Here is a 57,671-nt window from a genome sequence, read left to right as displayed (position 1 = left end):
GAAAACTACAAAACCTTAGAAGAAGGTAAATGGGTAAAAGTGGAAGGCTGGGCGGATAGCAATGCCGCAAAACAAGCCATTCAAAAAGCGGCTAAAGCCTACCAAGATTCACTCTAAGCAGTTATCTCGCACATGGTTACCCCCTCTCCTATGGGAGAGGGCTAGAGAGCGCTCATCTACTCAGAAATCAAAAAACTCCTGAGCTGATCACTCAATCCCTTGCAGGCATTTGCCTTTACTCGCGCCAGTAATGGAATAGGCACCACGATCGCCGGCATATAAGAGGTGCCCTTCGCATCCGCCTTAATTTTGCCCACCGTGGTCATATTCTCAAAATCCCAGATTGCTGCTTCGTAAAGTGATTCATTATCCCAAGTGCCAAAACCCAGACAGCCCGCGCCACCCGGACCTATTGAACAAGCAATAGAACCCGCCGAGCCAGTGGTTTCTGTCGAACCATCGACCCAAATAATATAACGAATTCCCATATCAAAAATACGTTGAGAAATGTTCTTTTGCTGAAGCAAATTGTGCAGCCCATCAATACGTACCGGGGCAGTGCGTGGTTCAAACCAGGGGTAGAGGCGGTCGGTGAATTCCTGTTCAGGCACCACATCCAAGCTCGACTTCCCTTCCAATGAACTACCGACACACTGGATAAAATCAATTTCAGTGTCATAGTCGCCTTTGTGGCGGCGTCCCAACACCACTACCGATTCATGATCTTCGATACCGGTATAGCCCTGCCGGGTTTCATCAATGTTGGTCGTGGTGCACCCAACGACCAGCAATAGAATAGCAGCAGCCATCGATATAACCTTCATAAAGGAGTAGCTACACCTTATTTTGCGCCTATAAGATAATTGCCTCATAACCTTGCCTCACTGCACCCTTATCCCCACCGCCATCGCCTCATCTGACGTCGTTTGTTCCGGCTTCACAATCTGCGTATCAAGCCAGTTCTGTAGTTTGGGTAAGCGGCTAAAGCTAATCGTGAAATACGCCCCTGCATCACGCAAGGCGACAATTGCAGCCTGCTCCAAGGCTTTATCCCGTGACTTCATGAAAGCTGTGGGTGTTTTACCATAAGCCGGTATCGACCAGTCTAATATTAGGGCGCCGCTAGGGGAATAGAGTTTTACTTTGTACTTGACCCACACCTCAAACACCTCTCTTTTGGTGTCACGGGGAACCGTAAATTGAAGCTCTTCAACCTCTGGGGCGAGTACCGCGTTGAGCTGTAAGGGTTTATCCGCTGTCGGCAAGCTCGCTAACTCAGTTGTGCGCACAAAAAACTTTTTAAACAAGCGATTAAAAAGTTTTACCTGGGTAGGGCCGGTAGTAATTCTATGTTCAGGGGATTTTTTGTCTGCTTTCTCTTCATGGCTAAACTCGCGGAACTCTTTAGAGTAATAAATCCCCATGTGCAGGGGTAGCGGCTCAACCAGTGGTTCAGGAAAATCACTTTCCACCACCACATTGGCGCCTCCGCATCCGCTTAATATCAGAATAAAAAGCCACGCTAGTAGTCGAGACGCATGTATTCGAGACATAGTTGGTTAGACTCTTATTTGCTTACTGGTTCCGGGAAGTAAGGACTGGCCAACTCCTCCTTAATTACTATAGTACTTCTAGCTTATCTTTGAAACGATCATTAGCTCATTCTGCCGTTTCGTAGCGGCATTTCTAAATCAATATATCTAGATTAATTTTAACCTCCACCTTCTAGCGCCCCCTCTTTTTGCCTTGCAATGATGGTTGAAAAGCTAATCTATCAGACACCTGGAGATGGGTGTCAGGTCTTGCTTTTTGTTGTCTTATAGCCCTCTCGGCAGAGCACATGACCGTTAATATCTGTCGAGGCGATGACGGGGAGCCAAATCAGATGCCCAAACCTTACCCTTTGGCCATCGTTATTTACCGATAATCCCTCAACCCCACAAAAGTCCCACCATTACGATAGGTCAGTTCTCGCATGAGGGTGGCAAATCGGATGCCCGTGGATTGAAAGCTCTCCTGCCGGGCAAACTGAACCGGAAAGCCAATGGCATGAATCCTTACCATCCTCGTTCCCTTTTCATTTTCTCGATTGATACGATCAACGATATCTATAACATTTTCGATCGATTTGCCGGTGAATTCATCGCCGAACACATAAATACTGATTTTTTTATCCTCGGAATAAAATGACCGAATCGCCTGGGTGATGCCTTCCACTGGGCTGCTATTACTGAAAGGATTCCAAGTCCGCAGGCGCTGAATGATTGCTTTCCGCCGTCCGGGGCTATCGGGTATCCATTGCCCTCGGTAACGTGAAAACATGTAGTCGCCCATGTCGTTCATTACTTGAATGCCTTTGACTTCCGGATAAATATTAAGAGTAGCGACCAGCTGCTCCTGAACCTTGTCCCAGGCGTAGTTAAACATACTGCCGGAAGTATCAATAACGAAGATAATATATTCACTATCCACCGGAATACCGCCTATCAAATCGCCTTTGCGGGCGAAACCCTGGCCGAGCAAGCGGCGCATTTCTTCTGTCAGTTTTTGGCGCGCCAACTCCAATTCGCCCAGTACTTTATTGTTGACGCTGGCCTCCTGCTTTGACGCGGCATACTGCGCTTTGATACTGGAAAGATCGCCCCGCAGCCGCGCCACTTTGTCGCGCAACAGCGATAGCTGTTCATTTTTAACGGTTAAGTCACGATTAAAAACCTTGGTTTCGCCACGAATTTCAAAGAGCTTGGCCTGTAGATCCGCCACGACTCCTTCGAGATTAACGGTAGAACGCTCAAGCACGATGGGCTCGACAATTTTAGTGATCATCAAGAGCAGAATAATGGCGCCAAAACCACAGCAAATTACATCTAAAAATGAAATGCTGACGGTTTCTGTTTCGCGGCGGCGATTGCGCATCATGGCCAGTCACTCGAAGGACTGAGAAAAGAACCACCAGTTTCCATCGCCAGTTTCCAAAAATGTGAGGCTGCCATCGGATCACCTTCGAGCGGCATGAGAATCACATTAACCGGAATTCCTTTGGGCAGTTCATCAATTGCCCCTTTAAATAATTTAGCCCGCTCTTTTCCGGACACATTCCCACTCGTGCGCAGTTTACGGCCCTGTGTCGGCAAGCCATCAGTAATCAGTATTATATTGTCCGGCAGGGGCGCTAATTGACCCACAGATAAAAATAGATTTTCCAAACTGGTGCCCTGCTCAGGTACTAACTTACGTAAAGAACTAACCGCCGTCTCAAGCTTTTTTATATCTTTAATTTCTAACCACTCTCCTTCACTACCCGGAATAGCTGCCTTAACGCCAGTATTGAAGGTGTAGATTTGGTACCAGCTGGCGACCGGGAACTGGCTGGTGAGCCAATTTACCGTTTCTAAGGCGCGCTGCCATTTGGGGGAGTTCAATTTTACCTGGTCAGACATATTGCGCCGCCGAATAATGTTCACGATACTGTGATCCAGCATGCTGGCGGACGCATCCAGCAAGACCAAAGTACGGTTACCCCCGAGTTTTAATCCGGTAAGGTATTGACGGTCCCCATCACCGATGACCTGGCGTATTTTCTCGCCTTTTTTCTTTTCACCTTCGGCTTGTAAGCGTTTTTTTTCTTCTTCCAGGGATTGCAGGTCAGATTTAAGCTGATTCAGGTGTTCCTTTTGCGCCAGCGTGTCCTTACTGAAAAAGGCTAACTCTAATCGACTTTCCTCCACTTCTTTAATAATTCGGTTCGCCAATCCTTGGGCTTCCGCCATTTGTTGATCAGTTTCAGCGATGGTATTGCGCACTCTAACCAAGTTGTTTTTACCTTCGAGCACCTCCTCCTCCAATAGCTTTACTTCCGCGAGCTGCACTTCATTAACCTGCTGTGAGTGGACATTGGCGGCGTGATCAATCATCAAAAATATCAGCACGACCGCACCAAATCCACAGGACATGATATCCAGAAAGGAAAGATTGAAAGTGCTAAAGGAGCGTTTACGGGCCATGAGTGCGCCGCTTAGACAACTCTGATCAGGGATAGCCTATAGGCTTGGTCACCTACCAACAGCTCATCGCCTGCCCGCAATTCAGACCTTTGCGCCACTGCCGACTCATTCACCTTGAGTGGAACATCCGTTACCAACCTATTTAAAAATAGATTTTTACCCTGCCAAATTAGAGAGCAGATAACGGTCGCCAGTTGCGCTCGATCAGAGGCCACCACAATCTGTTGATCTGTCGAATAGCCAACCCACAATTCCTGGCTAAGCGAATAGGCCATATGACCAGCTAGAATATGTGTCGCGGCTGCATCCTTTTGATTCTTAATCACTGCCACAGCAGGTTGAGTCGCATTCGCTACCGAAATGTGATGCGAGGGTAAAGCCGTGACAAAGCTCAGCGGTTCGCCGACACGGCGAATTGATGTCATATTTTGTTCGCAACCCTGGCAAAAAGCCTGTGCGCTGACCACCTGTGCAGTTGGGAAAAGCGTTTTAATCCCTGGCAATTGCGCCAGGCGCTCACTGATAAGAAGCGATCCATTGACATTAAATTCAGCTAAAGCAGCGGTTAATTGCTGATAATAGACATTCGCTCGCTCAACCACCTGCGTCGGCAATAAGCGCGCTTGAAACCGATTCGCGCCGGACTCAATTTCCAACAACACTTCCTGTTCCTGCTCGATAGCTGCCAACCAAAGCGGCAGCTTGCGATAAAGCGCTTGCTCCGTCACAGCACTGTGCAGTGGATCGAAGCGACACTGTTCAATAAAGACATCCGCGACGAGCTGAACCCAGCGATCATAGAGTTTCGCCAGCCCCACTCCCTTTACCGGTATTACTTTACTGCGGTTAATCTGATCACCCACATCCAAACGACTAACCACCGCTTCATGCAAAAAAATGTCGAGGTAAAAGGCTGTCTGATGCAGTGGATAAACCGACGCAACCGCCGCCGCCATATCGACTAGGCCGACAGCGGTTAAAGGGCTTTCTTGCACGACACCCAACAACAAAGACAATTGCTCTTTCGAATAGCTGCCCGGCACGGCAAACACCGCTTCCGCCGAGTCTTCGAGCTGTTCAGCAATATGTTTCAAATGGGCGTGCACGAGATCCGCATGATGGCGATAATAGGGCGTCGGATGCGTGAGCGGGTCTAAACTAAGGCGATGCCAGAACTGATTATGAGCGCGCCGAGGGTGCAGGCGTGCTTGATTATAGGCTGCTTCACCAACCTCTATCTGGGTATCTTTGACCAGGGCATAACCGGGGCTGTGTAGCACAATCTCACCCGCAGTAGCCACTTTGATATCCGCATCTGACAGTTCAATAACATAGGTCACCATAGCTCGGCTCTCATCGAACTTGCAGATAACGCATTAAATTATTATCGCAGTATTTTTGATTATCCAGCACCAGCCGCTCTTGCAACAACTGTACCTGATGCAATAAAAACATAATGATGATACTGATCACCAGCGCCACAAAAGTCGAGTTAAAAGCAACTCCCAGGCTAGCGGTTACTCCCGCAATATCACCCTCCACAGCGAGATGAGCCTGGCCAAGCGCTTCACCAATGCCACGCACGGTGCCGATAAAGCCGATTGAAGGAATCGCCCAGGCGATATAGCGAATCATCGACAGCTCCGAGTCCAGCCGATCCGACTCATTTTCACAGATTTCTTTGATCGACGAGGATACGTTTTGGATGTTGCGTGTTGAGCTGAAACGTTGCAATGCTGTCAGCAGTAGTCTGGCCAGCAGAAATTCTCGCTGCTCAGTCGGCAGCGCCTGAATTGGCCGCAAATATTCACGGGCATCCTCCGGTAAAATATTCATACCTTCGGAAACCTGGATCAGCTGCTGATCTAAGAGCCTACTCTCCCGTAATGACTGACGCGCTTTAAACCCCATGATCGCCATCGCCCAAAACATCAGGATAAAACAAGATTCCTGCTCATAGTCCTTTAAAATCACATAGAGCGAACGCGAGGGCACAAAATTTTCCCCCGCCGCCTGCAACGCCAATTGCTGTTCCAAGATAGCGTCGGCGTTTGGCCGCACCACGCCCACATAGATTGCATGCACGATAATAACCGCGAGAAACAAGGCAACCACTTGATACATAAACTCAGACGAAAGTTTACTTTTCATCAAATATCCTAAATATCAACAGGGTATGAAACCGACAAGTCTTCCGATATGTCTTCAGTCGGAATAAAGGTGTCGGGCGTTTCTTTGTTTTTCTCTTTTTCAGTGCGCTCAGCAGTCGTTGCTGTCGGCGATTTATTTTCGGGTTGCTGCTCCGCATTGATCACGGCCGACTTACTTTCACTTTCTTCAGCAATAACGGCCGTCATCCAAATGGTGCCAACCAGAACGCCGAGCCATTGTAGGCGATTCATCTCAACTTACTCAACATTGCGCGCTATCCGAAAACCAAGATCATTACGCCCTTCCACACCATAGTCGCGATAGGATAAACGCAACTCAGTAATGCTACCATGCGCCCAGCTGGAGCCACGAATCACATAGTATTTACCCTCTTCGGGGCCGGTGGGATCGGTCACTACGACACCAGAGACTGTCGATTTGGTAGCGTAAAAATCATTGACCCATTCCGACACATTGCCACCCATATCGTAGAGACCGTTTTGATTCGCCAAAAAGCTTCCAACGGGAGCACTAACGGCATAATTATCATCGTATTCCGTCACAATCCGCCCAATTACAAAGGCCGCCGAGCGATCCGCATAATTACCGGACTTTTCAACTGGTGGCAGTTCGGCACCCCAAGGATATTTCAATAGGCCGTTTTTACTATAGCGCGCCGCCCAGGCCCATTCGGCCTCGGTTGGCAGGCGATAGCCAAGAGCTTGGACATTCAGCCCCACCACCTTATCCGCTTCCACTTTATAGGCCAACGGTAAACCATCCTGTGCGCTCAACCAATTACAGTATAGTGCTGCATCCTGCCAACTTACCTTTACCGCTGGCTGCGAATCACCATCCAAACTATTACCCTGCACATTGCCGGAAGAATGTGAAGGAGCATAACGCCGGTACTGCGCGTTACTTACTTCTTTTGTGGCTAAATAAAACGCTCGGCTTAGATTTACCTTGGTTAGGACTTCATTAGCACGTCGCCCCCCTTCTCTGCGCGAAGCCCCCATAGTAAACGCCGTCGGTCGAAATAGCTTGAGCTGGTCACCGACATGACTCGTAATGACCGGCTTAATCGCTTCCCATTTCGCCTGCGCTATAGTTTTTAGGTTGGCCTTAACTTCCTGTTCCAGGTCGACCCTTGGCGTCACTGTTGTTTTATAAGTGACATAGCCATCAAGCCGCACCTCTAAGTTTTGCTTTTGCGTCGGCAAGGAAAAAACCCGGTTACCAGCCCCCAAGTATTGCCCATTCACATAGACTTTGGCGTTGGCAGGCTGTGTTGTCACCCTGACCTGAGCGACAATGGGCTTGAGTGATACAGATAATTCTTCTTCGATATTGGATCTCACCTTGAGACTGTGCTTCGACACCTGATAGCCCGGTTTGAACAAGCTGAGTTGATAGTCCTTTCCCGGCGGGAGCATCAGCGCCAACGGCGTTTGTCCGCGAAATTCACCGTTCACCGTGACATTGGCTTCACTGGGCTTGCTCGTTATCCGTGCCATGCCATCCAACTTCGCCAACACTACTTCCGGTATTTTTTGTGGTTGATTTGGTTCTACCTGAAACCTTTGTCGCCATACTTTATAGCCCGCCAGGGAAATCGACGCCTCGTGTTCGCCAGCGAATACCTCCAAGGTCACGGGTGTTTGGCCACGAACGACACTATCTATCGATACATCGGCGCCTGACGGTGTCGAGCTGAATTCGTATTCGCTCCAGGCAGGAGTGAGTTCAACCTGTAACGACTGTTTCTCATTCAGCCCCTCAACAACCAGTAAATGCTGTTGCGGCAAATAACGTTCAGCCTGAATATCTATGTGGCGTTCGCCAGGCGTAACAGGCACTTGCTCCAAGGGGGTTAGACCAATCAGTTCCCCATCCACCAGCACCTGTGCTTTAGGTGGGGTGGATTCGACAGACAACAAACCGGGTTGCTTTTGCAGCGTAAAACTAAACGTTTGATTTTGCGCATCGGTAACCTTAATGACTTGCGCTAAGGTTTGGTATCCAGGCGCGCTAGCCTCAAGATGATATTCCCCGGAACGCATTAAGTAGCGCTCGCCCATTTTAATATTGATACCACCCTCAATCTTGATTGTCTGAGCGGCAGGCGTTATTGAAAGATTCACGGAATGGGCGGAAAAAATATACCAAATCATCGCCACCAATAGCGTAAGAATCAGGACAAAAATAGTGGAAACAGGTTTAATCCAAGCTTTTTTAGCGGCAGCCTTGCGATCAACCGGTGTAAAACCGGCAGGCTGAATCAGCGACTCACTTGCCGCCAGCTCATTGTCATTGTTTTTATCTTTAGAATCTGACATCGCGATTATATCTTCTCCGAACACTGGATATTAACGGAGACTGGTGGCTTATTGAACGCCACATCAAACTCTCTGCGCACATCTCGAAAACCATTTCGCTTGCCTACCAAAATATAGTGCCCCGGCGTTAGAGACAACCGGTGCTGGAGAAAATTTCCTAACAGGCCCGTTTTAAGCAGAGTGACCTGAGTTTGATTATCGGAGGTGATTTCCACTTCAATTGGCATCACCGCCTGCCGCATTAAGTCTTGTAGACGCAAGATTTGTTGCTGTAATCGCGGCCCAGGTTGCGCCACGGTAGCGGCAACTTTTAACAATGCGTTCGCTTCCTGATAGACGGCTTCGGTAGCCAGCCTTGCAGGAGACTCAATTTGTTCTTGCAGCAGTTGATCAAGGCGGGCTCGATCCGAGGTTTGCTTGTAGCCTTTTTGCGCAAACAATAGACTAGCATCCATTTTCAACACCGCATCGTATTTCTCCAGTGCCGCCTGCCATTGCTCCTGCTCGCTGAGTTTCTGTGCCTGCTCTCGATAAGAGGTAATGGTGTTTTGGGCAATGCGGTGGGTGACTTCCTGTGCGCCGGACAGTGCCTCTTGAGAGCCCGGTTTAAGCTTGAGCGCCAACTGAAAGGCGCTACGGGCTTGGTTAAAGTCCGACCGTTCCAAGGCGCTGAGTCCCTTGGACATAGCAGCAATAAAATCGCGTTCCAGTATTTTTTGTTTGAGCGAGCCCAATTGAGATTTTACCCGCTCAGAATCGGCATCTAGTTTCAACGCTTGCTGCAACAATTGTTGCGACTGATCCAGTCGGGTATTCGCTTCCTCGACAGCAGCCTTCTCAGCCAAACTAATGACCTGATCCAGCGTACTCACTCTTTGTAAGCCCTTGAACGCCTCCGAGTTATCTGGTTCGATTTGCAACACTATGTCAAATGCTGCTTTTGCAGCAGTAGCATTTCCCGCTTTTACAGCATCAAAACCTTGGCGTAAGTGGTCGCTCGTGACCGACGGCAAACGCACGGAGAGTTCGGTGAGTTTGGCTAGCGCCTGGGTATAGCTGTCTGTCGCCTGCGCAAACGCCTGTTGTCGGTATAGCTCATCGCCCTGTTTCGCCAAGTCCGCCGCTTCGTCAAACGTCTTTTGCCCCCAGAGCTTAACCTGAGCTTCCTCCAGTGCGAACTGTTCCTCCAGGAGTTGCGCTAAGACATCCTGAGCCTCTTTACGCTCGCGCGCTGTTTGCGCCTCTTGCCAGGGCGAGACCTGTTCAACAGCAGCACTTTTAACGATAGGCGCATCCATCGGGATATTTGGCTTGACAACCATTTGTGGTAAAAATATGAAGACGAGCACCACTAAAACCGCTGAAAGCGCTATACACGCCAATACCCATTTACGTCTACTGGCGGCGGACTCCCTGATTGACGAAGTTGGTATTAATTCTGGAGAGTGCGGCGTGATCTCTATTTTTGTCGGCTGGATCTGCTCAAACTCATGTGGTTTGCGCTCTGTAGCATTTTCTGGCATAGCTGGCGGATTTATACTCTATCAGTTTAAGATTCCTGACTTGGCGTGCTACCCATGCCAGCGTAGAAATCTATTGCAAAAGTTTTTTCTCATGATGACAGTTTAGCGGTTACGATTTAAGCCGCAGTTTTCGGCCGCAAACTCTCTTATTGAGTGCTGGATGACACACCGCCCGTTTCAGTCATATAGATATCATACAGTATGTTACGCCATTGATCGTACTGATTATCAACGGTGCCCGTTAAGGTAACGGTGCGGTCTTCCAACTCAATAACCTGCGGCTCCACTTCCGCTTCAAAGGACCCCCCCAGCTCCTGGAGTGCCTCCTGGTGGATTTGTGATTCGGCACGTTTATCCAGGCCGCTTTTGATCATATAGGCACCGCCAAGGACACCGACATGCCCAGCGGCACGGGTAGCACCGTCACCGCCACCGGAGGCGGCAACACCCGCAATAACCATAGCGGCTCCCGCAATCAGGCGATTACGCGCCTCGCGACGCAATTCCCGTAGCGATACCACATCGTAGTAAGTCATCTTACGCCATTCGCGATAAGGTTTTTCCATTTCCAAAGCAAAGGAAGAGTAATAGTCCTGCAATGTGTCGACAAACAAATAATCTCGCTCGCGGATACTTTTCACGCGCAGCAGTAATGGATCATTATCCGGCGGCAATCGAACCACGTGATAATTACCCGACTTATCCTGTGTCATGTACTCTGCAAAAGCCTTTTCCGAAAAGCTGCTTGCAAATTTTAATTCCGATACAGTACGGATATTTTTTAATTTTTGTTCACTCAGCTTCTCTCGATAGGCCAGCAAATCATTGGCAATACGATTATAGATTCCTTGAAATGGATCAAGCTGTTTATGTTTCTTGTCATCGTAGCTATAAGTACTGGCCATTTCTTCATACTCGCGCGTAAACCACTGATAGCCCGGCGCATCCTGCACAGTAATTTGAAGCCTTAATAGCTCTCCGTCGGAATGTAGAATTTTACCTCTGATATAAACGTCCACTATTGTGCTTTCTTTCGGGATAACACGCACCGCACCCCAACTCCCATTTTTTTGCAAAGTTTCGGTTAGCGTGTAGGGAATGTAGCGCGACTCGGCCTTCCTTATTTCTGGCAGCGTAACGGAGTTTTTATCCGCCAACACTTCATCAATACCAGGATCAAATAGCAGCACGCCTATATCCAATAACTCATGCTCAGCAACTTCCCTGGACTGATAATCCAGCGGCGTAATGTCGGTGGTTTTTACCGTCGTCGTAGCACAGCCTGCCAACAACAACGAAAGCGCCATCACCAAGCTAAAGGCTAATTGTGGTAGTTTCGTCATTTTAACGTCAACTCGCTCACTGATATTTACCGTCCCTATCAGAAACCCAACTAATTTGGAGCACTATTTGCTCTTCGATTTACTTTTATATTTCCGGTACTCATCCCAAAGCTTCTCTCGCAACTCTGCATCAGATTCGTTCATCGCCGCTTCTCGCAATTGGCGTGCGACGACATCATCATCACTACCATCGGGGATATCGGGTGGCGGTTTATGGGTAGTCGCCGCCTGTTGGTAATCACCTTCTCTTTGGTCGCCACCTTCCGGTCGGGAACCCGCTCCGCTACCGGTGATTGGGCCTCCTGCTTCGACATCTAAACCGCCTTCGGATGACCCCGAACCTTCACTGCCACTGGCGTTTTGTTCTTCGCCAACAACACCTCCCGCATCGATCACGGCATTGCTCCCGCGTGCATTCTCTTTATCGCGAACATAACCGCGTTCGCGCAGAATCATACCTTCAAACTGCCCATAGGACTCCTCCAGCTGCCGGTCTAACACCGCGACTTTTTCTCCTTCAGTCTGGGCACTACCAACACTTTCGACTCCTCCTTCGATGCCTTCCTGTCGCTCCAGATCAACACCAGCATCGCCTGACGGCGGAATAATCAAAGGAAAATCTGATTCTTCTACCGCAACCGAGTATTCACCTTGCTGGCTACTACCGTCTTCACTGTCGGCATTACCTCTTTGACGTGCACGCTCAAATTCTTCCAGAGCGTCGGAAAGCGTTTTGTCCTCTGAGCCGTCACCAGATTTCCCGCTCGATTTTGCGGAGGAACTTTGCTTTGCGCTGGCATCACTCTTTTTTGCAGTTTCACTTGACTGACTACCGGACTTACCAGGCAACCCGGCTTGTCCGGACTGCGGAAAGGGCTTATAACCACCACTGCTAGGCATACCGGGTGAAGACCCCGATGGCGACGAGGAGCCCCCCCCGCCTGACGAAGAGGATGAACTAGAGCCACTATCAGAAGAGGAAGAGCTCGGAATAGTTTTACAGGCTGCTAATAGCAGTACCACGGCAACTATTGGCGCTACTCTTAACATTGCTTTTAGGTTCACCATGCCATTTGACCTTTCCTTTATTTGCTAAAAATGGAAAACATGCCGATATATCACATTCTTAGTCAGCACAGGCTTGCCATTGATAATGGCTGGCCGATACCGGGTAGACTGGATCGATTGCTGCACCAACGCATCCATCATATTCGGCGGCTCTGACTCCATGATCTGAACATCCCTGGCTCGCCCAGCGGGGGTAACATCAAATTTCGCTTCGACATAACCCTGCTGTTTTGCTCTGTCCCGCTGTTGCTCTGGCAAACTATTCGACTCAAAGATTAAAGCATGAGGCTGCCCGAAAACATTCTCAATCCGCATTCCAGATTGGTCAGTTGCGGCCAATATTTTTTCGGCTTCCTGGTAAATTTTAATTGCCGATTCGCGCTTATTAAAATAAAAATACCAGTCACCCAATTTTATTAAGGCGTCAGCCTGATTATCAGAAGTTGCCTGCGGATTTTTTTTGTAAAGTTCCACACGCCGCAGCAATGCGGTTTTGCCATCCCGGTAGGGACTTAACATCGAATGAAAACGCTGATCCTGTTCAGGAAAGTTTGGCTGAGTAAAGCTACTCACAGTTTGCTGGCTCTGACTAAAAGAATTAGTGGGTGCCGAAATCGACATCTGATATTCAGCCAAGTGGTAACTAGTGGATACCTGACGAATCAACGCATCGTTTAACTGCAAGTCATTTGGCCCAAAATTAGTTTCAATAATAGATATAGCTTGCTGATTGAGCTCCCAGGCGCGCAGCAGGTGCGTAATATTTGATCCTTTCTGGTAAGCACTCATATGCCACTCAACCATGTCTGATAATGTGGCCAACAACTTTGGGCTATTTTTACCGTAGTTGCGGCATTTTATATCGTACAGTAGTTGCTGTTTATCGCTCGCGTTTTTCCAATCGCCATCGGCCGCGTAACTTTCTACCAAGTGCGACAACATCGGTTCCTGTGACAAACTATAGAGGCCATGGTTAATACGATTGATATGGGCTGCACGTTTAAATGCACCAACGGCCACTTTGTGCTCGCCCTGGCTCTGATAAGCAAGCCCCAGCCCCATGAGTTGCTCGGACAAACGACTATCATACACTCCGTATTGATCTTCTATCGCTACAATTGCTTTATTATATGTTTCCACGGAACCATGAAACGGGTCAGGAACGCCTTGCCCTTCGAGTGACTGCGGCGAATCTGCTTTAATTGCCGCTGTTTCCGCCAATGTTTGAGCAGGCAACACTACTGTACGTTGTTCTTCGCTATTCGCAATCGCTCGAATTGAACAGACACTCAATGCACAGATACTCAGTAGATTAAAAAGTATCGATTGAACGCTTTTATTCCTAGTTTTATTCACACCTTTGCCACCCATAAAATACTAGAGTGAAAACTGAGCAATGCGCTAAAAATACCACTCAATCTATGCTCAAATCTACTAAGGCAGACTTTCTCTGGAAGTCCTTCGCCCCGGACAAAATGCCCTTTATTTGCAGCCCCTACCTCGGCTAGAGGGACTTGGAGAGTCGTTAGATTCTTTATGGCGCACATATTTTGAAGGCAAGCCCACATGAGTTCTGACCACGCGCAAAATACAATGTTCCTTTCGGAAAGACATAATTCTTCTCTTTGATGACTAAAATAGCAGCATTGGTAACTGACAAATACACTTCAGCCTTGAGACAAAAGTTCTCTTAAATCAATAATCGCCGCATTGGCTCGGGCAATATAGGAGGCCATTACCAAGGAATGGTTGGCAAATAGCCCAAAACCACTGCCGTTGAGTATTACCGGACTACCCAATTCTATTTGGGTAGCCTCCAGCTCTCTGATAATTTGCTGCAAGCTGATACGGGCATTTTTCTTTGCCAGGGTATCGGCAAAATCTACCTGAATCGCGTTTAACAAATGGATAAGCGCCCAGGAAGTACCTCTCGCCTCATAGAACACATCGTCAATTTGGTGCCAAGGCGTTTTAACTTCGAATTCCGTTGGTGATTCGGTTGACTGACTTGCTTCAGCATCGCCAGCCAAGTCAGTATTGATGCGTCGTTGTCCGACACTCGCACTCAGACGCTGGGACAGGCTGCCCAGGCGCGTCTCAATATCCGCCAACCAATTACGCAGGTTATCGGCGCGCGCATAAAATTGGGCATCACTCTCTTCTTTATCAGACAAACGACGCAAATAACGCTTTAGCGCTTTAATTCCTGCACGATATTCTGATTCGGTAGAAGGCATTATCCAACTATCACTATCAAAATTAAATTGCGGCTCAGCAATCGCCAGGTCCACATCCTCCCTGGATTGTGATTGCGAACGGCTAAAATCCTTGCGCAGCGCACGTGACAAGTCTCGCACCTGCACCAGCACACCAAACTCCCAATTAGAAATATTGTCCAGCCACACCCCAGGAGGCAAAAGGTCATTCGAAATATAACCACCAGACTTATCCAGCAAGGTCGAAGCAACAGCGATCAAGGTGCTGGTAGTAACATAACCTATAACAGGGTCGTCGCGCTTCGCCAATGCTTCCGCTTGCTCACTAACGCCAAATTGGTCCGGCTCTGAACTCCAGTAAAAACTTAATAGCAGGGATATCACCAACAGCACTGCAGCAACAGCCGTCAACAATACTAGGTTCTTATTATTTTTCATTCTTTGTTTTCCATCACTAACGCTGTTTTGAGTGTGTCATGCCATGGTGGCCTGCTGGCGCTGTTATGCTGACCACCGGAACTTTAATATCGAGGGTAGTCCCGTCTTCAAACACCAATTGCAGGCTTAACTCTTCGCCGACCATCAGCGGTTGCTCTATGCCCATCAACATTAAATGATATCCACCTGACTGAAAAACGAACTCACCCCGAGCAGGGATGACCACACTCTCCACCTTGCGCATGGCCGTCATATCACCCTGCTGGCGATGCTGATGTATTTCTATTTTCACCATTCTGGCGCTAGTGGCACCGACCAGCCGCAGATCCCGTTCAGATGTATTTTTAATAACCATATAGGCGGCGCTAGATTGCATGCCTGGCAGCGATTCGCGGGCACTTGCCTGCTCAACTTCAATAGTCGATGCAGCTAAGTTCGTTATAAATAAGATATTTATCGCCGCAAAGATTAGGGTAAAATAGGCGCGTTTTTTTTGTTCCATGTTTTTTTGTTTCCGAGAATATGGGTCGAACAATCAATTATTATGTCTATTTATCACTGCAAGGTTTAAATGAAGCTATGCCCGTAACAAGATACAACTGCATCGAACCGATTGACTCTTCGGTAGTCTGAGCAACTACTCTTGACCGGTCTAGCTATCACTATGAGGTTGCCAACTCTGTCCAAAATCAAATCTGTCCTAGCGATTATACTGGCTTTCTGCCAATTTGCGACGCTCTCATTTGCCGCCAGCACCGAGCAAACATTTTTCAACAACAACTCCACCAAATTAATTTTACCGCAACAACACACATTTCTACCGGTAGATCAAGCCTTTCAACTCTCGGCAACTCAACAGAATGGCGCTATCACATTTTTTTGGCAGATTGCCCCGGAATACTACCTGTACCGGCACCGGCTGCAGTTTGAGAAAGTCGATACACAAGCTGAAATTTCTCCTGAAATTCCCGCAGGTAAAGCCAAACATGATGAGTATTTTGGTGATGTCGAAGTTTACTATGGTGATTTAGCCGTTACACTGCCCGCAATGGCTGCAGAAGAGTCTTCCACCGTTCGGGTCTCCTATCAGGGCTGCGCTGACGCTGGCTTATGCTACCCCCCACAAAACCGTTATCTACATTTCGACACAAACGGTCTCCGTATCACTCAGACAGCGCCAGCATCAGACAACCAGCCTAAAGCAGCAGCGCCTATTACTGAAGAACAGCACTTTACCGAACTGCTGGCCGAATCATCCTTACTCAGCATCGTCGGATTGTTTTTAGTCGCGGGCCTGGCTCTCACCTTTACGCCCTGTGTGTTGCCGATGGTGCCAATCATTTCCAGCATCGTCATTGGTCGCGACCACCGACCAAGTCGCCGTCGCGCATTCAGCCTCTCACTTACCTATGTCCTGGCAATGGCCACAACCTACGCAATAGCGGGAACCGTTACCGGTTATTTCGGTGCCGAACTCAACCTACAGATGAAGCTCCAGTCACCCTGGGTGCTCTCAATGATTGCCGCTTTATTTGTTTTATTTGCGTTGGCCATGTTCGATGTATATGAGCTTAGACTACCAAGCAGTTTACAGTCGCGCTTACACGGCGTCAGCCAGCAGCAACAGGGAGGCAGTTTTTTCAGCGTTGCCATTATCGGTGTTATTTCAAGCCTGATTATTTCCCCTTGCGTATCAGCTCCGCTCGCTGGCGCTTTGGTCTACATTAGCAGCACTGGCGACCCCCTTTTGGGCGGCCTGGCACTCTTAGCCCTGGGCATAGGTATGGGTATACCACTATTAGCAATAGGCGTATTCGGCGTGGGGATTCTACCAAAGGCCGGAAAATGGATGAATCAGGTTAAAGTGTTTTTTGGTGTACTTTTACTTGGCGTTGCCATCTGGATGATGGAAAGAATCCTGCCAACTCCACTGATTTTTATCCTGACATTGGCGCTCTTAATGGGTTATGCAATATACCTTAAAGCCTTTCAATCACTGCGTACCTTTAAAATCAATCACCTTTCTCAATTAATGGGAATAGTACTAATCGGATATAGCTTTCTTCTGATAGCGGGCGCGACCCAAGGCGGCTTTAACCCTTTCACGCCCATCAACAACCTAAACGCAAATAAACAACATGCCGCCCGCTTAATCATGGAACGCTTTCAACCAATAGCAGATATAGCGGAATTCAAAGCGCAACTAGCGCAAGCAGAGGTTCTTGGAAAACCTGTCATGCTGGATATCTATGCTGACTGGTGCGTTTCCTGCCAGGTTCTCGAACACAAAGTTTTTGCTACACCCCAGGTTAGCCAGGCACTGGGGAGCTTTGTTTTGCTACGCGCCGATATCACAAAAAACTCCGTCATTAATCAAGCTTTTTTAGCACACTTTGACCTATTCGGCCCCCCTGGCCTACTCTTCTTTTTGCCTGTAACTGGCGAACTACGCTCTCATCGAATTCAAGGTGAAATAACAGCTGAAGCACTTGGTGAGCACCTTAAAACGGTAATGGGGCAAATGCAAAATTAGACGCTAGCGCGCCAATAGGTGCTTCCGACAGAAAACCTGTCAATAATTATAAGCCACCATCAAAAAATATAAGTGCAGCAAAAATGCTTTAAAAATACGTAAAGTGCAGGCAAAATACCCCATTTACACAAATCGATAAAATCTTCACCCCTTTTCAGGCGTTTTACGAGGCGATATAGCCACAATGGCAACCATACTGGTATTAAACGGACCCAATTTAAATCTATTGGGCACACGCGAACCCGAAATATACGGTAACAGCACTCTGGACGACATCAACAAGCGACTATCCAACATTGCGACCGCAGCAGGTCACCACCTGTTAGTGCTGCAAAGCAATGCCGAATACAAGCTCATTGATCGAATTCATGACGCGCGCCAGGAAGGAGTTAATTTTATCATCTTTAATCCCGCCGCCTTTACCCACACCAGTATTGCCTTAAGAGATGCCTTGCTCGGCGTCAAAATCCCCTTTATCGAGGTTCATCTGTCCAATGTGCATAGGCGTGAATCCTTTCGCCAAACCTCCTATTTTTCCGATATCGCTGAAGGTGTTATTTGCGGGCTCGGAAACCAGAGTTATGAACTAGCGCTAAACGCCGCCATAGGCATATTAGCCGAATAGTCTTCCAACAATTTTAAAAAATAGAGATCATCAAATGGACATACGCAAAGTAAAAAAACTGATTGAGCTCATCGAGCAATCAGACGTCGAGGAAATTGAGATCAATGAGGGCGAGGAGTCGGTACGTATCAGCCGCCGCTCCAATCAGACCCCCATGGCTCCACAGTATTTTGCTGCCCCACCAGCACCCACCGCTGCAGCCCCCGCACCAGAAACAACAAGCATTACGCCAGAACCGACACCCCCAGCCGGACACTCGGTAAGATCGCCGATGGTCGGCACTTTCTATCGATCAGCTTCTCCCGGTGCCCCAGCATTTATCGAGGTCGGTAAAAATGTCACTGTCGGCGACACCATTTGTATCGTTGAAGCCATGAAAATGATGAACCAAATCGAGGCTGATAAAAGCGGGGTGATCGAGGCCATATTGGTTGAGGATGGCGAACCCGTTGAGTTCGATCAACCACTGGTCATTATTGCTTAATTTTTTAAGGTTAGGGAACCTCTGATTAATCTCAGACTGCCCGCAAGGATTTTATATTCATGTTAGATAAAGTTGTTATCGCTAACCGTGGCGAAATTGCACTGCGCATCATGCGCGCTTGCAAGGAACTCGGTATCAGAACAGTTGCTGTTCACTCTCAAGTGGACGCAGAATTAATGCACGCGCGACTAGCGGATGAAACCGTCTGCGTTGGCCCGAACGCATCCAAGGATAGTTATCTTAATATCCCGTCTATTATCAGCGCGGCGGAAGTTACCGATGCAACCGCCATCCATCCAGGCTATGGCTTTTTAGCTGAAAATGCAGATTTCGCCGAACGCGTGGAACAAAGTGGCTTTACCTTCGTCGGCCCGACACCGGAAGTTATTCGCCTGATGGGCGACAAAGTCTCTGCCATTGCTGCAATGAAAAAGGCGGGCGTACCAACCGTGCCCGGTTCTGACGGCCCACTCGACGATGACGATGCCCGCACCTTAAAGATCGCCAAGCGAATCGGTTACCCGATTATTATTAAAGCGGCGGCAGGTGGTGGTGGCCGCGGCATGCGGGTTGTACATACCGAAGCCGCTCTGCTCAAATCCAAACATATCACCCAAACCGAAGCCAAAGGTGCTTTTGGCGATGACACTGTCTATTTGGAAAAATTTTTAGAAAACCCGCGCCACGTCGAGGTGCAGGTGCTGGCGGACGGCCAAGGCAACGCCATTCATTTGGGTGATCGTGATTGTTCCATGCAACGTCGCCATCAAAAAGTAGTTGAAGAAGCGCCCGCGCCCGGCGTTAACGAGGAAGCCAGACAGGCGGTGTTTGCGAGCTGCGTGAAAGCCTGCCTCGATATCGGCTATCGTGGTGCAGGGACTTTTGAATTCCTCTATGAAGATGGAAATTACTACTTCATCGAAATGAACACTCGTCTGCAGGTAGAACATCCCGTCTCGGAATTTATTACCGGTATTGATATCGTCAAACAACAACTACTTATTGCTGGTGGCAGGCCACTGGCCATCAAACAGTCCGATATCCACTTCCGAGGACATTCTATCGAGTGCCGTATCAACGCTGAAGACGCTAAAACCTTTTTACCATCGCCCGGTAAAATCGACCTCTTTCACGCCCCGGGCGGTCCTGGCATGCGCGTTGACTCGCATATCTATAGCGGCTACACGATCCCTCCCTATTACGACTCATTAATCGGCAAGCTGATCTCTTATGGTGAAGACCGCGCTACCGCTATTGCACGCATGCGCAACGCCTTAGACGAGATCGTCATTGAGGGAATTCGCACTAACATTAGCTTGCAAAAAGACATCATGGCTGACACCAATTTCCAAAAAGGCGGTTTTAATATTCATTATCTGGAAAAGAAATTGGGACGCTAAGCTATCAGCCGTTACTCCTTTCTTTAACCTTCAAAAAGGATATTTTTGAGTTCTAGCGGGAATTGATCCAAACCCTTTCCCACGGGAACTCAGCAGCTCTTTGCAGAAACCCTCACTTAAGGTCTTTCGATACGATGCATTGGATTCAAATTCTCTTTGAAGCGGAAAAAAGTATTGCCATGCAACTGGAAGATGCCTTGGTGACACAAAATGCCCTCGCAGTGACACTCTCAGATGCCGCTGATCAGCCCTTGTTTGAACCTGAGCCTGGCGCAACACCGCTGTGGGAGGCCATCAGAGTCATGGGCTTATTTGATGCCGCTACGCCAACAGAAGCAATCACCCAGTCTTTACAGGCACATTTTGGATCCTCATTGCCTAAATATAAAATTGAAATATTGGAGGACAAGGACTGGATTAAGGAATGGATGGATCAATTTAAACCGATCCAATTCACAGACAAACTCTGGATTTGTCCAACTTGGTTGGAACCACCGGACCCCAGCGCCGCGAACATAATGCTCGACCCCGGCATGGCATTCGGTACCGGCACCCATGCAACTACCGCGCTGTGCTTAACATGGCTGGGCAAACTTGAATTGAGTGGAAAATCATTGATCGACTATGGCTGCGGCTCTGGTATTCTGGCAGTCGGCGCCTATTTATTAGGCTGCACTAAACTATTCGCCGTTGATATCGACCCGCAAGCATTGCAAGCAACCGCAAATAATGCCCAGCAAAATCATATACCAGAAGCGTGTATAGAAATCTGTCTACCGCAGGATCTCTCCACTGAACCAGTAGATATCCTGATCGCCAACATTCTTGCAGGCCCACTGATTAGCCTAGCGCCTACACTAGAAAAGCTTGTACAAGCCAACGGTAAGTTAGCCCTCTCTGGCATCTTAACTTCTCAAACAGAACAAGTCATAAGCGCTTACCAACCCTGGTTTACATTTGAACCAGTGGTTGAAAAAGACGGCTGGGTCTTGTTAAGCGGCGTCAAAACTAGTTAACTTAAGGCTGGATTCTCTCAGGGGCGCACACAGCAAAAATGGATGATTCCCTTCTCACTAAGTGTCCACACTGTAAAACCCTCTTTCGTATTCAACACGAGCATCTAGCCATCGCGAACGGCGAAGTTCGCTGTGGCGTCTGCTTTAAAGTTTTCAACGCCAAAACTGAAGGGCTGTCCTATAGCGAAGAGCCTAGCGTGAAGACGCCCCAGCCTCACACAAGCAGAGAGCAAGCGACAGAACTTTTGGAGAATCTTGAGCTACCCCACACTGCGGATAACGTACAAACAGATTCAACGGTAACGCCAAACCAAGCCGATATTAATCAACTCCATATTGATGACGAGCCAATCGAACAATTTTTTTCCGCAACAGAACCAAGGCGTTTTGATCGCCCTTGGCTATGGGGAACACTCTCTTTACTGATGGTTTTTACACTGACCGCCCAATGGCTTTGGTTTAACATGGATTCTTACTCGCTCAACCCTCGCTGGCGCCCCTGGTATCAAACCGCCTGCCCATATCTGGGTTGCCAGCCCGCAGAGTTTATTGCTCTCAAGCAAATACACACAGAACGCTTGACGGTAAAGACACATGCTGATTATAGCAACGTGCTAGTGGTGGATCTGATTATTAACAACCGCGCGTCGCTGCCGCAGCCACTGCCTGCAATCAACCTCGCTTTTTACGATATCAACGGCGCCACGCTCGCCAGTCGATTACTCCGGCCACAGGAATATTTAGATAAAGCCATTGAGCTTAAGCTCATGCCAGTCAACACCCCAATCCACCTTTCTTTCTCCATTATGGATCCCGGAAACGCAGCAGTGAATTATGGCGTGCAGCTGGAAACTGCAGCACCGCTTTAGTTAGCGATACCTGATTTCTTTCCACACAGTTTAACTGTTGTTTTTAAGCTTAATCTCTCTTTAATTAGTTGGGCATCCCATGTATTATGGCCAGCTCCAAACTCTACGCATACACGATACCGTAGATTTAGCATCAGCTTCCTCCGGCGGCCAAACAGGTACTTCGCTGGCTAATTCAAGAGAAGCGATAAAGCTAGTCCTATAACGAGAGCGACAAAAACCTTCAGGAAAAATGTGTTTACTATAGGATCACACCTTTTAGACAACTGCCTTATACTTGCGCCCATGGCAGGCATAACAGACCTTCCATTTAGAAAGGTTTGCAAACAGCTTGGTGCAGGGATGGCCGTTTCTGAGATGGTGACTTCGGATCACCGTTTATGGCAGTCCAGAAAATCCCTTCATCGACTTAACCATGAGGGTGAGACAGGCCTGCGATCGATACAAATTGCAGGTACCGACCCCGCAATGATGGCCCAGGCCGCACAAATTTGTAGCGCTGAAGGAGCGCAAATAATTGATATCAACATGGGCTGCCCGGCGAAAAAAGTCTGTAAAAAAGCAGCCGGTTCCGCCTTACTCAAAGATGAACGCCTAGTCGCTGATATTCTTGAAGCTGTAGTCAAATCTGTTAGCGTTCCAGTGACCCTCAAAATACGTACGGGCTGGTGTAAAGATACTCGCAACGCTATCGCCATTGCCAATATCGCTGAACAATCTGGAATTGCCGCGCTCACTATTCATGGCCGCACCCGCGCCTGCCGATTCAAAGGCAATGCTGAATATGACACTATTGCGCAAGTAGTACAGCACAGCAACATACCTATTATAGCCAACGGCGATATTAATACGCCTGATAAGGCACAATTTGTATTAGACTATACCGGCGCAGATGCGATAATGATTGGTCGTGCGGCACAGGGCAGGCCTTGGATATTTTCAGAAATAAATCACTTTTTGAAAACGGGCGACTATCAAAAACCTCCAATGATTGGAGAAATTAAAACTGTCATTGTCCAGCATTTAACAGATTTACATAAATTTTACGGCGAATTCCTCGGGGTGCGTATCGCGCGCAAACATCTAGGCTGGTACTTTTCGCACCTTCCGCAAGGAAAACAACTGAGTAACCAATTTAATTTGCTTCAGTCCGTGACCGAACAAAACAATTTTATCAGCAGTATTTTTCAAAACCTGAATGACAATGAGCGTCTCGCTGCCTAGGATGGGCAATACCTGGAAACTACATATGGCGACACCAAAAAAGACCGACAATAAAATCAATGGTCAATCCGAAACACTGAGACAAAGCGTACATTCATCGTTAAACGATTTTTTTGTCCACCTGGATGGACAGCCAATCACTAACCTCTACGAATTGGTGTTGTCCGAAATAGAAGCCCCTTTGCTGGATGTCGTAATGAAACATGCCAAGGATAATCAAACCAAAGCGTCAGAGATTTTGGGGCTTAATCGCGGCACACTCAGAAAAAAACTAAAACAATACGACCTACTATAGCCACTTACCTGCGCCAAGCCTTGTAACTTGGAGTCGACATCCTCATAATTAGCAACCTCTTGCGATTGCCTCGGTCAATCGCCCTTTCAGACGTTAAATCGATATTTTACTGAACCAAAATTGGGTAGCAGCTCCATGAACGACCAGACCATCAGCATTCGACGCGCACTCATCAGCGTTTCGGATAAATCCGGCATTGTTGAATTTGCACAAGGCCTTGTCAGCAACGGCGTAGAAATTTTATCAACAGGCGGCACTTATCGCCTACTCAAGGAAAAGAACATCGCTGTTACCGAAGTCTCTGACCACACCGGTTTTCCTGAAATGATGGATGGCCGCGTTAAAACCTTACACCCCATGATACACGGCGGCATATTAGCGCGACGCGGCGTCGACGATGCGGTGATGAAAGAGCATGGCATCGCACCTATCGATATGGTTGTAGTGAACCTGTACCCGTTTCGGGAAACCGTGGCCAACCCTGATTGCGATTTAGCCACTGCCATCGAAAATATTGATATCGGCGGCCCCACCATGCTACGAGCTGCGGCTAAGAACCATAAGGATGTAGCCGTCGTCGTCGATACCAGCGATTACCAGCGCGTACTGGAAGAAATGCAGACACAGCAAGGCAGGCTATCTCGCGTTACCTGTTTTGACCTTGCCACCAAAGCTTTCGAGCACACGGCGAATTACGATGGCGCCATTGCCAACTATCTCGGCGCACGAGTCGGTGAAATAACCTATTTCCCACGCACCTTCAATACCCAGTACGTGAAACTGCAGGATATGCGCTACGGCGAGAACCCACATCAAAAAGCCGCTTTCTATATCGACCCTACAGCCACAGACGCCAGCGTTGCAACCGCAAAACAACTGCAAGGTAAGGAGCTTTCCTATAACAATGTTGCTGATACCGATGCCGCATTAGAGTGCGTCAAACCCTTTGCTGAGCCTGCCTGTGTCATTGTTAAACACGCCAACCCTTGCGGCGTCGCGTTAGGCTCCGACATTTTGGATGCTTACAATCAAGCCTATGCAACCGACCCGACGTCAGCCTTTGGTGGCATCATTGCCTTCAACCGTGAACTCGATGAAAACACCGCACAAACCATTATCGGCCAGCAATTTGTCGAAGTCATAATCGCCCCCTCCGTATCGGAGCGTGCGGCCAAAGCCCTGAACAGCAAACCCAATGTGCGAGTGTTGATCAGCGGCGAATGGACCAGCGTGCGGCCCGCCAACCTCGATTATAAGCGCGTCAATGGCGGGCTGTTGGTTCAGGATACCGATCTCGGCATGGTCAATGAGGATGAACTGAAAATGGTCACCACCCGCTCGCCCACAGAGCAGGAACTGGCTGACCTGTTATTCTGTTGGGAAGTTGCCAAGTTCGTGAAGTCTAACGCTATTGTTTATGCACGTAACGGACGCACCATTGGCATCGGTGCCGGACAGATGAGTCGCGTCTACAGTGCTAAAATAGCGAACATCAAAGCCGCCGACGAGGGTTTGGAAGTAAAAGGGTCGGTGATGGCTTCCGACGCCTTTTTCCCGTTCCGCGATAGCATTGATGCCGCTGCTGAAGCGGGCATCACTGCCATCATCCAACCCGGCGGATCCATCCGCGACGAAGAGGTTATCGCGGCAGCAAATGAACACGGCATGGCCATGGTATTTACCGGCATGCGTCACTTCCGACATTAATCAGCTGGCACCTGTACCAAGACAAATAACTAAAATTTGAACGAGATCGCTTAACATCATGAACATCCTTATTATCGGCTCCGGTGGCCGCGAACACGCACTGGCTTGGAAGGCCGCGCAATCTCAACAGGTGGATAATGTCTATGTCGCGCCTGGCAATGCCGGAACTGCGCTGGAAGCGAAAGTAACGAATGTCGCTATCGACGTAATGAACTTTAAGGCGCTCGCTGAATTTGCCCATCAGCAACACTGCCAACTGACCATCATTGGCCCAGAAGCGCCGTTGGCGGCGGGCATCGTTGATTACTTTGAGCAGCAGAAACTGGTCTGTTTTGGCCCCAGCCAAGGCGCCGCCCAATTGGAGGCTTCCAAAGCCTTCACCAAAGATTTTTTGGCACGGCATCATATTCCGACCGCTGATTACCAAAACTTTACCGAAATAGCACCGGCTATTGCCTATATCAAAGAACGCGGCGCGCCTATCGTGATCAAGGCAGATGGTCTTGCGGCGGGCAAAGGCGTTATTCTCGCGCAAACCGAGCAGGAAGCGATTGCTGCCGTAGAAAATATGTTAGCGGGCAACACCTTTGGTGATGCCGGTCATCGGGTCGTCATTGAAGAATTTTTACAAGGCGAAGAAGCCAGTTTTATTGTCATGGTAGATGGCAAGAACATCTTGCCACTCGCCACCTCGCAGGATCACAAAGCCAGGGATAACGGAGATCTTGGTCCTAACACTGGAGGCATGGGTGCCTATTCACCAGCACCGGTAGTGACCAGTGCCATCCATCAACTGGTCATGGAAACGGTTATTCGCCCCACCGTGGACGGTATGGCCGCTGAGGGAAATACCTATAAAGGCTTTCTGTACGCGGGCTTAATGATCAGTCCGCATGGAGATATCAAGGTATTGGAATACAATTGCCGTTTCGGCGACCCGGAAACGCAACCGATTATGATGCGACTAAAATCGGATTTAGTCGAGCTATGTTTTGCCGCCATTAATGGAACGCTGGATCAGGTGGAAGTGGATTACGATGAGCGCGCAGCACTTGGTGTTGTCTTAGCGGCCGGTGGTTATCCAGAGTCCTACGCTAAGGACAATATTATTTCCGGTCTTGATGGCTGTGACTCTGAATCACAAAAAGTTTTCCATGCCGGTAGTCGACTCGAGGGTGATACGGTGGTCACCAATGGCGGGCGCGTGCTCTGTGCCACGGCACTCGGTAAAGACGTCACTGAAGCACAACAAAATGCTTATGCTCTGGTTAAGAAAATCAGCTGGGAGCAAATGTACTACCGCACTGATATTGGCTATCGCGCGGTAGAACGGGAACAATAAACACCACCCGAATGGCACTACCCTATTCGCTGACATTAACTCGGGCTCAAATCTGAATGAGCCCGGCTCACCTGCCGATATCGAACGACCAGCAATACCGCACTCACACCAACACCTACCACCAAACCAATCCAATAGCCTTTCGCCCCCATCGCCGGCGTCACCCAATCGGTCAAGCCAAGCACATACCCCATGGGCAAACAGATCATCCAGTAGGCCACCACAGAAGCCAGTAGCGCTATATTCACATCATGGTAACCACGCAATGCACCTTGCAAAGGCGCGGCGACCGCATCAAAAAGACTAACGCCGATAAAAAAGAGCAATAGCATTGCCGCCATACCGATCACCTGCTGCTCATTCGAATAGAGATCAGCCAATAGCTCTCGAAATAGCAGAATACCCAAGGTGATCAAAATACCGGCAACAAGTGCCATCATTACTCCCACCGTCACGGTCTGACGTGCTTTCCCCCATGCCCCCAGCCCAACATGGGAAGCTACCCGAATGGTTATCGCAGTACTCATGCTTAATGGCACCATATAAGCCAGATAGGTAATATTCATCGCAATCTGGTGCGCCGCAATTTCTTCTGCAGGTAATCCGGCAATAAAAAGCGTTACTAAAGCGAACGCGCTGCCTTCAATAGTAATCGCCATAGCGATGGGCAAACCGAGCTTCATCAAGAAAGTAACTTTCTGCCACTCAATTGAATACAGTTGTTGAAATAGTGGTATTTGCGTAAAAGCTTGGTGGTATCGTATGTAATACAGCAGCGTACCGAACATTGCCCAGAAGGAAACCGCTGTCGCCCAACCACAGCCGGCACCACCGAGTTCAGGAAAGCCAAATTTACCAAAAATTAAGATGTAGTTAGCAGGTACATTGACGACCAATCCCACCGCTGCACTCAGCGTTTGCGCCTTAGTGTAAGCCATACCTTCGCTAAAGGGTCGCAGTACAAAAAAACCCATAATTGCCGGCATGCCCCAGGACATTCCCTCCAAGTATCCGGAAGCAATAAACAAGACTTGATGATCTTCTATTAACCCAGGCAAATAGTAGTGTGAACTGTTCAATAGCCAAATCAACAACACTACAACCGGCAGCGCCAGCCAAAAGCCCTGCTGCACATAATTGGCGACCTCCTGATACTGCCCTCGACTTCGGTGCTGCGCCACTATTGGATTCAGCGCCATGAAAGCCCCGACCAAAAACATGGCGCAGACCGACCACAGCGCACTAGCCACGCCCACTCCGGCTAAATCTCTGGTTCCGGCTTGGCCAGACATCAGGGTATCTACAAAGCTAGTTGAAGCTAATAACAGCTGTGCAACCAAAACTGGGAACGTTAGTTGCACTAATGCTTTTAATTCAATTCGTAAGGGGTGCATCAACAAAAAGTTGCTTATTCAATAAATGAGGAAATACCATAGACTATATACAGCAGCCTAGTATGGCGGCGACCGCCTGGGTGTCAATTAAAATTGGCTCCAGAATTTGGGTTCGCAATGGGTGAGGTTTTTATTTTTTTGGGAAAGAGGTGTTTGGGGATCAATACTAGAACCACGGTTATTGAAAAAATCAATGGAGTCGGACTCCATTGATTTTTTCTTAATCGAGCTTAACTGGAGCAGCAGTGAATCTAACCCCGTTGATTTGTTGTACGCATCGACAAAACCAGCCCTGCCAATCCGAGCGATATTAATAAAAGTGTCGCCGGCGCAGAAACTGATGAAGTCGATTTACTGATCGTTATGATGCCGTCGCCTGACGGGCGACCGGCGCCCGGGTTGAGCCAATCCCAATAAGTAATATTTTGTGTGTCCGTTAAAAGCACACGCACTATACTTCCTTCAGTGCTGATGATGTTGAAAGCCCCTGAGGTCAGTTCAGAAGCCGAATACGAGATCGACACATATTGTGGTACTTTCAAAAGATCGGTTGAGGAATTAAATACAACGCCGTTTACCGTACCTACAAAAGATACGATAACGGAAAACGGAGGGGGTGAATTACAACCATAAAGGACGCCACAGGTATCAACTCCTGCTGTACCAGGCAAATCCACGGTCAATACAGCTGAGCCGCCTGTGACGACACCGACAGGATCGGAAAACTGCATGTTATACGTCATTAGAGTTGCGGACGCGGGAAGGGAGACAGCACACAGCGTAAAAAGGGTAAACATCCAACTCAACATTCTCATCTTAATTATTGCCTCAAAAAATTCTCGTAGTCAGCACCGCCAAATGACTCGATTGAAGCAATCTAAGTATCACCGAGCGAGTATAGGGGAATACAGAAACCCTGGCATTCGGTAAAAGCAACATATGTGCCACTTACTAAACCCCCTGCCCCGCCAAGCACTTTTGTGAAACCAGTGAAGTTGTGGCATGAGAGTATGTAAAATATTCTGACACTATTTTGGAAACAATCGATGGCGCAGTCTCGATTAATTCCACATCCTAAAAGACGCAATCTCCCCTGACTTCCCACGACCGCCTATTTGAGTTTGGCGCAATTTATTGTCACCGCACAAGCCTTGCTCAGCGCTCATGAAAGAGACATACTTAGAACAGTCTATTAATTATAATAACTACGTAAACATAGCCATTCTTTCCGCACAGGACCGGTGAGTTGATTTGCATGGCTGAAGCCCGTGACCATTACCCGGAGGTTCACTTATGTTCCAATTAGCTTATACCAGCAAAGCCAATCAGGATTTTTTGATAGAGGAGCTGACGGAGCTCAGTAATGAAGCCGGTTTTCGTAACCGGGCAATCGATGTTACTGGTGTGCTGGTTTACCATGACAGAGCTTTCTTGCAGTTTCTGGAAGGCAATGAACAAGTGATACGTGAGCTCTATAAACGCATTTCACAGGACTCAAGGCATACTGACTGTAAAATTATTTATTCACAGAAAGCGGATACTCGGCTATTTTCCAACTGGTTTACGCGCTATCTCAGTTTCGAGTACATTAAAGAAATCACAGACGCCGAGCTAGCGGAGGATATTGAAGAACTATTAACAAGGAAAATAAAAAACAAGGACGAGATTAGTCGAATCGTTAACAAATTTACTTCTGTTATTTCATCTCATCAATCTGATTAATCCAATTAACTGCTGCCAATTTAGCCTAGGTCATTATGAAAAATTCCTTTAGAGTTTTTACTCAACTCCTGATTATTGCGGGATACAGTTTTATTTTCAGCCCCGCCAATGCTGCTGATAATCGCTGGAACAAAAGCGATGACGCGGTACTTGAACCACTGGCAATCACTGTTTACAAAAGCCCAAGCTGTGGTTGTTGTGGCGACTGGATCAAGCATTTGGAGCAACATCAGTTTCAGGTGAAAACTATTGATCTCGCCAACATGTCATCCATTAAAAAGGAATTGGGTGTACCGCAGCAGTTACAGTCCTGTCATACTGGCGTGGTCAACGGCTATGTCATCGAAGGCCATGTTCCGGCTACCGATATACGGCAGATGGTTGAGCAAAAAACACCGCTTTTGGGCCTTGCAGTGCCGCATATGCCCGTGGGTACGCCGGGCATGGAGATGGGTGATCGCAAAGATGATTTCAAGGTGATTGGCTTCGACAAGGCTGGCGCTACCAAAACAGTAAAAGAGTATCGTGATTACTAAAGAGCCTCTGGTTGGAGGTCCTCCTAAGCTTTAAACCGCTAAAAAAATCTCAGTTACTTTAATGCCCCTTCGCATTAGTATGGTCATATAAAATTCAACACCTGGATCAATTGCAATGAAACGACTACATCGTCACGACCTCTATAGCTGGTCCGAATTCAATGAGGAGCGTAATATCGATTTCCACGGGCTGTTATGGGTGCGCCCTGAGGGTAATATCCTGGTCGATCCGCTGCCCTTGTCAGAACACGACCAAGAGCATCTAACCCAACTGGGTGGCGCCGCCTGGATTGTGATTACCAATTCCGACCATGTTCGCGATGCGGTAACGATCGCCAAGCGCACCGGGGCCAAATTGGCGGGGCCAAAGGCGGAAGCCGCGACCTTTCCGATCAGTTGTGAGCGCTGGCTGGGTGACGGCGATGAACTTGTTCCTGGACTCAAAGCACTGGCACTTGAGGGTTCTAAATCTCCCGGTGAGCTCGCGCTACTCATCGATACCGATACCCTGGTTACCGGCGATCTAGTGCGCGCCCATGAGGCCGGTCGGCTTTGTGTTCTGCCAGACCCTAAACTGAGCGATAAAAGCCTTGCCATTGCCTCAGTGAGACGCTTGGCCGAACTGCCCGGACTAGCGGCTGTGCTTACTGGCGACGGCTGGCCGATATTTCGAGACGGCCACCTGCGTCTGATAGAACTGCTGCAAACACTTGAAAACCGCGCAGACTAACACAGAGTCCAAGCTATTTACCTTTACTCATTCTTATCAATAAGTTGTATTCATGCCCCTGTTACGTTTAGATAATTTATCCCTGAATTACGGTACCCAAGTACTTTTGGATCAGGTCAATTTTACCCTGCATAAGGGCAACAAGATTGGTCTGCTGGGCCGTAACGGCGAAGGCAAAACCACCCTGTTGAAGATAATCGCCGGGGAGATTTTTCCAGATAGCGGTGAGCGCTGGCTCCGTCCGGGCGTCAAAATCGCCTGGCTGGATCAGTCGCTACCTGCCGCCGATGATCAGGAGGTTTATGACGTCGTCGCCAGCGGCCTGGCTGAAGTGGGCGAGCTGCTAAGTCGCTATCACCATGCGATTCAAGACTTAGAACACACAGATATGCGCGAGCTCGAACGGGTACAACAACAGCTGGAGGCAAAAGACGGCTGGCGCATGCAGCAACGCGTCGATACGGTTCTCACGCAGCTGCAGTTATCCGGCGACGTGCTGATGAAAGAACTCTCTGGCGGCTGGCGGCGCAGAGTAGCGCTGGCGCGGGCACTGGTCAGCGACCCAGATATTTTACTGCTGGATGAGCCGACCAATCACCTCGATATCCCCGCCATTGAATGGTTGGAAAAGCAGTTACAGGAGTACCGTGGTGCGATCATTTGTATCACCCACGACCGCGCTTTCTTACAGCAAATCGCTAACCAAATCATCGAACTGGATCGCGGCAAACTTTACCCCTGGGAAGGTGATTATCACAGCTTCCTACGCTACCGCGAGCAGGAATTAGCCGCGGAAGAAAGAGCCAATGCACTGTTCGATAAAAAACTGGCCCAGGAAGAACAATGGATACGCCAGGGTATTAAGGCGCGGCGCACGCGTAACGAGGGCCGCGTCAGAGCATTGAAAGCCATGCGCAACGAACACAGTCAGCGCCGCTCGCAGATGGGCAAAGCCAATTTCAATATGGAAGAAGCGGAGCGCTCCGGTAAGGTGGTCGCTGAATTGAGCAACCTATCCCATAGTTTTGATGGCAAGCCGGTCATCAAAAACTATTCTGGATTAATTGTACGCGGCGATCGTATCGGCATCGTCGGCGCAAACGGTGCAGGCAAATCCACCCTGATCAAAATTATTCTGGGTGAACTGATGCCCGACCAAGGCACCGTCAAGCTTGGCTCAAAACTGGAGGTCGCCTATTTCGACCAATTGCGTGCTCACCTCATTCCAGAAAAAAATCTCATCGATAACATTTGCGAAGGCCGCGATTTTATTGAAATTGATGGCAAGCGGCGTCACGCCATCAGCTATCTCGGTGATTTTTTATTCACGCCAGACCGTGTGCGCACACCCGTTAAAGCCCTGTCCGGCGGCGAACAAAACCGCGCCATCTTAGCCAAGCTGTTCAGCAAGCCTGCTAACCTACTAGTGCTGGATGAACCCACCAATGATCTGGACATTGAAACCCTGGAGTTGCTGGAAGAAATATTACTTGATTTCAAGGGTACGGTTTTGCTGGTCAGCCACGACCGCGAATTTATGGACAAAGTCGTTACCAGCATAATGGTGCTCGAAGGTGACGGCGTCATCAAAGACTACGTCGGGGATTACAGCAACTGGGCGCAGAAGGGTGGCAAATTAAAATTCGAGAACAATTCAAGCCCAACCACTCAGACGGCGAAGCAGAATGCGCAACCCGCAGCCGCTATCCCAGCTCCCGTCGAAGCTAAGAAAAAGCTATCCTACAAAGACCAACGTGAATTGGATAACTTACCGGCGCTGATTGAACGTTTGGAGCAGGAACAAAGTGCCCTGGAACAGCAAATATCTACACCAGAATTTTATCAGGCGGAGCGTGACCAGATTGATAACACCTTGGCTGCGCTTAAAGATACTCAGGTTAAGCTGGAACAGGCATACCAGCGTTGGGATGAACTGGAGCACAGCACTTAAAACGTAACGAGGTAATTTAGGGTGTTAAAAAAAGGGATCTATCGCCATTTTAAAGGTAACCTTTACCAACTGTTGGAGATAGCTAAACACAGCGAAACAATGGAAGAGTTTGTGGTTTACAAAGCGCTTTATGGTGAACAAGGCATCTGGATTCGACCTTTGAAAATGTTTGAAGAGACTATCGAACGTGATGGCATTCAACTTAAGCGCTTTGAGTTTGTAGAGGACTAATCTAAGCCGCGTTCCAGTGAGTTTAACCATGTCATGCCAGATTCCGAACTCTATCCAAAAATCTACGCCACGATAAACGCCATCCCCGCTGGCTCGGTTACCAGCTATGGTGCCATTGCAAAAATGGTTGGCTGTGGCCCTCGCCAGGTAGGCTATGCCTTACATGCACTGCCTGAGGACAGCAAACTTCCTTGGCATCGAGTGCTGAATCACGCTGGCAGAATCAGCTTACCACCTAGTGCTGGCTACGAAAGGCAACGCACTTTATTAGAGCAGGAAGGTGTTGAGTTTAGCCTGAAAGGACGCGTTGACCTCAAACGCTTTGGCTGGGAAATATAGCCCAGCATGGACAAATCACCGGGTACCTACGTGCTAATTCTCTACGCCAAAGCACAGGTTAACGTTGAAATCGGCAAACTCGGGTTATTGCGAGGCCAGCCCGGCTATTACCTCTATTGCGGTAGCGCCTTCGGCCCGGGAGGGCTTGCCGCCCGTCTCAAACACCACCGGAAAATCGCAAAGCGCCCCCATTGGCATATCGATTATTTACGCAAAAAATTAGTGCTCAGCCACATTTGGTATAGTCACGAACCGATCAAAAGAGAACATGATTGGGCACAACTGCTCGGCACAGAAACCAGTGCATCTTTTCCGCAACTGGGATTTGGTTCATCTGATTGCAAGTGTTTGAGTCATTTGATTTATCTGCCGTACAAGCCAATACTTGCCGTATTCCAGCATAAATTGAATCATTGCAGATCCAATTATGACGGAAACTTTCCCATCCTCGAAATTTACTGCCACGGGGTATCGAGAATATAGGACTTTCAATATCAGCCCTAACCTATTTATAGATTTCAACCGAAATATGGCCCGGCTCTCGCCGCCGATGTTTACGTAAACCCTTTTCCTTCAATGCGGTCATGCTGTCTTCCACCATCGCCGGGCTGCCGCAAATCATGACATGGGCTAAGGCCGGGTCAAGCACCATACCCGCCGCACGCTCCAAATCACCGCTACGAATCGCATCGGGAATACGTTGCTGCAAGCAGCCTGACACCTGTTCTCGGGTAATCGCCGCGATAGTCACAAACTGCTCAGGGTAACGCTTAGTAAGATCCTGAATTAACTCTTGATAAGTAAGCTCATCTAGCGAACGAACGCCATGCACCAAGATGACCTTATCCATTCTCTGCCAGACTTCTTCGGTCTTAAGAATCGAGAGAAAAGGGCCCAGCGCCGTACCCGTCGCGAGCATCCAGAGGTGCTGGCATTCTGGCAGTTCCGCTAAGGTTAAAAATCCAGCAACCGTGGCGGATAAATAAAGGGTATCTCCGGCTTTGAGTTGGTGTAGCCGAGATGATAACGGCCCATCCGGCACCTTATTAAAATAGAACTCGGCATAAGGTTCTCCCGGACTGTTAACCAGAGAGTAGGCCCGCGCCAACATTGTCTCTCCATCCGGCAATCCAATTCGAGTGAACTGACCTGCTTTAAACTTAGGTAACTCTACGTCGACCCTAAGCGAGCAAAGCCGCTCATTCCAATGCCGGTTTTCAATTACCTTTCCCGCGCGCCATTGTTCCATATTGTCATCCATAGGTTGTTAATCAAGCTACGCTTCAAAAGACCATGTTCGTAGTACTTTAGTTCGCAGACAAAAGGTTCGCAGATAAAACGCCGAACCTCTTGACGCTCGAGACGAAAGGCGGTGCATTAGAACACCCTGTTCTCCCGCTGGCGGGGCGGGTGAGCGTGAGGTGAAAGTTCTGATTAATTCGGCCGACTACGCGTTACCCGGCGAGGCGTAATTCCAGATATTCGGCAACCATCGCTGGTCGACTGGAGCCTTCGACTTCACCCGTCACTTCAATTCTCAGCATCAATTGTCCGGGCCTTTTTTCTTCTGCGCTGAGCAGTTTTACGCGACTGCGCAAGCGACTTCCCGAAGGCACCGGCGATAAAAACCGCACCTTGTCAAAACCATAATTAACCCGCACTAAAAACCCTTCAACATTAAACTCACTTTTTTCGACAAAATGGGCTACTAAAGACAGCGTCAGTAGCCCATGCGCGATGGTGCCACCGAAAGGCGTATTTTTTGCTCGCTCAGGGTCGATGTGGATGAATTGCCGATCCAGTGTTACTTCGGCAAATTGATTAATCATGTTTTGATCGATGGTCAGCCAATCCGTTACAGCGATTTCTTGGCCAACGTATTCGTTGAGTTGTTCTTTTTTGATTTTCATAGTGCTTCCTTACCCTCTGATAAATTAGAAGCTAATTACCTGGGTATTATAACTATCGCCCAGGGAATGAGCTCAGCACTTAACGCTATGTTACTCAAATGTTATTACACGCAGCAATAGACTTCCCCTACTCTCCCTTTATGTGTGAAGGAACCATCAGATTCATTCTTTAAATAATAAAATAACAAACGCTTGAAATAATCACAGCACCCAACAGATTAATAGCAAAACCATGCCTCGCCATTTCCCGGATAGATACCTTACCACTACCGAAGATAATCGCATTGGGTGCTGTTGCCACCGGCAACATAAATGCACAACTCGCGCTCATCGCTGCCGGAACCATCAATAATGCTGGCTCAATATCGGTTGCCAGTGCTGCTGCAGCAAGGATTGGCATGAGCAACGTCGTGGTCGCAGTATTGCTGGTCATCTCCGTCATAAAGGTAACGACTAAACAGACTGACAGCAAGAGTAATATTACCGGCAGTGCTGATAATCCGACTAATTGATCCGCAACTGCCTCGCTCAAACCAACACTACTAAACGCCTTCGCCAGAGCAATGCCACCACCAAATAAAATTAACATTCCCCAGGGAATTTCATTGGCGGACTCCCAATCCAATAGGCGACCACCTTTACCATTAGAAACCATAAACATCAGTACGACCGCAGATAAGGCTACCGTTGCGTCGTTGGCATTGGGCAGCCCCAACCAGTCGCTCCAACCCCCAAAGGGCTCATTGCGGGTAATCCACGCCAACGCCGTCAGGCCAAACAACAACAGCACCCGAATTTCAGCCTTTTGCCAGCGTCCCATGGGCGGAATATCGATATTCTGTTCCGTTTCCATCTTACGCGTTAACCACCAAGCGATCACAGGAATTAAACAAACCACCACTGGCAACCCCCACTGCATCCAATCCAGAAAACTTAATTCGATGCCCGTGCTTTCGGTATAGACCTTCATAAAAATAAGGTTTGGAGGCGTACCGATGGGCGTTCCCATCCCCCCGACGCTAGCTGCATAACAAATTCCCAGCAATAAAGGGATGGCCAGCTGCTTATTTTTAGCATTCTCTAAAGTTGCCAGTGCAACGGGCAACAGCATCAACGTGGTCGCGGTGTTGGATATCCACATACTTAGCAACGCCGAAGCCGCCATAAAGCCGAATATAATCCGGCGATTATTAGTTCCGCCAAAGAGGTTCACCATGCCCAGAGCAACACGTCGATGCGCACCATTTTTCGACATTGCTGTGGACAGAATAAAACCGCCCAAGAGCAGTAGGATTAACGGATTGCCATAGGATTCAGCCACTTCATCATGACTCAGTACACCGAAAAGGGGGAATACCGCTAAAGGAATTAACGAAGTTGCCGGAATCGGTATAGCTTCGAAAATCCACCAGATCGCACAAAGTGTTATGATCGCTGCCACCAGTGCCGGAGCTGTCGGCCACTGTGCTTGCAGCATGGCAAAAGCAACCGCACCGGCTAATACCAGCCCACCCCAGAGTGCAAAAAATCGAACACGGCTTACTTCCATAAATACCAATCAGCTCTTATTTTTATCTTCTGATTGTAACGAAATGCTGGTTAGGCACAATATAAATCTTTACGCTCGTTGGCTTAGCTTCTATGCTGCGGCGATAAAATGCCGAGTAATACTCTGCTTTGTTGAATTACCTTTTTTGGATTGGGGTTGCATGCCTGTGTCAATCACATTGACTATCGCCTTTATCGGAATTGCTAGTTTGCTGTGCCAATGGCTGGCATGGCGGGTAAAATTACCTGCCATTCTTTTCCTTTTATTGACCGGGATTGTTCTAGGTCCAGGTATTAATTGGCTCAACCCCGACCAACTACTAGGCGACTTATTCTTCCCCTTAGTTTCCCTGAGCGTTGCAATCATTCTCTTTGAAGGCAGCCTCACCCTCAAATTTACGGAAATTAAAGGACTTGCAAATGTAGTACAACGACTGGTCAGTGTCGGTGCCCTGATTACCTGTGGTATTGCTGCAATCGCTTGCCATTCACTACTGGATTTTAGTTGGTCAATGAGCCTGTTGATGGGCTCACTGGTGGTGGTGACAGGGCCAACTGTTGTTATCCCCATGCTGCGCAGCGTCAGACCAAACCGGCGTATTGCCAACGTGTTACGCTGGGAAGGCATTATGATAGACCCCATCGGCGCTTTGCTCGCCGTACTGGTTTATGAGTCAATTATTTCATTAGGTACCGGTGACGATCTTACCCATACTTTTTATCTGTTCTTCCAAATTTTGCTGGCAGGTGGCTTGATTGGCTGCGCTACAGGCTACGCACTCGGTCTTATTTTGCGTTTCCGACTACTCCCCAGCTACCTGCACAATCTTGGCACTATCGCCCTCGTCTTAATGGCCTTTACCTTAAGTAATACAATGGCTGAAGAATCCGGACTGCTTTGTGTTACGATAATGGGCGTATGGCTCGCCAACATGCGCGATGTCAACGTAGAGGACATCCTTTCCTTCAAAGAAAATCTGTCGATACTCCTTATTTCTGGACTGTTCATTTTACTTGCGGCACGTATCGAGTTTGCAGACTTGGCGCTTTTGGGCTGGCCAGCGCTAGTCCTGCTGCTCATCATGCAGTTTGTTGCTCGTCCACTGGCCGTGGCATGTTCCACGTTCAAATCTGATCTTAGCTGGAAAGAGCGTGCCCTGATTTCCTGGATCGGGCCACGCGGTATTGTCGCCGCAGCGGTGTCCGCATTTTTTGCTTTACGCTTAGAGTCTGCCGGTTTTACAGAAGCCAAGCTGCTCGTCCCGCTCACCTTCATTATCATCATTGGCACAGTAGTGTTGCAGAGCACCACATCACGCATACTTGCCAGACTCCTACAAGTCGACGAACCATCACCGCGCGGATTTCTTGTCGTTGGCGCCAATGATGTGGCCTGCGCATTGGCGACCGCTCTTAAAGACGTGGGTTTCAACGTATTATTAACCGACACCAGCTGGGAAAATATTAGCGCGGCGCGAATGAAGGGCTTTAATACCTTCTATGGTAATCCAGTTTCGGAATATGCCGATACCCACCTGGATTTGGTCGGTATCGGACGATTACTGGCGCTGTCACCACAACGTGATTTTAATGCGGTGGCCTGCATGCGCTATCGCCCGGAATTCGGTGAGCATAACTTGTTCTCTATATCTATTATTTCGGAAAGAGCTGGCGCCGAAAAACATCGAGTGTCATCTCGACATAAGGGCCGAACGCTTTTCAATCGAGACCTGACCTACGGTAAATTCGCCAGCTTACTCAACAAAGGCGCAAAAATTCGCACCACTAACTTAACTGAGAATTTTAGTTTTGAAGACCTGTTGCAGAACGATAAAGCCCGTCTTTATCCTCTTTTTGCCATCAATAAAGCCGGTAGGCTGCATGTCATCTCAGATGAAAACCAGGTAAACCCCAGCGCAGGATGGTCAATCATCAGCTTGGATTATGAAGAGTTGGAGTCAGTAAATACCAAAAGCCAGACCAGTCGCGAGGTTCAAGCCTAACTCTTCGCATTTCACAAGAACAGCATCCGTCACCTCTCCCTGCGCGACCATAGGTTCCGCCACCTTTTTCATCGGGTAACCCAAGAGAATACGGTCTATTTCACGTACTGCACCGCTGCCATCATTACCCGCGCTCACGAACAATGCATAGGACAAATTTAGTCCATACTCTTGCGCTGGATAATAGGTGCGGTCAAAGAAATCTTTTATTGCACCAGACATATAGCCGAAGTTTTCGGGCGTACCAATGATTACCGCATCGCTGCGAATGAGGTCCTTTATATCAGCATCGAACGCTCTAATTAATCGAGTTTCAACCTCCACTTCTTGCAGGGCCCCGGTATAAACCGCTTGCGCCATTCGCTCTGTATTACCTGACTGGCTATGATATAGAATCAGTAGTCGTTTACTGCTCACAAACGTCACCTTGATAAACTCACTGAAAAAGACAATGTCACACCACCGGCAAGTGCGTACATTTATCGCCACTATACCAGACCAAGCATTCACGCAAAGACTGGTGCAAGCCAGCGCATTACTAAAAGACCAGGCCCCCTTAAAGGATTTACGTTGGATTGACCCTAAAAATTGGCATATTACACTACGCTTTTTAGGTAATCTGAATCCCCGTCAATTAGTGGTTTTGCCGGCAGTACTCAGCAAAACATTAGCCGGACACCAACCCTTTAGCATCCGGTTTAAGTGTATTCACTGCTTCCCTTCAACCAGCAAGCCACAAGTTATTGCCGCATTGTTTGCACCCAGCTCTGAGCTGCTGGCGCTTGCAAGAGCCAGCGAATTAGCCGCGAGAGCAATTGCCCTAACACCTGAAGATCGGTTATTTCGTCCCCACATAAGCCTTGCCAGATATTCCAAGCGGCAACCCGCCTATCTACCTCAAGCAATAACCTTTGATAGCCTGCCACTAGCCATTAACCAAGTGATAATTTTTAGTAGTGAATTAACCTCTTGCGGCCCCATTTACAAACCATTGCACAAGCTACCTCTAACTATCTCCTAACCAGCGCCGGAGACTCTAATTAAGAAAAAATTTGCTGATTAAAGCAAACCGATACATGGCCGAAATAGCTAATAATTTCTATAACTTAAGTGCGAAAACACAACTCTTCATCTACTATTGATAGTTAAACCATTACCATAGTTTGATAATGATAAGAAAACCTCGACACTCTCTCTCACATAAGCTCATCAAGCTGAGCATCCTATTAGCCCTTGCTATTAGTCTCTTAATCGGTACGGTTCAAGTCTCACTCGATTATATGGAGCATAGCGAAGAGAAGGCGCTTATCGTTAAAAAGATTCTCGACGTTGCTGCCCACACTGCAACCCGCGCTGTTCAAACGTCAGACAAGGCACTAGCCGATCACACGATCGCAGGATTGTTAGAGTATCCCTTTATCGTTCAGGTTAAGATTTTTGATATCGATAACCAGCAATTGGGGCAACGGCAAATAGCACCGCGCAAAAGTGCCACTCGCTTTATCACCCGTCTGCTGGATACAGAGTTTCGCGACTACCTTATTCCGCTTGAAAGTATTGATTCCACGCCTAAGCGTAATCTCGGCGTACTCTCCATTACCGTTGATCAGGATGTGCTCTTTACCAGTTTTTATAGCCACGCTTTTTCGCTTCTCACTGGTAACTTTATTGCTCTTCTGATCCTGACTTTCGTACTTCTAGCCCTATTTTCCAGCTATGTAACCCAACCTCTGATTACTATCGCCGAGAAAATCCGGTTGATTGATCCGCGGGCGCCGGAAAAACAACGGCTCCTGGTAGAAAATAGGAATAGCGACGATGAGTTAGGACAATTAGTCCTGTCCTGTAACAAATTTATCCAAGCGACCGAGGACCTTATTACCGAACGCCACCAAAATGAAACCGCATTACTACGTAACGAAGAGCTCCTCGTAAAAACCAATCGTCTCGCCAAAGTGGGTGGCTGGGATTACTCTATCGAGACTGGCGAACTGCTTTGGTCAAAGGAACTCTGTAACATCCTTGGCTTGCCTGCCGGTTATGAGTTAGATCTGAATGATATCTATAATCGCATCGATCTAGAACATAAACCTAGCGTTGAAAAAGCACTTTCACAATCAGTCAAATCTGGAGACCCTTTCGATATCAAATTTAGTATGGTTCGCGCCGATAATAAAAACATTTGGGTTAGAGCAATCGGCCTCGCCACTACGCACAAGGGTAAACCCGTTTGGTTTTCCGGCATATTACAAGACAACACAGAAAATAGACGCTCGGAACAGGCGCTAATGCTTAGGGATTTCGCCTTAAACCAAACCCCGGACTCAATACTCACCATCGACTCGAGCGGTACGGTCGTGGTAGCTAACGACACCACCTGCGAGCGCTATGGCTACACTCGAGAGGAATTGATCGGTCAAACAGTTGATATTTTCAACCCTGATTTCGAAATGACGGCTTGGGATAAATGGTGGTCGGCGGTCAAGACCAATGAGAAGCTAGTAACCAACACTTACAACAGCACAAAAGCAGGCGAGCGATTCCCGGTCGAAATTTCCACTGGTTATTTTATCTATGACGACAAAGAATTCTGCATCATGTCCATCAAAGACATCACTGAACGCAAACAGCAGGATGAGGAGATCCAGCATTTAGCCTACCACGATATCCTAACCGGGCTGCCAAATAGATCCCTTTTACAGGACCGTCTGCGCCTTGCCATTACGACAGCTAGACGCCATCAATATATTGGCGCACTGTTATTCATCGATCTGGATGACTTTAAGAAAATCAACGATTCTCTCGGACACCCCACAGGTGACGAAGTGTTAAAAGAACTGGCTAACCGGTTCACGGCAAATCTGCGAGATGAAGACACTGTTGCCCGTTTAGGTGGTGACGAATTTGTGGTGATTTTGCCTTATCTCAGCGCTGATATTGAAGAGGCTGATCAAAAAGCACTGGGATTTGCAGAAAAACTTCTCGACCTTGTTTCCCTGCCTCACCACATTTTAGGTCATGAACTTCAGGTCACTGCTAGCATCGGCATGGTACTCTTTCCAGATGCAGCGGAAAGTGCCGACTCCATTTTACAATTTGCCGACACCGCCATGTACCAGGCAAAAGCGCGAGGACGCGCCAACATCACCCGTTTTACGGCAGAAATGACGACCAAGGCCAGCCGCCAACTCTCTCTAGAAAATCAATTACGTAATGCCCTGAATAACGAGGAATACCTACTCTATGTACAGCCCCAATACAATTATCAAAACCGCCTGATTGGCGCCGAAATATTACTGCGCTGGAATTCCCCCACGATTGGACTCGTCTCACCAACGGAATTTATACCTATTCTGGAGTCAACCGGCATGGTCTTCCAGGTCGGCGAGTGGGTCATCCGCCGTGCTTGTCAACAAATCAAACTTTGGCTAGATCAAGAGATATGGCAAGACGGCCTAACATTAGCCGTAAATATCAGTCCACGTCAGTTTAGACGACCGCAGTTTGTCAATGAGGTTTCAGACATCTTACAGGAAACGGACATCCCTCAACGGCATTTGGAAATCGAGATCACCGAGGGTATGGTCATTCATAATATCGAAGAAATCGTAGAAAAACTGAATCATATTAGAGAGCTGGGAGTGATGGTCTCTATTGATGATTTTGGCATGGGCTATTCCTCATTAAGTTACCTTAAAAAATTGCCCATCGACACGCTCAAAATAGATCAATCTTTTATCCGCGACCTTCCCAATGACCTTGACGATGCCGCCATAGTGACCGCCATTATTGCCATGGCCAAACAGCTTAATTTACGCGTCATCGCTGAGGGCGTAGAAACTAAACAGCAGATAAACTTCCTCCATGAGAATGATTGTCTTGAATTCCAGGGCTATTATTTTAGCAAGCCTATGCCTATCAGTGAATTTGAATCGTTATTACTCACCGAACAGACCGACGTCATTTCTCCCCTGGCTAGTTAAATAACCTTTCCACACCAAAAGGAATCTACATCATGCTCTATAAAGAATATAAAGTGCTGGCTGTTTCCGAAGGCGCCTTAGGCACATTATTTTTAGGCGCCTCAGGTATGCCGTTAAAAAAGTTAGAGGTCACCTTAAACAAAGAGGCTGCCGATGGTTGGCAGTTAGTGTTTCAAGTTTTAGAACAAAAGCGTTTTTGGTTATTCTGGCGGCGCGAAACGGTGATTATTACACTGGGCAGAGCATAACTTTATGGATGCACAGAGTATCGCTACAGAAGAAGAGCGCCTCCGGCTGGCAGTGCGAGAACTCAGTGATTCTGCACGTAATCAGTTTTATACTCAACTCGAGCGTCAGGTCAAAGATCCCGATACCTATGCTGTCTTGAACTACCTATTTATCAGCGGCTTGCACCATTTCTATTTGGGCAATTGGTGGCGAGGCCTGATTAACTTGGCGGTATTTGTTGCAGCTATTGTTCTGATGTTCACAAACAACCTATGGCTAGGTATTATTTTACTACTTACTATTACCATTGCTGAACTCTACGCCCTCTTCCACTCCCAACTGATCGTCCGCGAGCACAATAACCGTCTTATGCAGCAACTGCTAGTGGCACTCAGTAAACACGAAGCTTAGTCACTTGGTCTATCATCCAAAATCTAAGGCTTATCCTTATCGGATTGCTGCTCAATTAACCGGTCAATTTTTTCCTCTAACACATTCAGCATATGCTCCACTTTTTCCAGCTTTTCTATGCTTAGCTGCTCTTGCGCCGAAACATTTTCTTCCTCCCGCGTCATAAAGAAAGCCGAGAAGCTGGCTGTCAACATTGAAAACAAGCCAACCCCCATAGCAATCAGCAAGCCGGCAAATACTTTGCCAATATTACTGACAGGAACAATATCGCCATAACCGACAGTGGTGATGGTCACCCAGGCCCACCAGAGGCCATCCCAGGGTGTTTTGATCGCTGGATCAAGACTGGCAATAATCACACCGGCAAAGACGATAATAATAAAACTTGCCAGCAATGTAATACCAAGGTGGTGTCGACTCAGCAATTGACGCAATGCGCTGGAAACGTGAATCAGCAGCCCTAGCAAAACTAATAATCGGAATACTCTAAACGCGGCTAACGGATAGCTTTGCTGTTGCTGTAGCAGGAAAGGTATCGCCACCAGGATAATCAACAAATTCATCCAGTTGGTTTTTAAATAATGTGCTCGATTTTCAACCAGACTTGCCAGCACAGCCGTTTCCAGAACAAACAACAACCACACTGAGAGGCTGGTATATTGAGAGTACTCCAGGGTCAGTTTGCCAGTAACATCGAGATACCATTCCAACAGCACCCAAAAGGAAACAAAGACCATGGGCCATTCAAACACATGCCCCCACCAAATCGCTTTTGCACGCTCCTGTGGGTCGACACCCGCTAATCCGATCAAGGATTTAAAAGGCTTAAAGGACATAGAATTACTCTATTCAGCTCGGCAATGATAAGATTATTGCGTTAAGACCGCTAACGCAAATATTGTATCCTTTCGCGAGAAGCTCTAAGCTTCATTTTCCTTTTAATTAAAGCCCTTGAGCGTGATGAGCAACGACAATACCGCCGAAGCCTCTCTCGACAGTCTCTATAAAATTTTTACTGTCCCTGAATCTCCTGGCTCGACCCTCGCAAAAATCGATCGCGAAATTTCTGAAAACCTGCTGGGGTTTTTACGCACTCGAATTGTCGCCATCGAAAAAGATATTGACGAAATCGAAAAGGATTTCGCAGAATCCGCAATACCTGAGTTGCCCCGATTCGTCTCAGATCACACGGAATTTCTACTCGATAGCCTAGTTGCTCATTCCGTTCACACTGCGGCCCCCGGATTTATTGGCCACATGACTTCGGCGCTACCCTACTTCATGCTGCCGCTATCCAAAATCATGCTGGCGCTGAATCAAAATTTAGTGAAAATTGAAACATCTAAAGCCTTTACACCGCTGGAACGTCAATTACTCGGTATGATGCACCGCTTGGTTTATAGAGAGGGAGACGATTTCTATAACAAGTGGATGCATCAAAGCAACGCTGCGCTTGGGGCTGTCTGTTCCGGAGGGACTATCGCAAATATCACGGCATTGTGGGCCGCACGCAATAATGCATTTCCCGCGACAGATGGTTTTTCTGGAATCCAACAAGATGGGTTTTATGCAGCACTCCAGCACTATGGTTATAACGGCGCGGCTATTTTAGTCTCTGCGCTCGGACATTATTCGTTGAGTAAATCCGCGGACATCTTAGGTATCGGGCGCAACAATATTATTCCGATTGAAACGGATAGGAATTTTCGTGTCAAAGCTGAATTACTCGAACGACAATGCAAGGCACTACAGCAAAAAAAGATAAAAGTGGTGGCCATTGTTGGTGTCGCTGGCGCTACCGAAACCGGCACCGTAGATCCGTTAGAACGCTTAGCTGAGATCGCTCAAGAATCGCAATGCCATTTTCATGTAGATGCTGCATGGGGAGGCCCGACACTATTTTCAGCACGGTATGCACACCTCTTAAAAGGTATAGAACAGGCCGATTCGGTGACTATCGACGCGCACAAGCAAATGTACACACCTATGAGTGCGGGCATGTTGTTATTTAAAAATCCACAATCGGTAACCGCGATTGAGCATCACGCTGCCTACATATTGCGCAAGGGGTCAAAAGATTTAGGTGCCACTTCGCTGGAAGGTTCGCGCTCTGGAGCCGCACTATTGATTCATGCCGGGCTACATATTATCGGACGCCAGGGCTATCAACTGTTAATTGACCAAGGTATTGATAAGGCAAAGTATTTCGCAAGTTTGATAGCAGCGGACACCGAGTTTGAACTGATCTCAAAGCCAGAGTTGAATATACTAACTTATCGACTCACACCCCACCCAATCAATGCTGAACGAGCACGCTTAACCGCAACCGAATCATTACGTGTGAATAGTCTGCTGAACCAGCTCACGATATTGATTCAGAAAACACAGCGCCAGCGGGGCAAAACTTTTGTGTCACGAACACTGCTAAAACCAGCAACCTATGACCAACAACCGATCGCCGTATTCCGGGTAGTGCTGGCAAACCCGTTGACCACAAAGGAAATACTTCAGCAGGTGCTACAGGAACAAAAAGCCATTGCACAAGAATTCGAAGCACAAGCTATCATTGATGAAATTTTAGACGTCTTCAACACTTCACCTGCGGTGTTCACATCATAGGGTTAAACAATAAAAGAAGCTCAGATTAACTAACAGGATCAGACAGCATGATTAATTGGGATGAAACTCCAGCAGCAATATGGCGTAAACGTAAAGGTCGCCTACGCGCGGTAGTGGATATCGACCCTATTAGCCGCCAATCTTTAGTAGGCATTGATCGACAGATCGAACAGATAAGCGGCAATACAGAACGTTTTCTTGCTGACCTGCCCGCCAATAACGCATTGCTTTGGGGTGCCAGGGGAACCGGTAAATCAGCCCTGATTAAAGCGCTCCTAAACCAATACAAAACCCAGGGTCTGCGGTTAATTCAGGTCGATAAAGATGATCTTATCGATTTACCCGAAATCGTAGATGAGATTAGAGAGCAGCCGTTCCACTATATCGTTTTCTGTGACGACCTTTCCTTCGAGGCTGGGGAAAACAGTTATAAGCCGCTGAAAAGTATTTTAGAAGGCTCAATTGAACAGCCACCACAAAATATATTGCTCTATGCCACCTCCAATCGACGTCACCTAGTACCGGAGCAGCTCCAGGATAATCTTGATACTCAGGTCGGTGAGAGTGAAATTCATTATAGTGACGCCGTCGAGGAAAAAATTTCACTGTCGGACCGATTCGGACTTTGGATTTCTTTTCACGCCATTAGCATTGATGGCTACTTGGCGATAGTGGATAGTTATTTCAAAGGATATTGCGGAAATCGTCAGCAACTACATGAGGCTGCTAAATTATTTGCTATGACTCGAGGGGCCAGAAGCGGCCGCACAGCGAAACAATTTTTTAATTTTTATATGGGTCGCTCAAGCAACACACTGCCATAAGGGCTTTAGCACGGAAGGCACTGGTGACCGCCAATATATTTATTAACGGTCACGGCTAACCTATTAGCTATTGCTCTGCTTGTGCTGCTTTATAGGCTTTAATCTGTTCATTGAAGTTTTGTGCCAAAACCTGCATCTTATCAACGACCACATTATAACGTTCAACATTAGCTTTTTTTGCCTCATCGGTTAAGCTATCAGCGTTGGCCTTTTCCTCTTTTTCCATGCAACTCAAAAAAGCTTCCCCGTCAGCAATATATTTTTTAACCGCCTGCTGCCCCGCCACCATTTCATCCGTCGAGGCGCTCGCGCCATCAGGCAGCTGTACGTCATTCGGCTCTGAGCAAGATTCTGCAATTGCATATCCAGCGCCAAGAACACTTAACGCAAAAGTGACAGAAACCAATATTTTTTTCATCGGGCCATTTCCTCTTATTGTAGGCTTACCAAGAGCCATGTTGATTACACCTTATGCGGCTTAACGCGCATCTTACCACTAGGTTTAGCACAAGCAAATCCCTATGATAACCGCCATTAAGTTAGTCGAGCCTCACCTTAGAAAAATAACTAGAGGCAGATGCCAGCAGGTTCTATAGGACTATTTAGCGCCACTCTGTAATTGATTCACCCTGTTTTGCAACTGAGTGATGCTACTGACTAATTGACGCCGGGCGGCATCAATTGCCTCGATGGCTTCTTCATTAGACTGGAGTCGCTTCGCCAAATCCTTGGGCGCATCTTTCAAGCGATTTTGAATAATCTCCAGCTCACTTCTCAATAACAGCAATTGTTCGGAATGATCTTCTACCGACGCTCTCAAAGTTGTATTTTCAGCCATCAACTGACTATTCACCTGTTTCAGCTTAGCGGTGAACTCTGTTTGTTGTTTTTCCAAAGCACTTAATTTTGTCTGACTGGTCTTCATCTCCCCAGTGGCGTTTTTAAGACTGGTTTCGATCGTTTTGAGTTTATCGGTATTTTGTTCAATAGCAGTTTTATTACGCTTATAGGAAACATCCCAGAGCTTACGAATTTCCGAATCAAAAAACTTAAATTTTTCCTCAATGACACTACCTGACTGCGTTACACTTGACCCAGTTGCAAACACTTCATGGCTGAGTTGGTCAATTCGTTTGATTGCTGAGCTTAATTCATTTTCCGTTGCCTCAGACCGGCTACTGACCTGCCATACCTGGAACGCAAGCACCCCACAAACCAGTAACAACGTAATGATGACAAGAGAGAATATCCACGGACGACCGTTTGATTTCGCTATGCCCACCGAAGTAGCCCTTCCACTATTTGACGTTGCACCAGCTGCTGGTTGTCCTTGCCTGGATTGTTGTCGATAGCGCGCATCATCGCGGTCTACTGATAAACCGGACATCACGTCTATATCGTCTTCATCTCTTCTAGGCATCTTTGATTCACTTAGCCGGGCCACGGCGATTTTTTAATTATAGGAAAGCTTCGCAGCATTCGCGCATATTTTTATAGTTCAATGGCTAAAACCATCGCATCTTCTCGTGCTTTCTGCGCTGGATAATAACCTTTACGAGTCCCTATTTCATTAAATCCTTCCGACTGATACAGCTGAAATGCGGCGCGATTAGAAACCCTGACCTCCAAAAAGACCACTTTTGCGCCTCTTTGTTCGGCTCTAGCGAGCATAAATCGAAGCAGCGATCTTCCCAACCCACGCCTTTGGTAGACGCTATCAACGCTAATATTGAGCAAATGAGCCTCACCAGCGGCCACCGATAAAACGGCATGTCCAGCGTGCGTATTATCACACATGAGCATCCAGCACTCATAGTTAGCAGTTATACAACTGGCAAAATTTTCTGTTGTCCAGGGAAAGTCATAAACACGCCGTTCGATAGCTAATACGCTCGCCAAATCCTGCTGCTCCATCGGCCTGAGATGAAACTCCTTCGGAAAATCAAATGCTGCCATCAGGTGCCATTCGCAGCGAGTCGACACAGGGGTTGAATGTCACGCCACACATCTCGCTTGCATAATGGCTGCGCTAGTATGTGATCAATACTGTCAGTGATTAACGCGGGGTAGTCCATAATCGACCAGAGTTTCCCCTGCGCATTGGCTAACTCCGCTTCGTGCGGCAATATATAGCGACCGGCTGTCTCACCCATGATCAGAACAAACCTTAATTTTTGCCCATCAACCTGGGTGTTTAAAAATGCTTGCATGGCCTCCAACGCTGCTGCTGTGCTTTGATCGACCTGCTGATTTTGCATTGGCCAATCAAAAAAAACTGGCTTTGCCGACTCAGGATCAGTCACGCCCAGAACTAACAGCATATCCGACAGAAGCCTGTGTTGTGCACTGGTCATATGGGCATCCGTTTCGGCGGAAAAATCACTGATGACCATACAATGACCAGGATAGAGCATCGAGACCAAGCGGAACTGGTGGCCACCCTGATCCGCTATTGGCTCTGCTAACCCCCTATCCGTTACAGCATGCTCCATGCGCCCAACTGCCGTCACCTCTATTTTCGCCGCTTTATTATCGAACGCAATCGGTGCGGCTTTCTCATCCAATATAAAATTTAACGCTGGAGGCAACTTTGCTCCAGGCAAAACGACCCTGGGTAACCACGTTTGGATACCCAGGGCGTCGAGATATTGCTGCCGCACAATTGGATTCAAACCCTTCCCCTTAGGTATTAAACACCTTCCACCTGCGGGTGGGCGCGCGTTGTTTTGGAAAGAATAATGTTAAGTGCGTTCAGATACGCCTTCGCCGAAGCAATAACAATATCGGTATCTGCACCCATACCATTCACTATCCTGCCGCCCTTCTCTAACCGCACCGTCACTTCTCCCTGCGAATCAGTTCCACTAGTAATCGCATTGACAGAATACAGCTGCAGATTGGTGCCACTATCAACAATTGATTCAATGGCTCGGTAAGTCGCATCCACCGGCCCACTACCCTCCGCTTCGGCATGTTTTATTTCACCGCCAACATTTAAGGCTAGCTTGGCATTGGGTGTACTATCCGTTTTCGAGGTAACTTCCAAAAAATCCAGTTGGTACAAGTCCTCAATATGTGCTTCCTGTACATCTGTCACCAGTGCTTGTAAATCTTCATCGAAAATTTCGTGCTTCTTGTCCGCAAGTGCTTTAAAGCGAGTAAAGGCCTCATTAAGTTCTTCCTGGTTAGTAAATTCAATACCTAACTCCTCAAAACGCGCCTTCACAGCGGCACGTCCCGAATGCTTGCCTAGCACCAGCTTATTCGTATTCCAACCCACATCTTCGGCACGCATAATCTCGTAAGTTTCTCGAAACTTCAAAACGCCATCCTGGTGAATACCAGACTCGTGTGCAAAGGCATTAGCACCGACAATGGCCTTATTCGGTTGTACCGGAAACCCTGTCACACTAGCGACCAACCGGGAGGCCGGTACAATTTGGGTAGTATCGATACCCGTTTCTACCGGAAATATATCACGCCGGGTTTTCACCGCCATTACAACTTCTTCTAGCGCTGCATTACCCGCACGTTCGCCTAAACCATTAATAGTGCATTCGACCTGTCGCGCCCCATTCACTACTGCCGATAACGAATTAGCTACCGCCAAACCCAAATCATTATGACAGTGGACCGAGAATACTGCTTTGTCAGCGTTAGGCACATTTTGAATCAGCCGACCAATGATCTGACCATACTCGAGCGGTTCACCATAACCAACAGTGTCAGGAATGTTAATGGTGTTTGCCCCTGCAGTAATCACCGCTTCAATCACGCGACACATAAACTCAAACTCGGAGCGACTGGCATCTTCCAGTGAAAACTCAACATCATCGGTAAATTGTCGCGCCAATTTAACGGCACTGACCGCCTGAGTATGTACCTGTTCGGGGGTCATCTTCAGCTTGTATTTCATATGGATAGGCGACGTTGCAATAAAGGTATGAATCCTTGCTGCTTTAGCTGGCTTCAACGCCTCGGCGGCACGCTCTATATCTGCCACATTGGCCCTTGCCAAGCTACAAACTCTACTTTCCTTCACGGCTTCAGCGACCGCTCTTACAGCTTCAAAATCGCCTATACTGGCGATTGCAAAACCAGCCTCGATAACATCTACACGCATTTTTTCCAGCGCTTTGGCAATACGTACTTTTTCATTTTTGGTCATTGAAGCGCCAGGGCTTTGTTCACCGTCACGCAAAGTAGTATCAAATATAATTAAGCGTTCTTTGGTCATTTTTAACTCCATCTTAACTCAGCTATTATAACCACGCAGACAGACGTGCTAAACCACAAAACGTCGCAGGTTATAAAATAAAAATTGGGAACTAACTAAATGAAACTGACTAGGGGATATAGAAGATTATCTGCCCTAAGGCAGCAGAAGATGAAGCAATTGAGTAACGGCTAAATAGGCCGATGCCGCCACGGTGCAACCACAAGCTTTAAAAATAGCGTAATGTTTGATTGAATAGGTCATAGTAAATGAATAAATTAAAATACTCTCGTCTGCACTATAGCGGTTAAAATGGTGTTTGCCAACCCAGAGATGAGCGGCTTTAACTCAATTAGATCAAAATACGCTCTATTCTATAATGCTCACTAGCAAAAATAACGATAAAGCTTTGATCTTTTACTAAAAAACTATAGAATTAAAAAAATTTTGCACCGCACAATAATGGAGTTAACAATGCCCGAACAGGCGCAAACAAAAACAACTGAATTTGTCGACCAACTGAACAATTTGATCAGTGACTTTAAAGTACTGGATGACGAGTCTGCCGCGCGTATGAACCAAGAGTTTCGTGCAGCCATCGCCAAAATCACCAAGGGCATGTCCCCCATTGGCCTGATAAATGCCTATATTGATTGGCTCGGCCACCTATCTCTCTCACCTGGAAAACAGCTGCAACTGATACAAAGTTTAGGGGGCAAGCTCTATAACCTCGGTACCTATACCGCAGAATCGATAAAGGGTAATGGTATTGAACTAGACCCACCATCATCCATCAAGGATAGAACTTTCAGCACTGAGGGATGGAATAGCTTCCCCTTTAATTTTTTCTCGCAGTCTTACTTGCTAGCGCAGCAGTGGTTTAAGGAGGCGACCGGCAATGTCGATGGCCTCACCAAAGATCATGAAGAAATGGTTAACTTCATTAATGAGCAAATCTTGGGGCTGCTATCACCTGCTAATTTTCCCATTACCAACCCTGAGATAATTCAGAAAACCAAGTCCGAGCAAGGTGCAAATCTAAAACGCGGACTTGAAAATCTAATTCAGGATGTAAAACAGGAAAACGGCAGTAACGATGCGCCAGGCTCCGACCAATTTGTCGTAGGGAAAAATATTGGCATTAGTCCAGGTAAAGTCGTTTATCAAAATCAGCTCATTGAATTAATTCAATATAGCCCTTCCACTGAGTTGGTAGGAAAAGAACCCATACTGTTCGTGCCGCCCTGGATAATGAAATACTATATTTTGGATCTTTCACCCAAAAACTCCATGGTGAAATACCTAGTTGACCAGGGTAAAACTGTCTTCATGATTTCCTGGAAAAACCCCACAGAAAAGGAGCGCGATTTGGGAATGAACTCCTATCTCGACTTGGGGTTAATGGAGTCCCTAAAGGCTATCCAAGCAATTGTGCCAGGTGCTAAGGTTAATACTGTTGGCTACTGTATCGGCGGCACCTTACTGCTGATCGGTGCAGCCGCGCTTGCCGGTCAAAACAACGGCATCATTAACTCAATCACACTGCTCGCTGCACAGGCCGATTTTTCAGAGCCTGGCGACATCAAGCGTTTCCTAAGCGACAGCCATTTGGCCTTTCTGGAGAGCTTAATGTGGAAGCAAGGTTATCTGGATGCTGACAACATGGGCGATGCGTTTAAAGCGCTACGGCCAGGAGATTTGATCTGGGGACCCATGATTCAGCGCTATTTTCATGGTGAAGAAAGCTTTATGAACGATCTAATGGCCTGGAATGCCGACGGCACAAGAATGCCCTATCAGATGCATCATGAATATCTACGAAAAATGTATCTGGATAATGAACTGGCACTGGGACACTATGAAGTCAATGGCCGTAAGGTTTCGCTATCGGACATAGAGGCACCTATGTTTGTGGTTGGCACACAAACAGATCATGTCGCTCCATGGAAGTCCGTTTATAAACTACATCAGCTTACTAACGACGAATTGACGTTCTTATTGACCTCAGGTGGCCACAACGCTGGCATTATCAGCGGCCCAAGCCATCCACGCCGCAGCTATCAAGTGCATACTCGCAAGCCGCGCGACAAATACATCTGTGCCGAGACCTGGCAAGATAGCATGGACTCCAACCAGGGATCATGGTGGCCAGTTTGGAATCAATGGCTTGACCAACAAATGTCTGAACAGCGCAAGCCGCCTCGAACCGGAAATGCGGCCAAAGGCTATAAAGCAATTAAAGACGCTCCGGGTGAATACGTGCTTGAGCCGTAAATAGCAACTATCACCGTTGTACATTAAGGCTGCCTTTCGGTAGCCTTTTTTATCCATCATTTTTGCCCGCCAATAAAAAACCCCAGCCGGAATTAACCGGCTGGGGTTTTAATTTAAAGCCTGACGATGACCTACTCTCACATGGGGAGACCCCACACTACCATCGGCGATGAGTCATTTCACTTCTGAGTTCGGCATGGGATCAGGTGGTTCCAACTCTCTATGGTCGTCAGGCAAAACCTTTCGTGCTTTGCCACTCCTTCGCACCGCGAAGGAGCACAATGCACTTTAACAATACGGCTATGTGATCAATACGTTTCTCTTATCGTATATCTGTGCTTGTTGATCTGGCTTTATCCCTACAACACCGCTTTGGCGTTATATGGTCAAGCCTCACGGGCAATTAGTACTGGTTAGCTCAACGCCTTACAACGCTTACACACCCAGCCTATCAACCTCGTCGTCTTCGAGGGCCCTTTAGGATCCTTAAGGATCAGTGAGATCTCATCTTGAGGGGGGCTTCCCGCTTAGATGCTTTCAGCGGTTATCCTGTCCGATCGTAGCTACCCAGCAATGCCTCTGGCGAGACAACTGGAACACCAGCGGATCGTCCACTCCGGTCCTCTCGTACTAGGAGCAGCTCCTCTCAAATCTCATACGTCCACGGCAGATAGGGACCGAACTGTCTCACGACGTTCTAAACCCAGCTCGCGTACCACTTTAAATGGCGAACAGCCATACCCTTGGGACCTGCTTCAGCCCCAGGATGTGATGAGCCGACATCGAGGTGCCAAACACCGCCGTCGATGTGAACTCTTGGGCGGTATCAGCCTGTTATCCCCGGAGTACCTTTTATCCGTTGAGCGATGGCCCTTCCATACAGAACCACCGGATCACTAAGACCTACTTTCGTACCTGCTCGACTTGTCAGTCTCGCAGTCAAGCGTGCTTGTGCCTTTACACTAACCTCATGATTTCCGACCATGATTAGCACACCTTCGTGCTCCTCCGTTACTCTTTGGGAGGAGACCGCCCCAGTCAAACTACCCACCACACAGTGTCCTCGACCCGGATAACGGGCCAGAGTTAGAACCTCAAACATACCAGGGTGGTATTTCAAGGGCAGCTCCACGATAACTGGCGTCACCGTTTCAAAGCCTCCCACCTATCCTACACAAGTAGGTTCAAAGTTCACTGTGAAGCTATAGTAAAGGTTCACGGGGTCTTTCCGTCTAGCCGCGGATACACTGCATCTTAACAGCGATTTCAATTTCACTGAGTCTCGGGTGGAGACAGTGTGGCCATCGTTACGCCATTCGTGCAGGTCGGAACTTACCCGACAAGGAATTTCGCTACCTTAGGACCGTTATAGTTACGGCCGCCGTTTACTGGGGCTTCGATCAAGAGCTTCGCTTACGCTAACCCCATCAATTAACCTTCCAGCACCGGGCAGGCGTCACACCCTATACGTCCACTTACGTGTTTGCAGAGTGCTGTGTTTTTAATAAACAGTCGCAGCCACCTGGTTACTTCGACCACCAACAGCTTACGCAGTAAATGCTTCACCGTCAGTGGCGTACCTTCTCCCGAAGTTACGGTACCATTTTGCCTAGTTCCTTCACCCGAGTTCTCTCAAGCGCCTTGGTATTCTCTACCTGACCACCTGTGTCGGTTTGGGGTACGATCCCTTATTACCTGAAGCTTAGAAGATTTTCTTGGAAGCAGGGTATCAACCACTTCGCTCTCATAAATGAGTGCTCGTCATCACGCCTCAGCCTTAAGAGTCCGGATTTGCCTAAACTCTCAGCCTACACGCTTAAACGCGGACAACCAACGCCGCGCTGGCCTAACCTTCTCCGTCTCTCCATCGCAATAATAAGAGGTACAGGAATATTAACCTGTTTCCCATCGACTACGCATTTCTGCCTCGCCTTAGGGGTCGACTCACCCTGCCCTGATTAGCATGGGACAGGAAACCTTGGTCTTCCGGCGTGGGGGTTTTTCACCCCCATTATCGTTACTCATGTCAGCATTCGCACTTCTGATACCTCCAGCAACCCTCTCGAATCACCTTCAACGGCTTACAGAACGCTCCTCTACCGCTCATCCTAAGATGAACCCGTAGCTTCGGTGGCTAGTTTGAGCCCCGTTACATCTTCCGCGCAGGCCGACTCGACTAGTGAGCTATTACGCTTTCTTTAAAGGATGGCTGCTTCTAAGCCAACCTCCTAGCTGTCTAAGCCTTCCCACATCGTTTCCCACTTAACTAGCACTTGGGGACCTTAGCTGACGGTCTGGGTTGTTTCCCTTTCCACGACGAACGTTAGCACCCGCCGTGTGTCTGCCATGCTCATACTCACTGGTATTCGGAGTTTGCATCGGGTTGGTAAGTCGGGATGACCCCCTAGCCGAAACAGTGCTCTACCCCCAGTGGCAATACATGACGCGCTACCTAAATAGCTTTCGAGGAGAACCAGCTATCTCCGGGCTTGATTAGCCTTTCACTCCGAGCCACAGCTCATCCCCGTCTTTTTCAACAGACGTGGGTTCGGTCCTCCAGTTGATGTTACTCAACCTTCAACCTGGCCATGGCTAGATCGCCCGGTTTCGGGTCTAATCCTAGCAACTATGCGCCCTATTAAGACTCGGTTTCCCTACGCCTCCCCTATTCGGTTAAGCTCGCTACTAAAATTAAGTCGCTGACCCATTATACAAAAGGTACGCAGTCACAGAACAAGTCTGCTCCCACTGCTTGTACGCATACGGTTTCAGGATCTATTTCACTCCCCTCTCCGGGGTTCTTTTCGCCTTTCCCTCACGGTACTGGTTCACTATCGGTCAGCTAGGAGTATTTAGCCTTGGAGGATGGTCCCCCCATATTCAGTCAAGATAACACGTGTCCCGACCTACTCGATTTCACACCATCTAAGATTTCAGATACGGGGCTATCACCCACTATGGCGGCACTTTCCAGAGCCTTCTCTTATCTACAATAATGCTTAAGGGCTAATCCGCGTTCGCTCGCCGCTACTGACGGAATCTCAATTGATTTCTTTTCCTACGGGTACTTAGATGTTTCAGTTCCCCGCGTTTGCTTCGTACACCTATGTATTCAGTGCACGATGACATCTTATGATGCCGGGTTGCCCCATTCGGAAATGTCCGGGTCAAAGGCTGTTTACCGCCTCACCGAACCTTATCGCAGGTTACCACGTCCTTCATCGCCTCTAGCTGCCAAGGCATCCACCGTATGCGCTTAATTGCTTGACCATATAACCCAAAACAGTGTCTTGAGTTGATCATTTACGCCAGATATACGCTTGATGAATGTGTTTGCACACACTCAGAGAATCGTATTACTACCTTAACATTGAGAAGTCGCTAAACTTCTCGTTAAGTTTTGTTTGCATACTGCACAGTCATTTCAAACCATTACTGATTCGTCATTTCCATGCCGCTTGCATACAAGCTATCACATAACCATATTGTTAAAGAGCATTGAACCTTACGGTTCCTGGTTAAAAACCAGATCTAAATGATTCATCAACCCCAATCACTTAGATCTTTTCTCTAACCTTTTACTTTCATCCTTGAGCCGACCTTTCCTACCTATCCCGCTCAACCAACCGGCTTTACTAAGCCAAATTGAGTTAGGCAAGGCGCGGATGGGCGAAGCCTATTAACAATAGGTGAGCCAATTCGCAACGCCGCATCACTCAATTTGGTGGAGCCAGGCGGGATCGAACCGCCGACCTCCTGCGTGCAAGGCAGGCGCTCTCCCAGCTGAGCTATGGCCCCTCGCTTGTCTTTTTTGCCCTGGCCTGCGTTGCACCCCCAGGGCACTTCCGCTGGGCGCGCTCCTATTCGGTCGGTCATGTACCTGCTCGTACATTCCCTCTCTCAGGCGTCACGCGCCTTGTCCAGAACAAAAAATCCTAACCGAGCATGTTACCGGTACCCCGGTGTTAACACGTATTCTCACAGGCTTTCTGTGTTTCGTGCTAACCACACCACTCACCTCTTATGAGGAGATTTGGGTTAGGCTAGGCGTGGAGAGGCGTAGTGTGCGAGTAGCACATGAGCATCTTCACAACGACGCATAACACAAATCTGGTGGGTCTGGGTGGATTTGAACCACCGACCTCACCCTTATCAGGGGTGCGCTCTAACCAACT

Annotated in this window: 52 protein-coding genes, 2 tRNA genes and 2 rRNA genes (2 of these 56 cut by a window edge); 26 read left to right on the top strand and 30 right to left on the bottom strand. The window is 48.0% G+C overall.

The window, feature by feature from the left end; translation table 11 throughout:
- Positions 1–117, top strand: partial view of an inorganic diphosphatase gene (ppa, locus tag H6995_02525; protein MCP5213863.1) — the 3' portion only. It extends 417 nt beyond the left edge of the window; the window shows 117 of its 534 coding nt (coding positions 418–534); the start codon falls outside the window, past its left edge; its stop codon occupies positions 115–117.
- 59 nt (positions 118–176) lie between these two features.
- Here ppa and H6995_02520 read toward each other — a convergent pair whose 3' ends face one another.
- The 14 genes from H6995_02520 to H6995_02455 form a co-directional block, all read right to left on the bottom strand.
- Positions 177–824 carry a hypothetical protein gene (locus tag H6995_02520; protein ID MCP5213862.1) on the bottom strand — a complete coding sequence of 216 codons (648 nt, stop codon included), beginning with the start codon at positions 822–824 and terminating at the stop codon, positions 177–179.
- A gap of 57 nt (positions 825–881) precedes the next feature.
- Positions 882–1,553, bottom strand: coding sequence for a hypothetical protein (locus H6995_02515; GenBank protein MCP5213861.1), 672 nt, complete (start codon positions 1,551–1,553; stop codon positions 882–884).
- Positions 1,554–1,917: 364 nt separating this feature from the next.
- A complete protein-coding gene (locus H6995_02510) occupies positions 1,918–2,919 on the bottom strand; it encodes a VWA domain-containing protein (protein MCP5213860.1) in 1,002 nt (333 codons plus the stop codon).
- Positions 2,916–4,004, bottom strand: a complete 1,089-nt coding sequence (locus H6995_02505; GenBank protein ID MCP5213859.1) for a VWA domain-containing protein — start codon at positions 4,002–4,004, stop codon at positions 2,916–2,918. Before H6995_02505 ends, H6995_02510 begins: the two co-directional genes overlap by 4 nt.
- An 11-nt stretch (positions 4,005–4,015) precedes the next feature.
- On the bottom strand, positions 4,016–5,347 hold the full coding sequence (locus H6995_02500; protein MCP5213858.1) for a hypothetical protein: 1,332 nt from the start codon (positions 5,345–5,347) through the stop codon (positions 4,016–4,018).
- 10 nt (positions 5,348–5,357) lie between these two features.
- Positions 5,358–6,155, bottom strand: coding sequence for a MotA/TolQ/ExbB proton channel family protein (locus tag H6995_02495; GenBank protein MCP5213857.1), 798 nt, complete (start codon positions 6,153–6,155; stop codon positions 5,358–5,360).
- A gap of 8 nt (positions 6,156–6,163) precedes the next feature.
- Entirely contained in the window at positions 6,164–6,406 is a 243-nt protein-coding gene (locus tag H6995_02490; GenBank protein ID MCP5213856.1) for a hypothetical protein, read from the bottom strand.
- A 6-nt stretch (positions 6,407–6,412) separates the two neighbouring features.
- Positions 6,413–8,494 (bottom strand): PEGA domain-containing protein, encoded by a 2,082-nt coding sequence (locus tag H6995_02485; protein ID MCP5213855.1) that lies wholly within the window; start codon positions 8,492–8,494, stop codon positions 6,413–6,415.
- A 5-nt stretch (positions 8,495–8,499) separates the two neighbouring features.
- Complete coding sequence (locus tag H6995_02480) at positions 8,500–10,017, bottom strand: hypothetical protein (GenBank protein MCP5213854.1); 1,518 nt, start codon at positions 10,015–10,017, stop codon at positions 8,500–8,502.
- A 146-nt stretch (positions 10,018–10,163) separates the two neighbouring features.
- Complete coding sequence (locus H6995_02475; protein MCP5213853.1) at positions 10,164–11,360, bottom strand: hypothetical protein; 1,197 nt, start codon at positions 11,358–11,360, stop codon at positions 10,164–10,166.
- Positions 11,361–11,423: 63 nt separating this feature from the next.
- Complete coding sequence (locus H6995_02470; protein MCP5213852.1) at positions 11,424–12,428, bottom strand: hypothetical protein; 1,005 nt, start codon at positions 12,426–12,428, stop codon at positions 11,424–11,426.
- A 24-nt stretch (positions 12,429–12,452) separates the two neighbouring features.
- On the bottom strand, positions 12,453–13,784 hold the full coding sequence (locus tag H6995_02465; GenBank protein MCP5213851.1) for an energy transducer TonB: 1,332 nt from the start codon (positions 13,782–13,784) through the stop codon (positions 12,453–12,455).
- Positions 13,785–14,095: 311 nt separating this feature from the next.
- On the bottom strand, positions 14,096–15,082 hold the full coding sequence (locus tag H6995_02460; protein MCP5213850.1) for a DUF2333 family protein: 987 nt from the start codon (positions 15,080–15,082) through the stop codon (positions 14,096–14,098).
- 16 nt (positions 15,083–15,098) lie between these two features.
- A complete protein-coding gene (locus tag H6995_02455) occupies positions 15,099–15,584 on the bottom strand; it encodes a copper chaperone PCu(A)C (protein MCP5213849.1) in 486 nt (161 codons plus the stop codon).
- Between the two features lie 162 nt (positions 15,585–15,746).
- On the opposite strand from H6995_02455, the gene dsbD reads away from it, so the two are divergent.
- From dsbD to purD, 10 genes are all read left to right on the top strand, one after another.
- The gene (dsbD, locus tag H6995_02450) at positions 15,747–17,615 is read left to right on the top strand and encodes a protein-disulfide reductase DsbD (protein ID MCP5213848.1); all 1,869 of its coding nucleotides are present in this window, start codon (positions 15,747–15,749) and stop codon (positions 17,613–17,615) included.
- Between the two features lie 184 nt (positions 17,616–17,799).
- Complete coding sequence (gene aroQ, locus H6995_02445; GenBank protein ID MCP5213847.1) at positions 17,800–18,240, top strand: type II 3-dehydroquinate dehydratase; 441 nt, start codon at positions 17,800–17,802, stop codon at positions 18,238–18,240.
- Between the two features lie 34 nt (positions 18,241–18,274).
- A complete protein-coding gene (locus H6995_02440; GenBank protein ID MCP5213846.1) occupies positions 18,275–18,724 on the top strand; it encodes an acetyl-CoA carboxylase biotin carboxyl carrier protein in 450 nt (149 codons plus the stop codon).
- A 59-nt stretch (positions 18,725–18,783) separates the two neighbouring features.
- A complete protein-coding gene (accC, locus tag H6995_02435; protein ID MCP5213845.1) occupies positions 18,784–20,124 on the top strand; it encodes an acetyl-CoA carboxylase biotin carboxylase subunit in 1,341 nt (446 codons plus the stop codon).
- A 134-nt stretch (positions 20,125–20,258) separates the two neighbouring features.
- Positions 20,259–21,140: a 50S ribosomal protein L11 methyltransferase gene (gene prmA, locus H6995_02430; protein MCP5213844.1), complete on the top strand. Its 882-nt coding sequence runs from the start codon at positions 20,259–20,261 to the stop codon at positions 21,138–21,140.
- A gap of 38 nt (positions 21,141–21,178) precedes the next feature.
- A complete protein-coding gene (locus tag H6995_02425; GenBank protein MCP5213843.1) occupies positions 21,179–22,009 on the top strand; it encodes a DUF3426 domain-containing protein in 831 nt (276 codons plus the stop codon).
- 234 nt (positions 22,010–22,243) lie between these two features.
- Positions 22,244–23,233, top strand: coding sequence for a tRNA dihydrouridine synthase DusB (gene dusB / locus H6995_02420; protein MCP5213842.1), 990 nt, complete (start codon positions 22,244–22,246; stop codon positions 23,231–23,233).
- Positions 23,234–23,258: 25 nt separating this feature from the next.
- Positions 23,259–23,528 carry a DNA-binding transcriptional regulator Fis gene (gene fis / locus H6995_02415; GenBank protein ID MCP5213841.1) on the top strand — a complete coding sequence of 90 codons (270 nt, stop codon included), beginning with the start codon at positions 23,259–23,261 and terminating at the stop codon, positions 23,526–23,528.
- A gap of 135 nt (positions 23,529–23,663) precedes the next feature.
- Positions 23,664–25,235 (top strand): bifunctional phosphoribosylaminoimidazolecarboxamide formyltransferase/IMP cyclohydrolase, encoded by a 1,572-nt coding sequence (gene purH / locus H6995_02410; GenBank protein ID MCP5213840.1) that lies wholly within the window; start codon positions 23,664–23,666, stop codon positions 25,233–25,235.
- 58 nt (positions 25,236–25,293) lie between these two features.
- Complete coding sequence (gene purD / locus H6995_02405; GenBank protein MCP5213839.1) at positions 25,294–26,577, top strand: phosphoribosylamine--glycine ligase; 1,284 nt, start codon at positions 25,294–25,296, stop codon at positions 26,575–26,577.
- A gap of 35 nt (positions 26,578–26,612) precedes the next feature.
- Here the strand turns inward: purD and H6995_02400 are convergent, their stop codons facing one another.
- Together H6995_02400 and H6995_02395 are read right to left on the bottom strand one after the other, a co-directional pair.
- Positions 26,613–27,971 carry an MATE family efflux transporter gene (locus H6995_02400; protein MCP5213838.1) on the bottom strand — a complete coding sequence of 453 codons (1,359 nt, stop codon included), beginning with the start codon at positions 27,969–27,971 and terminating at the stop codon, positions 26,613–26,615.
- 251 nt (positions 27,972–28,222) lie between these two features.
- A complete protein-coding gene (locus H6995_02395) occupies positions 28,223–28,702 on the bottom strand; it encodes a hypothetical protein (GenBank protein ID MCP5213837.1) in 480 nt (159 codons plus the stop codon).
- Between the two features lie 562 nt (positions 28,703–29,264).
- Here H6995_02395 and H6995_02390 point away from each other — a divergent pair.
- The 7 genes from H6995_02390 to H6995_02360 all read left to right on the top strand — a co-directional run bounded on the left by H6995_02390 (position 29,265) and on the right by H6995_02360 (position 33,963).
- Positions 29,265–29,693 (top strand): BLUF domain-containing protein, encoded by a 429-nt coding sequence (locus H6995_02390; protein ID MCP5213836.1) that lies wholly within the window; start codon positions 29,265–29,267, stop codon positions 29,691–29,693.
- 35 nt (positions 29,694–29,728) lie between these two features.
- Complete coding sequence (locus H6995_02385) at positions 29,729–30,229, top strand: DUF411 domain-containing protein (protein MCP5213835.1); 501 nt, start codon at positions 29,729–29,731, stop codon at positions 30,227–30,229.
- A gap of 115 nt (positions 30,230–30,344) precedes the next feature.
- The gene (locus H6995_02380) at positions 30,345–30,959 is read left to right on the top strand and encodes an MBL fold metallo-hydrolase (GenBank protein MCP5213834.1); all 615 of its coding nucleotides are present in this window, start codon (positions 30,345–30,347) and stop codon (positions 30,957–30,959) included.
- Between the two features lie 52 nt (positions 30,960–31,011).
- Positions 31,012–32,910, top strand: a complete 1,899-nt coding sequence (locus H6995_02375; GenBank protein ID MCP5213833.1) for an ATP-binding cassette domain-containing protein — start codon at positions 31,012–31,014, stop codon at positions 32,908–32,910.
- 21 nt (positions 32,911–32,931) lie between these two features.
- Positions 32,932–33,141, top strand: a complete 210-nt coding sequence (locus H6995_02370) for a DUF1653 domain-containing protein (protein MCP5213832.1) — start codon at positions 32,932–32,934, stop codon at positions 33,139–33,141.
- A 33-nt stretch (positions 33,142–33,174) separates the two neighbouring features.
- Positions 33,175–33,480 carry an MGMT family protein gene (locus H6995_02365; GenBank protein MCP5213831.1) on the top strand — a complete coding sequence of 102 codons (306 nt, stop codon included), beginning with the start codon at positions 33,175–33,177 and terminating at the stop codon, positions 33,478–33,480.
- 6 nt (positions 33,481–33,486) lie between these two features.
- Positions 33,487–33,963, top strand: a complete 477-nt coding sequence (locus tag H6995_02360; protein ID MCP5213830.1) for a GIY-YIG nuclease family protein — start codon at positions 33,487–33,489, stop codon at positions 33,961–33,963.
- 22 nt (positions 33,964–33,985) lie between these two features.
- Here H6995_02360 and H6995_02355 read toward each other — a convergent pair whose 3' ends face one another.
- The 3 genes from H6995_02355 to H6995_02345 all read right to left on the bottom strand — a co-directional run bounded on the left by H6995_02355 (position 33,986) and on the right by H6995_02345 (position 36,939).
- Positions 33,986–34,729: a ferredoxin--NADP reductase gene (locus H6995_02355; protein ID MCP5213829.1), complete on the bottom strand. Its 744-nt coding sequence runs from the start codon at positions 34,727–34,729 to the stop codon at positions 33,986–33,988.
- Positions 34,730–34,934: 205 nt separating this feature from the next.
- Complete coding sequence (locus tag H6995_02350) at positions 34,935–35,390, bottom strand: MaoC family dehydratase (protein ID MCP5213828.1); 456 nt, start codon at positions 35,388–35,390, stop codon at positions 34,935–34,937.
- 169 nt (positions 35,391–35,559) lie between these two features.
- Entirely contained in the window at positions 35,560–36,939 is a 1,380-nt protein-coding gene (locus H6995_02345) for an SLC13/DASS family transporter (GenBank protein MCP5213827.1), read from the bottom strand.
- A gap of 160 nt (positions 36,940–37,099) precedes the next feature.
- Here H6995_02345 and H6995_02340 point away from each other — a divergent pair, with 160 nt between their 5' ends.
- Positions 37,100–38,941 (top strand): sodium:proton antiporter, encoded by a 1,842-nt coding sequence (locus H6995_02340; GenBank protein MCP5213826.1) that lies wholly within the window; start codon positions 37,100–37,102, stop codon positions 38,939–38,941.
- Here the strand turns inward: H6995_02340 and H6995_02335 are convergent.
- Positions 38,897–39,301: a flavodoxin family protein gene (locus tag H6995_02335; GenBank protein ID MCP5213825.1), complete on the bottom strand. Its 405-nt coding sequence runs from the start codon at positions 39,299–39,301 to the stop codon at positions 38,897–38,899. The genes H6995_02340 and H6995_02335 overlap by 45 nt on opposite strands.
- 91 nt (positions 39,302–39,392) lie before the next feature.
- On the opposite strand from H6995_02335, the gene thpR reads away from it, so the two are divergent.
- From thpR to H6995_02315, 4 genes are all read left to right on the top strand, one after another.
- Positions 39,393–39,962: an RNA 2',3'-cyclic phosphodiesterase gene (gene thpR, locus H6995_02330; protein MCP5213824.1), complete on the top strand. Its 570-nt coding sequence runs from the start codon at positions 39,393–39,395 to the stop codon at positions 39,960–39,962.
- Positions 39,963–40,110: 148 nt separating this feature from the next.
- Positions 40,111–42,924 (top strand): EAL domain-containing protein, encoded by a 2,814-nt coding sequence (locus H6995_02325; protein ID MCP5213823.1) that lies wholly within the window; start codon positions 40,111–40,113, stop codon positions 42,922–42,924.
- A gap of 32 nt (positions 42,925–42,956) precedes the next feature.
- Positions 42,957–43,172 carry a DUF4177 domain-containing protein gene (locus H6995_02320; GenBank protein MCP5213822.1) on the top strand — a complete coding sequence of 72 codons (216 nt, stop codon included), beginning with the start codon at positions 42,957–42,959 and terminating at the stop codon, positions 43,170–43,172.
- Positions 43,173–43,176: 4 nt separating this feature from the next.
- Positions 43,177–43,563 carry a TM2 domain-containing protein gene (locus H6995_02315; protein MCP5213821.1) on the top strand — a complete coding sequence of 129 codons (387 nt, stop codon included), beginning with the start codon at positions 43,177–43,179 and terminating at the stop codon, positions 43,561–43,563.
- Between the two features lie 23 nt (positions 43,564–43,586).
- Here the strand turns inward: H6995_02315 and H6995_02310 are convergent, their stop codons facing one another.
- A complete protein-coding gene (locus tag H6995_02310) occupies positions 43,587–44,399 on the bottom strand; it encodes a two pore domain potassium channel family protein (GenBank protein ID MCP5213820.1) in 813 nt (270 codons plus the stop codon).
- Positions 44,400–44,520: 121 nt separating this feature from the next.
- Here H6995_02310 and panP point away from each other — a divergent pair, with 121 nt between their 5' ends.
- Both panP and H6995_02300 read left to right on the top strand, forming a co-directional pair.
- Entirely contained in the window at positions 44,521–46,182 is a 1,662-nt protein-coding gene (panP, locus tag H6995_02305) for a putative pyridoxal-dependent aspartate 1-decarboxylase (protein ID MCP5213819.1), read from the top strand.
- Between the two features lie 47 nt (positions 46,183–46,229).
- A complete protein-coding gene (locus H6995_02300) occupies positions 46,230–47,006 on the top strand; it encodes an ATP-binding protein (GenBank protein MCP5213818.1) in 777 nt (258 codons plus the stop codon).
- Between the two features lie 67 nt (positions 47,007–47,073).
- On the opposite strand, the gene H6995_02295 is transcribed toward H6995_02300, so the two are convergent.
- The 5 genes from H6995_02295 to H6995_02275 form a co-directional block, all read right to left on the bottom strand.
- Positions 47,074–47,424, bottom strand: coding sequence for a hypothetical protein (locus H6995_02295; protein MCP5213817.1), 351 nt, complete (start codon positions 47,422–47,424; stop codon positions 47,074–47,076).
- A gap of 180 nt (positions 47,425–47,604) precedes the next feature.
- Positions 47,605–48,426 (bottom strand): hypothetical protein, encoded by an 822-nt coding sequence (locus H6995_02290; GenBank protein MCP5213816.1) that lies wholly within the window; start codon positions 48,424–48,426, stop codon positions 47,605–47,607.
- 71 nt (positions 48,427–48,497) lie between these two features.
- Entirely contained in the window at positions 48,498–48,962 is a 465-nt protein-coding gene (rimI, locus tag H6995_02285; GenBank protein ID MCP5213815.1) for a ribosomal protein S18-alanine N-acetyltransferase, read from the bottom strand.
- On the bottom strand, positions 48,962–49,678 hold the full coding sequence (locus H6995_02280) for a hypothetical protein (GenBank protein MCP5213814.1): 717 nt from the start codon (positions 49,676–49,678) through the stop codon (positions 48,962–48,964). The genes rimI and H6995_02280 overlap by 1 nt, the downstream gene beginning before the upstream one ends.
- A gap of 17 nt (positions 49,679–49,695) precedes the next feature.
- Positions 49,696–51,243 (bottom strand): 2-isopropylmalate synthase, encoded by a 1,548-nt coding sequence (locus H6995_02275; protein MCP5213813.1) that lies wholly within the window; start codon positions 51,241–51,243, stop codon positions 49,696–49,698.
- Positions 51,244–51,795: 552 nt separating this feature from the next.
- Here H6995_02275 and H6995_02270 point away from each other — a divergent pair.
- Positions 51,796–53,496, top strand: a complete 1,701-nt coding sequence (locus H6995_02270; protein MCP5213812.1) for a polyhydroxyalkanoic acid synthase — start codon at positions 51,796–51,798, stop codon at positions 53,494–53,496.
- 118 nt (positions 53,497–53,614) lie between these two features.
- On the opposite strand, the gene rrf is transcribed toward H6995_02270, so the two are convergent.
- From rrf to H6995_02250, 4 genes are all read right to left on the bottom strand, one after another.
- Positions 53,615–53,730 (bottom strand): 5S ribosomal RNA (rrf, locus tag H6995_02265).
- Between the two features lie 132 nt (positions 53,731–53,862).
- Positions 53,863–56,773, bottom strand: a 23S ribosomal RNA gene (locus tag H6995_02260).
- 445 nt (positions 56,774–57,218) lie between these two features.
- A tRNA-Ala gene (locus H6995_02255) sits at positions 57,219–57,294 on the bottom strand.
- 313 nt (positions 57,295–57,607) lie between these two features.
- Positions 57,608–57,671, bottom strand: a tRNA-Ile gene (locus tag H6995_02250) (it continues 13 nt past the right edge of the window).

The sequence above is a fragment of the Pseudomonadales bacterium genome (assembly GCA_024234615.1).
In the GTDB taxonomy this organism is placed as follows: domain Bacteria; phylum Pseudomonadota; class Gammaproteobacteria; order Pseudomonadales; family IMCC2047; genus JAJFKB01.
The sequence above is the reverse complement of the archived record's forward strand: the minus strand, read 5'-3'. Positions and strand labels throughout refer to the sequence as shown.

Bases quoted from the DNA above. Each gene is read 5' to 3' on its own strand.
- H6995_02520 (MCP5213862.1), bottom strand. From the start codon at position 824: ATGAAGGTTATATCGATGGCTGCTGCTATTCTATTGCTGGTCGTTGGG.
- H6995_02515 (MCP5213861.1), bottom strand. From the start codon at position 1,553: ATGTCTCGAATACATGCGTCTCGACTACTAGCGTGGCTTTTTATTCTG.
- H6995_02510 (MCP5213860.1), bottom strand. From the start codon at position 2,919: ATGATGCGCAATCGCCGCCGCGAAACAGAAACCGTCAGCATTTCATTT.
- H6995_02505 (MCP5213859.1), bottom strand. From the start codon at position 4,004: ATGGCCCGTAAACGCTCCTTTAGCACTTTCAATCTTTCCTTTCTGGAT.
- H6995_02500 (MCP5213858.1), bottom strand. From the start codon at position 5,347: ATGGTGACCTATGTTATTGAACTGTCAGATGCGGATATCAAAGTGGCT.
- H6995_02495 (MCP5213857.1), bottom strand. From the start codon at position 6,155: ATGAAAAGTAAACTTTCGTCTGAGTTTATGTATCAAGTGGTTGCCTTG.
- H6995_02490 (MCP5213856.1), bottom strand. From the start codon at position 6,406: ATGAATCGCCTACAATGGCTCGGCGTTCTGGTTGGCACCATTTGGATG.
- H6995_02485 (MCP5213855.1), bottom strand. From the start codon at position 8,494: ATGTCAGATTCTAAAGATAAAAACAATGACAATGAGCTGGCGGCAAGT.
- H6995_02480 (MCP5213854.1), bottom strand. From the start codon at position 10,017: ATGCCAGAAAATGCTACAGAGCGCAAACCACATGAGTTTGAGCAGATC.
- H6995_02475 (MCP5213853.1), bottom strand. From the start codon at position 11,360: ATGACGAAACTACCACAATTAGCCTTTAGCTTGGTGATGGCGCTTTCG.
- H6995_02470 (MCP5213852.1), bottom strand. From the start codon at position 12,428: ATGGTGAACCTAAAAGCAATGTTAAGAGTAGCGCCAATAGTTGCCGTG.
- H6995_02460 (MCP5213850.1), bottom strand. From the start codon at position 15,082: ATGAAAAATAATAAGAACCTAGTATTGTTGACGGCTGTTGCTGCAGTG.
- H6995_02455 (MCP5213849.1), bottom strand. From the start codon at position 15,584: ATGGAACAAAAAAAACGCGCCTATTTTACCCTAATCTTTGCGGCGATA.
- dsbD (MCP5213848.1), top strand. From the start codon at position 15,747: ATGAGGTTGCCAACTCTGTCCAAAATCAAATCTGTCCTAGCGATTATA.
- aroQ (MCP5213847.1), top strand. From the start codon at position 17,800: ATGGCAACCATACTGGTATTAAACGGACCCAATTTAAATCTATTGGGC.
- H6995_02440 (MCP5213846.1), top strand. From the start codon at position 18,275: ATGGACATACGCAAAGTAAAAAAACTGATTGAGCTCATCGAGCAATCA.
- accC (MCP5213845.1), top strand. From the start codon at position 18,784: ATGTTAGATAAAGTTGTTATCGCTAACCGTGGCGAAATTGCACTGCGC.
- prmA (MCP5213844.1), top strand. From the start codon at position 20,259: ATGCATTGGATTCAAATTCTCTTTGAAGCGGAAAAAAGTATTGCCATG.
- H6995_02425 (MCP5213843.1), top strand. From the start codon at position 21,179: ATGGATGATTCCCTTCTCACTAAGTGTCCACACTGTAAAACCCTCTTT.
- fis (MCP5213841.1), top strand. From the start codon at position 23,259: ATGGCGACACCAAAAAAGACCGACAATAAAATCAATGGTCAATCCGAA.
- purH (MCP5213840.1), top strand. From the start codon at position 23,664: ATGAACGACCAGACCATCAGCATTCGACGCGCACTCATCAGCGTTTCG.
- purD (MCP5213839.1), top strand. From the start codon at position 25,294: ATGAACATCCTTATTATCGGCTCCGGTGGCCGCGAACACGCACTGGCT.
- H6995_02400 (MCP5213838.1), bottom strand. From the start codon at position 27,971: ATGCACCCCTTACGAATTGAATTAAAAGCATTAGTGCAACTAACGTTC.
- H6995_02395 (MCP5213837.1), bottom strand. From the start codon at position 28,702: ATGCAGTTTTCCGATCCTGTCGGTGTCGTCACAGGCGGCTCAGCTGTA.
- H6995_02390 (MCP5213836.1), top strand. From the start codon at position 29,265: ATGTTCCAATTAGCTTATACCAGCAAAGCCAATCAGGATTTTTTGATA.
- H6995_02385 (MCP5213835.1), top strand. From the start codon at position 29,729: ATGAAAAATTCCTTTAGAGTTTTTACTCAACTCCTGATTATTGCGGGA.
- H6995_02380 (MCP5213834.1), top strand. From the start codon at position 30,345: ATGAAACGACTACATCGTCACGACCTCTATAGCTGGTCCGAATTCAAT.
- H6995_02375 (MCP5213833.1), top strand. From the start codon at position 31,012: ATGCCCCTGTTACGTTTAGATAATTTATCCCTGAATTACGGTACCCAA.
- H6995_02365 (MCP5213831.1), top strand. From the start codon at position 33,175: ATGCCAGATTCCGAACTCTATCCAAAAATCTACGCCACGATAAACGCC.
- H6995_02360 (MCP5213830.1), top strand. From the start codon at position 33,487: ATGGACAAATCACCGGGTACCTACGTGCTAATTCTCTACGCCAAAGCA.
- H6995_02355 (MCP5213829.1), bottom strand. From the start codon at position 34,729: ATGGAACAATGGCGCGCGGGAAAGGTAATTGAAAACCGGCATTGGAAT.
- H6995_02350 (MCP5213828.1), bottom strand. From the start codon at position 35,390: ATGAAAATCAAAAAAGAACAACTCAACGAATACGTTGGCCAAGAAATC.
- H6995_02345 (MCP5213827.1), bottom strand. From the start codon at position 36,939: ATGGAAGTAAGCCGTGTTCGATTTTTTGCACTCTGGGGTGGGCTGGTA.
- H6995_02340 (MCP5213826.1), top strand. From the start codon at position 37,100: ATGCCTGTGTCAATCACATTGACTATCGCCTTTATCGGAATTGCTAGT.
- H6995_02335 (MCP5213825.1), bottom strand. From the start codon at position 39,301: ATGGCGCAAGCGGTTTATACCGGGGCCCTGCAAGAAGTGGAGGTTGAA.
- thpR (MCP5213824.1), top strand. From the start codon at position 39,393: ATGTCACACCACCGGCAAGTGCGTACATTTATCGCCACTATACCAGAC.
- H6995_02325 (MCP5213823.1), top strand. From the start codon at position 40,111: ATGATAAGAAAACCTCGACACTCTCTCTCACATAAGCTCATCAAGCTG.
- H6995_02320 (MCP5213822.1), top strand. From the start codon at position 42,957: ATGCTCTATAAAGAATATAAAGTGCTGGCTGTTTCCGAAGGCGCCTTA.
- H6995_02315 (MCP5213821.1), top strand. From the start codon at position 43,177: ATGGATGCACAGAGTATCGCTACAGAAGAAGAGCGCCTCCGGCTGGCA.
- H6995_02310 (MCP5213820.1), bottom strand. From the start codon at position 44,399: ATGTCCTTTAAGCCTTTTAAATCCTTGATCGGATTAGCGGGTGTCGAC.
- H6995_02300 (MCP5213818.1), top strand. From the start codon at position 46,230: ATGATTAATTGGGATGAAACTCCAGCAGCAATATGGCGTAAACGTAAA.
- H6995_02295 (MCP5213817.1), bottom strand. From the start codon at position 47,424: ATGAAAAAAATATTGGTTTCTGTCACTTTTGCGTTAAGTGTTCTTGGC.
- H6995_02290 (MCP5213816.1), bottom strand. From the start codon at position 48,426: ATGCCTAGAAGAGATGAAGACGATATAGACGTGATGTCCGGTTTATCA.
- rimI (MCP5213815.1), bottom strand. From the start codon at position 48,962: ATGGCAGCATTTGATTTTCCGAAGGAGTTTCATCTCAGGCCGATGGAG.
- H6995_02275 (MCP5213813.1), bottom strand. From the start codon at position 51,243: ATGACCAAAGAACGCTTAATTATATTTGATACTACTTTGCGTGACGGT.
- H6995_02270 (MCP5213812.1), top strand. From the start codon at position 51,796: ATGAACCAAGAGTTTCGTGCAGCCATCGCCAAAATCACCAAGGGCATG.